The organism is Carnobacterium sp. CS13 (assembly GCF_016653495.1).
GTDB classification, from domain to species: domain Bacteria; phylum Bacillota; class Bacilli; order Lactobacillales; family Carnobacteriaceae; genus Carnobacterium_A; species Carnobacterium_A antarcticum.
The window spans coordinates 2,344,018-2,401,688 of sequence record NZ_CP067364.1 but is presented as its reverse complement, the minus strand read 5'-3'; the positions used below and the strand labels follow the sequence as shown (position 1 = coordinate 2,401,688).

The window sequence follows — 57,671 nt, the reverse complement described above, 5'->3', positions numbered from 1 at the left end:
TATTGTAGAAATGACAAATGGTGGTGTAGATTATAGCTTTGAATGTATTGGTAACGTTGATGTAATGAGATCTGCACTTGAATCTTGCCATAAAGGATGGGGTGAAAGTATTATCCTTGGTGTAGCAGGTGCTGGAAAAGAAATTCAAACACGTCCATTCCAATTAGTTACCGGACGCGTATGGCGCGGATCAGCATTTGGTGGAGTAAAAGGAAGAACTGAATTACCAGGAATGGTTCTGGATTTCATGAATGGTGAAATTGATTTAGATTCATTTATTACTCACAACTTAGAATTTAAAGATATCAATGAAGCATTCGATCTATTACACAAAGGTGAATCAATCCGCACTATCCTGTCTTATTAAGAATTGTTTTTTTTCGCAAATAATTTTTTAGAAAAACAATCAGCGATGCAAATCCATTCTAAAAAAAGGAATTGGAGACGATTAAGCTAACTGCAGTCGTGAAATAAAAGAATCATCTTTTGATTGTTTGGATATCAAGTGGACATGTTTAGAACTATTAGATGATTTCATCATTTATAAAAGAACAGTTAGAGTTTCATATCGCTGAATCAAAAACAATAAATCCAAGGAGTGAAGTATATGACAAACATTAAATTACACCCAAGATTAGATAACGGAATCCAAGATTACCCTGAAGTAGAAGGATTCGGTGGGGGCACATTAACGTGTCTTTGTGAATCGAATAAAGTAGAGGTCAAAGTAAGCTCACAAACGCTACACAACCACGCATGTGGCTGTTCTCAGTGTTGGAAACCAGAAGACGCTAGGTTTTCTTTAGTAGCTGTAGTTTCTCGTGAAACAGTTGAAGTCATTAACAATGAAGATAAGTTAGAAGTAGTTGATGAAACAGCGGCAATCCAAAGACATTATTGTAGAGATTGTGGTGCACATATGTATGGTCGTATAGAAAATAAAAATCATGCATTTTACGGATTAGACTTTATTCATACAGAATTATCAGAAGAAAAAGGATGGTCTGCACCAAAATTCGCAGCCTTTGTTTCATCTGTAATCGAAACAGGTACACCAGCTTCTAAAATGGCGGATGTTCGTAAAGAATTAAATAATCTGGGACTACCGACTTACGATACCTTGTCTCCTGAGTTAATGGATTTAATTGCTACTAAAGCTGCGGAACTAAAGGGAACTTTAAAATAAAAAGAGGTAAGTTATTTTTATTTGAATCATTAATAATTTTTTTATTAAGAACCTCATAATAGTATTTATTATTTTTGTATTTGATATTATTGAGTCTTATAAAGAGTTAAAGTTAGAGAAAGATTCAAATAAAAATAATGCAAAAAACCAATAATGAAAAATTAAATTAATGAGGCTGGGACAAAAGGTCTCTCAAAAAAATACACTCCCAAAACTATGAACTATTTTGTTCAGTAGTAGGAGTGTATTTTTGGTTCTACGTCAACTGACGTTGGTAAAATAAAAGTCAATTCGTTCTAAAGTGGTTATCTTATTATTGTCTGTTTAGAGTGTACCTAGAACAGACAGCGATAAGGTTTTGTTTTTTCGCTTTTTTTAGTGTTTATTATGAGTGTCGATTAAGTAAGCTGATAAAAAGGAGTGAAAAATATAAAAGTAGGCTATGCACGTGTATCGTCTACTCGTTCAATTCTAGATGATAAATGAAAAAGGAAGCTAAGCCTGCAGCCTGACTTCTTTTTCTCAAATTCTTCTATCAAATTGATCATTCAAGAAGTTGAGACACGCCTTCATACAAGCGATTAGGGACTTTTGTTTTCAAAAATGTTTGTGCAGTTTATTATTCAACTGAAGTTTTGTCAGCGTTTTCTTTCAAAAATTCGCTAAAACTATCTCCCCAATCACAAATAGAAGTTACAATGGGTTCTAAGAGTAAACCAATTTCACTTAGTTGATACTCTACTTTAGGAGGTACAACCGGGTATACAACCCTAGTAATGATTTGATCTTCTTCTAATTCCCTTAATTGTCTAATTAACATACGTTGATTGACATCGGGAAGGTATCTTTGTATTTCACTTAACCTTAATGGAGACTGTTGGAGCAAACACCAGATAATCGCTATTTTCCAACGTCCACCTATAACGGATAAAGCCAAATCCTTGCTAGTGAAAAAAGTTTTTTCTTTATAATGAATAGTCATATAGTACCATCTCTTTCTATTGATATTTTGTTTATAGTGACAAAAGCGTCAGTATTGTCTAATGAATTATAATATGAGATGATGGAAAAGTAAATTAGCAAACAAAAGAAAGAAGGTATTCAATTGAAAAGTAAAGCTGCTGTTGCATTTAAACCAGGAGAACCGCTTCAAATTGTAGAAATCGATGTAGAAGAACCAAAGGCAAAAGAGGTCTTAGTAAAAATCTTGCATACTTCAGTTTGCCATACTGATGCGTTTACTTTATCGGGTGATGATCCAGAAGGTGTATTTCCGGCTGTACTAGGTCATGAAGGTGCTGGTGTTGTAGTTTCTGTAGGGGATGAAGTGACTTCCGTAAAACCAGGAGACCATGTGATTCCACTGTACACGGCTGAATGTGGGGAATGTAAATTCTGTCTTTCTGGTAAAACCAACTTATGTAGTGCCGTGCGAGAAACGCAAGGCAAAGGTTTAATGCCTGATGGAACTACGCGTTTCTCTTATAAGGGAGAGCCGATTTATCATTACATGGGAACCAGTACCTTTAGCGAATATACAGTCGTACCTGAAATTTCTTTAGCAAAAATCAACCCAGAAGCACCCCTTGATAAAGTCGCTTTATTTGGGTGCGGTGTAACTACAGGAATAGGTGCTGTACACAAAACGGCAAAAGTGGAAGAAGGTGCGGTAACAGCCGTATTTGGCCTTGGGGCTATCGGTTTAGCTGTTATTCAAGGATTGGTCCAAGCAAAGGCCAGCCGAATTATTGCTGTCGACTTAGATGAAGATAAGTTTGAATTAGCTAAAAAAATGGGCGCAACCGATTTTGTGAATCCAGCTAAATTTGATCATCCTATTCAAGAGGTCATCGTTGAAATGACGGATGGGGGAGTTGATTATAGCTTCGAGTGTATTGGAAATGTGGAAGTTATGAAGGCTGCTCTTGAATGTTGTCATAAAGGCTGGGGGGAAAGCACTATTATCGGTGTAGCCGGCGCAGGGAAAGAGATTCATACTCGCCCATTCCAATTAGTAACGGGACGCGTATGGCGTGGATCAGCCTTTGGCGGAGTCAAAGGTAGAACGGAACTACCAGGAATGGTGGAGGACTTTATGGAGGGTAAAATTGACTTGGACCCCTATATCACCCATCACTTAAACTTTACTGACATTAATGAGGCATTTGATTTGCTTCATAGGGGCGAATCGATTCGAACGATTTTAACATATGAGGAGTGAAGAAGTGAATCTTAAGCTTATTGAAAACCACCGCTCTTTTGGTGGAGAACAGCGTAAGTACAGCCATTATTCAGAAGTGTTACAGTGCGACATGACCTTTAGTCTCTACTTGCCGTCCAATAAGGGAATGGAAAAAATCCCGCTTATTTGGTGGTTATCGGGTTTAACGTGTACCGATGATAATTTTAGTCATAAAAGTGGCTTCCAAAGATTGGCTGAAAAATATCAAGTGGCTGTCATGATTCCCGATACGTCACCACGCGGAGAACATGTTGCTGATGATGAGTCTTGGGATCTTGGCCAAGGTGCAGGATTTTATTTGGATGCGACCCAAGAACCATGGGCCAAGCATTATAAGATGTATGCCTATATCACAGAGGAGTTAACCGCGATTGCGTCCTCTCTAGTGCCCAACTTCTCAGGGAAAGAGAGCATTATGGGGCATTCTATGGGAGGGCATGGCGCTTTGGTAATGGGCATGAAAAATACAGAGAGATTCAAAGCGATTTCGGCTTTATCTCCTATTTTGAGCCCTAGTCAAGTTCCTTGGGGGATCAAAGCCTTCACCACTTATTTAGGGGAGAATCAAACTTCCTGGAAAGAGTGGGATGCTTCCGAACTGGTTAAAGGAACCGGGATGCCGCCTATTCTCATTACGCAAGGAACTGAGGATGGGTTTTATCCAGAACAATTAACAGAAACGTATTTTTTGAAAAATGCTCAGGAAAATAATGTAGCCGTAGATTACAAAAAGGAAGAAGGCTACGACCATAGCTACTTCTTCATTGCTACTTTCTTGGAAGATCATTTCGCTTTTCATATGGAGTGCTTAAGATAATTCTTTGGTTTAAATTCTCACTCTATTTAAAGTGGTTTGATTGTTGAACTTTATAATGTTCCATAAGTCTTTTGTTAAAAGTAAGCGCCTAATGGAAAGGTACCTAGAAAATGAAAAAGGTGCTGGGAAATAACTAGCTCTAAAAATAAAAACCGCGATGAAATAATCATAAATGTGATTGTTTCGTCGCGGTTTTTATTTTTGATTGATTTGTGTTGAAAAGCTTCCGGTTTTCTTCTAACCTCAAGGGCTAATTTGGTTAGGTTCATGCTCATAAGCATCATTCCCATGTCAGTATGTACAGCTTGCTTGCCTCTGACATGGGTTCTTCGCATACTAAATCCACCTTTCAATCGATCAAAAATAGTTTCTACGTCAATTTTGCGTTGAGCGTAGATGGCTTTTCCATGATCACTTTCAAGGTTTTCTTTTACATGATGCTTAAAATATTCCCAATTGTAATTTACCGACGTCTGGCGTTGGACACCTTTGGGTGTTTTGGCTAATCAATCGAGCTTTTCATTCTGTTGCTCCACATCAGCCTTGTAAACTTTAAATTGTCTTTCAAAACTATTTTTATCATTCCGAGTGCTGTAGTGTGAAAAGCTAAAGCGGACACCATCTAAGTCAGTATAGTAATCTTCACTCCCATGATAATCCCAGTTATGACGATGTTTTGGATTAGAAGCATATTTTTTACTTTTCTCTTTATGGTACATGCCGTAGGGGATTAAAGGGACTTTATCAAACATATCCACAACTGTCTGGTAATTTTCTTCACTTCCAAACCCTGCAATTAACTGTAAGACGATTTGTTCCAGAATGGATTCATTTTCATGAATATAATACAGTCGGTCGTCTTGAATCTGGATATTTTACGTAGGATTCGGCTAAACTTAAATTTATCCATGAGTTCTTTTGCTAATATTAAGCCGGAATCTGAGGATAAATTTCCACCAGAGTGAGATACCGAGATATTTGAATTGAAAAGTAAACGATTTTCGTGTGAAGTTGCCATTGAGAGAACCCCTTTCTTTGGTTTGGTTTAGTCGCTTTAACCATAGCAGATTGGGGTTCTTTTTGTACACCCAAAGGGTGCGAATGAACGAAACAAAATAGACTATTATAACAAGGTTTTTGAAGCATTTTTGGAAAACCATGAATAATTCAGGATACTGAGAGAATGTTTTTTTTTGATGACAAAAATTGAGCGAAAATGGCATAAGATTTACATAGGGTTGATGGTGTTTATTCATCTGATCTATATTCCCGTATCGGTCATAGAATGGTTATTCATAGATAGCGGCTTTCCAATCGTAGCTTTAGTAGTAGGAATCCCTTGTCGTTTATGAGAAAAATCATATGGCACAGCTAAAAGTGGAACAAAAATAAAGAAGGTTCGTAAACGTAAGTGAAGTCTTAACTTTTTACTTATAGAAAAAAAGATGATAAACTGCTTTCAAAAGCTGAAACTATCACTTTTACAAAAAGGAGAGATTTTATGCGCGCAGTAACATGGCAAGGAAATGAAAAAATGGAAGTCAAAACAGTCCCGGATCCAACGATTGAAGAACCAACCGATATGATCGTTCGCATTACAGCAACAGCTATTTGCGGTTCTGACTTGCATTTATACCATAACGGGAAACCGGTCATGGAAGAAGACTATGTAGTAGGGCATGAGCCTATGGGAATTGTAGAAGAAGTTGGTTCTGCAGTGACGAAAGTGAAAAAAGGCGACCGAGTCGTTATCCCTTTCAACATTGGTTGTGGAGAGTGTCATTTCTGTGCTCATCATATGGAAAGTCAATGTGACAATTCCAATCCTAATCCAATGTTTGATCAAGGCGGATTGTTCGGTTTTGGTAAAATGGAAGGAAATCATCCTGGAGGACAAGCTGAATACTTACGTGTCCCATTTGCAGATTTTACTTCTTTTGTTGTTCCTGATAGTAATCTGCCTGATGAGAAGGTATTATTTCTATCAGATGTACTGCCAACAGCATATTGGAGTGTAGAACATAGTGGCATGAAACCAGGAGATACAGTAATCGTATTGGGTTCTGGACCTATCGGATTATTTGTACAAAAATTTGCCAAAATGAAAGGTGCTAAACGTGTAATTGCCGTAGATAACGTCGATCATCGTTTGCAACATGCGAAAAAAATGAACGGCGTAGAGATCGTGAATTTTTCAGATGTTTCTGAAGTTGGTAGTGAATTGTATGAAATGACTAAGGGCGGCGCTGAGGTAGTAATAGATTGTGTAGGAATGGATGGCGTAAGACCAATCAAAGAAAAAGCTAAAGAGATTCTTACCTTGCAAAGCGGTTCTTACTCACCGCTACAAACGGCAAGTGAAGCTGTGAAGAAATTTGGGACATTGATGGTAACTGGGGTTTATATGACTCCAGCAACGAATTTCCCGTTCCAAGATTTCTTCACTCGTAATGTGAGTATCAAAATGGGACAAGCTCCGGTTATCCACTTGATGCCGAAAATCTATGATATGATTGAAAAAGGGGAATTCGACCCATCGGATATCATTACACATACAATGCCTTTGGAACGTGCGGCTGAAGCATACGATATTTTTGACAAAAAAGCAGATAATAACATTAAAGTAGTATTGAAACCAGGTATGTCTTAAAAGAAATAGTGTGGCTGGGAAATAACTAGCTCTAAAAATAAAAACCGCGATGAAATAATCATAAATGTGATTGTTTCGTCGCGGTTTTTATTTTTGACTGATTTGTGTTGAAAAGCTTCCGCTTTTCTTCTAGCCTCAAGGGCTAATTTGGTTAGGTTCATGCTCATAAGCATCATTCCAATGTCAGTATGTACAGCTTGCTTGCCTCTGACATGGGTTCTTCGCATACCAAATCCACCTTTCAATCGATCAAAAATAGTTTCTACGTCAATTTTGCGTTGAGCGTAGATGGCTTTTCCATGATCACTTTCAAGGTTTTCTTTTACATGATGCTTAAAATATTCCCAATTGTAATTTACCGACGTCTGGCGTTGGACACCTTTGGGTGTTTTGGCTAATCAATCGAGCTTTTCATTCTGTTGCTCCACATCAGCCTTGTAAACTTTAAATTGTCTTTCAAAACTATTTTTATCATTCCAAGTGCTGTAGTGTGAAAAGCTAAAGCGGACACCATCTAAGTCAGTATAGTGATCTTCACTCCCATGATAATCCCAGTTATGACGATGTTTTGGATTAGAAGCATATTTTTTACTTTTCTCTTTATGGTACATGCCGTAGGGGATTAAAGGGACTTTATCAAACGTATCCACAACTGTCTGGTAATTTTCTTCACTTCCATACCCTGCATCTGCGCCTATATACTTAAATAAATCTAACGTTTGAATGGACTCTAAAAAAGGGATCAATGTTCGTGTGTCCGTTGGATTTGAAAAAATATCATAGGCAATGACGAACTGGTTGCTGGATGCCACTTGAAGATTATAACCTGGTTTCAACTCACGGTTCTTCTTTCATGGCAGAAGCACATTGAGGACAAGTACAATTTTCTTCACGGTATAGATGCTCAACGACTCGTAAGTGAACGAATTTTTCTTTTTGATGACCTTTCTTCTTATGACGACGGACAGGATTTTCTTCGATTGTTTCTTCTTCGCTTTGGCTGCCAGTCTGCTCTGGCCAACTAAAAGACGGGTCATCCTCAAAAAGATCCGTTTGGTTGGGATGAATTATTTCAGGAGACAAAGTCTCCTTTTTGCGTCCAAACAATTGTTGCAGCTAAACCATCAATTTGCCGGCGCATATCAGTTTTTCCACAAACGATAAATACATTCTTCACTTTAGTAAGGTCAATAATTTTCATGAGCACTCAACTCCGATAAAAGAATATGCACTATCTCCTCTTTGATCTCTTCATAGAGAAATAACTCTGCTCGGGAGAATTTGACACGAGCCACCAATGTAGAGGGGGAAGCCTTCGGCTTAAATGACGTGGTAGATGGAGCTTTTGAATCACCGGTTAACGTCACTGGGACAACATCTTGTTTTGCTTTCAAAAATAAAACCTCCTGTAAACTTGAATTGTTTCAAGTTTATCAAGAGATTTTGTATTTCGGAAGATACCTTTCTATTAGGCGCTTACTGTTAAAATGCGTATCGTTGTAAAATTTGATGATGCAATAAACACCTCACTAGAATTTCAGGGAGGTGTTTTTGAATAGAATTTCCACCAGAGGGTGCTTTAACAAATACTAAACCAATTTTAATCGGCTTAGTATTTGTTGTATAGGTGTCATAACTCAAGAGTATTGACTATGAATTCTTAATCCAGTAAAATCAATACATACAGCGGTGTCATAACTTATGTTCGAAAGTAAATCAGAAAAGTGGGTGAAAAGTGTGAAATATGGTTATGCAAGAGTGAGTACTCGCCACCAGGATTTAGAAGGACAGATGCGTCAATTAGAAGAGGAACATTGCAACAAAATTTATTTTGAAAAAATTACTGGAACAAAAAAAGATCGTCCAGAATTTCAAAAGCTGATCCAAATTATTCGAGCTGGAGATACATTGGTCGTAACAAAACTCGATCGATTTGCTCGAAGTACCCAAGATGCTTTAAGTACAATTAAATTACTTTTTGAAAAAGGAGTTAAAATTAATGTGTTAAATCTAGGTGTGATTGAGAATACGTCTACCGGAAGACTTATTTTCACTATCTTTAGTGCTTTCGCAGATTTTGAACGTGACTTAATCGTAGAACGAACTCAAGAAGGAAAAGAAATAGCTAAGCAGCGACCAGGATACCGAGAAGGTCGTCCTAAAAAATTCTCTCAACAGCAAATTACACTAGCCATGAGTCTACTAGAAACTCACTCTTACACACAGGTAGAAAAAATGACTGGGATCAGTAAAAGTACGTTAACAAGATATAAACGTAAGAGAGACCATCTACTTAATAAGAAATGAATATTTACTTAAGTGTAGTTGTGCAACTCATATCAATATAAGGGCAAGTAAGTAGAAGTATTAGAAAACGCCGCATTAGAAAAAACATAGGGAAATAATTTTGGATGAATAAAGCTGAAAGAAACTCTATAATTTCTGTAAGAACAAGATATACTTATAGAGTTGATAGAATAGTTTTTATTTAAAAATTATTTCAGTAATTATTACTTGAATGTATATAGTTTTTTTAATAGATTTTTAATTCGCTACTTGGTGATTGAATAAAAGAAAGAGGATAATTTTCCGGGGATATGAAAATACTTGTTTTTGTTAACGTTTCATGTAGTTGTCTGACGATATCTAAATTATCATCTATTAAGAAAAATTGCTATTGTAGTTTTTAATTTTCTAAACCAATTAATGGAGGATGATACTATTAAATTGGCATTAATACGTTTTGCGTCTGTGAGGTTAATGATAAAAGGAAATTATCAAGTAAATAATAAACCTATTATTTGGAAAACCTAACTAAGCATAATCATGTGTTATCTAAGTTAATAGTTTTTAATTTTCGAACAAAATTTATACGATAATTGGCCAGGCATAGCGGAGACAGTGAACTTTAAACACATCAAAGAACATTATTACCGCAGCCATAAAAATATCAACCCGACAGGCATTGTTCCAGTAGGACCTGAATTAGATTTTAGTTTTGATTAGTTAGAGATTTTTAAATCACTGTTTCTTCAAATTAGTATCTTATATTTAAAATTCAGGCACTTTACGTAAATCAAAAAAGACAAGAAGACCAAACATTTTACTATGTTTGGTCTTCTTGTCTTACTACTGTTTCTAAGGACTGTGGAAGAATTAAGAATTTCCTTTATTATAGAGATACTAACTTTCAATGTCCGAAATAGCGTATTAAAGAAACCGATGAAAATATTTTTAAAATAAAAAAATATAAGTAATGATATTATGGAAAATGTTCATATATCTTCAAGTAGCGGTTTATTTTTTGACCTAAAAGGAGTAGATATTTTTTTCATTTCAATTGAATGTTCGATATTGTTCTCATAATTTTTTGAAAATAGCCCGGCATAAAGCAAATCTAAAATTAAAAGGATAGATACTTTCGAAGAAAAAGTACTTATTTTCGAAAACATTTTCTCTCTTGAAACAATATTTAATGTAATATTACATAAATCAGAAATACTGTTATGTCCAACACTTGAAATACAAATCATTGGCGAATTTGTATTTTTAAGAATTTGACAATATTCAATAATCTCATCAGTCTCTCCAGTATAAGAAATGATCAATGAGACTCGTCTTTTATTTGAATTAGCTGCTTTTATGACCAATTCTTGGTGGTTTTCAGATATTGTCACTTCTTTATTGATTCTTTTCATGTCTAGCATAAAACTATAAGCTAAATGTTGATTAAGACCTACTCCATATATATCAATGAAATCTGCTTCATCTAATAGTTGAATGACTTGTTCATATTTTTTAGCATCAACTAATGAATTTGATTCTTGTATAGCATCAATAAACAATTGAGATAGATTAGATGAAATGGTTTCAATAGCATCATTTTCTTTAAAGGGAAAGTTGGCATCTATAGAAATTAAAGGAGATTTACGCACGTGAACGGCTGATAAGAAATCAATTCGAAAGTCATTATACCCTTGATACCCCAACTTTTGAGCTAACCTTACTACAGTTGAAGGACTGGTATAAGTTTGATTTGCGATTTCTTTTGTAGTGTAATTTCTAATGATTTCTGGGTTATGAAGAAGAAACTGAATGATAGCTGTCTCAGAATTTGAGAAAAAATGAGTTTGGTTCATCTTAGTAATTAAGTCCATTATTTAGCGCCCCCTAAGTCAAATTATACCATGTTAAAAAAATAGAATGAAATAATTTTTCAAAAAATAATGATTCAGAATAAATTATTGCAACGCTGCTTCAAAAACGGCGGAAAGGGTTTACATAACTGCTGAATCAATCAATAATGAGTTTATTATAACAAAAAGGAGGATGAAGTAATGAAAAACGAAGAACTAGCAAAAAAGATTTTAGATCTCGTTGGCGGGGAAAGTAATGTAAATTCAGTTGTTCATTGTGCAACGAGATTACGTTTTAAGCTTAAAGATGAAGACAAAGCAAAAACAGAAGAAATTAAAAATATTGACGGAGTTATTACAGTAATGCAAAGTGGTGGACAATACCAGGTAGTTGTCGGAAATAATGTACCTTACGTTTATAAAGCATTGCAAAAGATTAGTAATTTGGGAAAAGAAAATGGTAATTATGACGTAGTAGAAGACAATAACAAAAATCCCTTTAGTAAGCTTATTGATATTATTTCAGCTATTTTCACCCCGATTTTAGGGGCAATGATTGGAAGCGGAATCATTAAAGGGCTTCTAATGATTGGGACACTGTTTTTTGGAATGGATAGCACTTCAGGCACTTATCGAGTATTATCCGCTTCAGCAAATGCAATTTTTTACTTCTTACCAATCATTTTAGCGTATACGGCATCTAAGAAGTTTGGGGCAAATCCAATTATTGCAATGGTAATTGGCGGTTCACTTATTTTTCCTGATATGATTTCAGCATTTACAGAGGGAGAAGGGTTGTTTTTCTTAGGAATACCTATTGTATTAATCAATTATAGTTCTTCTGTTCTCCCAACAATCTTAGGAACTTGGGTGTTATCTAAGGTTGAGAAGTTTTTAGAAAGAGTCATACCAGATATTATCAAGAGTTTTGTTATTCCTTTAATTTCCCTAATGGTCGTAGTACCAGTTGTCTTTTTGATTTTTGGACCAATTGGCAATTATGTAGGTTTAGGAATTGCAAATGTATATACGGTTATTTACTCATTCAATCCAATAGTTGCTGGTTTTGTGTTAGGTGGTTTATACCAAACATTTGTTGTATTTGGAGTACATTGGGCTATCGCACCCGTTCAAATCAATAATGTTGCCGTTTATGGCTTCGACACTATTACTGCAATGTATCTACCTTCAAAATATGCTCAAGCAGGTTCTGTTCTTGGAATTGGATTGAAGACAAAGAATAAAAAGCTTAAATCAGAAGCATTTACTACTGCATTTACTACTGCAATTTTTGGTATTACTGAGCCAGCAGTATATGGTTTTACTTTAAAACACAAAAAAACTTTCATTATTGCTTCATTAGCCTCGGCTATCGGTGGAGCATTAGCAGGGTTTTTTAGATCAGCTGCAAGCGCATATGGTGTGTCCAATACTCTTACACTACCAGTGTTTCTAGAACATGGGATTGTAGGAATTATTATTGCTGTTGTCACTGCATTTACCATCTCATTGGTATTGACTTATCTTTTTGGATATAGTGATGCAATAGATGGAGATAGGGTACAAAGTAGTTTAAATGAAAAAGCTGATACAATAACAACTCCTAATAAGCAAAGCGTATTAAAATCGCCAATTGTAGGAAATTTTATTTCATTAAATCAGGTCAAAGATGAGCTGTTTTCAAATGAAGTAATGGGGAAAACAGTTGCAATTGAGCCATCAGTTGGTAAAGTATTTTCCCCTGGAAGCGGCAAGATATCTATGGTTTACCCATCAAAACACGCATTAGGATTGAGACTGGATAATGGCGTAGAAGTTCTAATTCATATAGGTATTGATACCGTAAAGCTAAATGGAAAATATTTTGACATGCATATCAGTGAAGAACAACATGTTAACACTGGAGATGTTTTAGCAGATTTTGATATTAATTTAATCAAAGAAGCAGGATATTCAGTTACAACCATGATGGTAATTACTAATCCAAATAAAGAATCTATACAAGTCACTAGCAACTTGGAAGAACTAGATCTCAATAGTACAGTTTTGTCGTTTAATTAGAAAAAGGAGGTAATATTTTTGAAGAAAGAATTTCCAAAAGATTTTATGTGGGGTGGAGCTACCGCCGCTAATCAATATGAGGGTGGATACTTGGAAGGCGGCAGAGGCCTTGCGGCATCGGACTTTATTACTAGTGGAACACATAATAAACCAAGAAAAATTTTTTATAAAGATTCATTTGGTAGCGAAGGCTCTATTACATTAGGCGAATCATTGCCTATGGGAGCTAAGGCAGTTTTAAAAGACGATGAGCATTATCCAAGTCATATAGCAACAGATTTCTATCACCATTATAAAGAAGACATACGCTTAATGGCTGAAATGGGTTTTAATTGCTATAGAATGTCGATCTCCTGGACACGAATTTTTCCAAATGGAGATGAAGCGGAGCCTAATGAAGAGGGCCTACAATTTTATGATGAAGTTTTTGACGAATGTTTAAAATATGGAATACAGCCAATTGTCACGATATTGCATTTCGATATGCCTATCAAATTAGCTGAAAATTACGGTGGGTGGACAAATAGAAAGATGATTGATTTCTATTTGAATTATTGCGAAGTTCTGTTTACAAGATATAAAAATAAAGTTGAATATTGGATTACTATAAATGAGATCAATGTCTTAGGAGGATTTTGGACATTAGGTACCTATAAAGAAAATAAAGAGCAACTAGAGATCAGTGGTCCAGTGATCCCTACAAACAATTACCTTCCTGATGAAGCTTCTGAGAAATACCAATCACTACACCATCTTATGGTTGCAAGCAGCTATGCTAATAAACTCGGGCATGAAATTAATCCATACAATAAAATTGGTTGTATGTTAGCGTTGTCTGGCATCTATCCTAAAACGAGTCATCCAGATGATGTTTTTGGGTCATACCTATTTAGAAGAAGAGCGCTGTTATTTTCTGATGTTATGATGCGCGGATATTATTCAGCATACGCTCAAAGTATTTTCGATGAATATGATTTCACTTTACAATTAGAAGCTGGTGATGAAGAAATTCTACGGAATTACCCTTCAGATTTCCTATCGTTTAGTTACTATAGAACCACTGTATTTGATAGAAATGCTGAAACTACAACTACTACTGGAGGGCAGCAAGGGCAAAGCAATCCTTATCTAGAAACAACTCCTTGGGGTTGGCCGATAGATGCCAAAGGTTTTAGGTTTGTCCTAAATGAGCTATATGATCGTTATCAAAAGCCTTTAATGTGCGTCGAGAATGGGATCGGAAATATCGACGAAGTAGTTGATGGAAAAATATATGACGATTATAGAATTCAGTATTTATCTGATCATATTTCTGCTATGAGAGATGCTATTACTATTGATGGAGTAGAATTGATTGGCTATACGCCTTGGGGATGCATTGACTTAATATCAGCTGGGACTGGGGAAGTTAAGAAAAGATATGGCTTCGTATATGTAGATGTAGATGATTTTGGAAATGGAACATTTAATAGATTAAAAAAGGATTCGTTTTATTGGTACAAAGAAGTCATTTCGAAGAACAGCAATACTGAGCTAAATAAAGCTCACATTCAGTCAAAATAGATTCTACAAAGCTAATTAAATAGAGGATAATAAAACTATGTACTTTAATTTTTAAGCGTAGTCATTTTATAAGAAACATATATCTAGTTCAATTTTTCTATAGAGATATGGTTTTTGAAGACATTCATCTATTTCGATGAATGTCTTTTTTAGTGCGCCCGGCATAGGTGATAACTTGGTGGTGAAAGTCCACTACAGGCTTTGCAGTAGGAACTGTTAGCGAATAGCAAGGATGTACCCCGCGAGGAGGAATCTCGATCATTGACTAGTTTTTGCAATGTGCTTAGAAATTTAATAAACTATAGTCAGATCTGAATAATTTATAATATTTCTAAATCGTATTAAAAAGTTTATTATGGCGCAGTTTTTTTGTTTTATTAACTTGCACCCTTTGAGTGTAGGAAAACTCATGAAATAATAGCTTCATTGTAAGGTTTTTGAAAATTTTCAGAAAAGCCATGAATGATTAAGGATGGTTACTTTGCTCAAAAACTTCATAAGAACCGCTTTCCATAAAATCTAAATAATAATAACTATCATCTTTTTTTGTTAATTTGATACTATCAATTCCAATCTCATTTAATATTTTCATAGTAACTGGAATACCTTCTTTGAGGTTTAATATATCTCTTAGTATCCATTATCTTAATGCTTTATTAGGATTAGACATTAATGCTTTTCCACCTATTTGAGCTACTTTACATGACATAACTTCTCTATTAGGAAGCTCTACTTTAAAACTCGGCGATTCTTTAGCTAACTAATTAAACATAGCAATATTAATATTTGATTAGTTTTTTTAAAATAAATAGGTATCGCTTGTTCGATATTATATGATGCTAAAATATTGTTACTAATATTCAATTGACTCATCTACTTTGACTAATATTTGTTTTGATTCTCTTTCATTTATCTTCCTGTATAAGGAGCCTTGAGAAATACCAGTAATTCTAATAATGTCTTTGACGGAATAGTGTCCTGAATCATATAGGCTTAAAGCGTCTTTTACTTTTTGTTTGTCCATTATAGGTCTACCAAGTTTTACCCCTCGTGCTTTAGCTGATGCTAAACCTTCATTTACACGTTGTACAGTCAAATCACGTTCCAGTTGAGCAATCACAGCCATCATTTGAAACATAGCTTGACCCGTAGGTGTGGAAGTATCCAAACTCTCCTTTAACGATATAACTTCTACTCCCTGTTCTTTTAATTCTTCAACGGTAGAAAGGATGTCTAATGTTTTTCTACCTAATCGACTAATCGATTCAATAATGACGATGTCCCCAGATCGTACGGTATTAAATAAGCTATCTAGTCCTGTTCTTTTTTTTTGAGTACCAGTAAATTTTTCTTGAATGAGTTTATCGTAACCTACTTTTTCTAATGCATCTAATTGACGATGAAGCTCTTGTTTATCTGTTGAAACTCTGGCATAAGCAATTCGCATCATTTCACCTCTTTAAATTATTTTTTCTTATACAACAGATATGTAAATTATTTATTTATTGTTTTAATACCTCTCGTTTTTATTATAGCATGAACCATCTTATATGTAATAGTATTTGGTAATAGTTATGGACATTGATTTTGGTAATAGTATGAAAATTGGTTTCATAAGCTTTTTTGATTATTTTCTCTTTCTATAAAAAGGTTACCAAAAACACTTGTTTTTGGAGAGGAGAATCAATAGATACATTCAATAAGTTATCTATAGTAACAGAAAAAAGTGCAATTTTGTAAACCGTCTTCAATATTTTTTTATGCAACATATTCTAAGCATAAGTTAATAACGTCCATTGATTTACGCTCAATGTCATTTAATTCGGAAGAACTTATATGACTGCTATTTAATATTGTAGAACTGCAATGTTTCACTGGATTTTAATTTTTTTGAGGCATGAGCTTATTATTATTTCTTCAATCAGCTCTTAGTTAACTAAGACTAATCCTGTTGGTTTCAATTCTTTTATAACAAAACGTTTATATATGATTTTATTTCAAATACAAAATAAACATGTATTGGAGAGGTTTATAAAAAATTACCCTTATAGAATAGAGAGAAAATTCCCGATACACGGTTTTATCCAATTTCATGTATCGTATATTATTTTTTATTTAGTATTAACAGTAAAGATAGTAATTTGAGCAGCCTTATCTTTTTACATCTTTTTAGATAACATTTCTCCTATAAAAATAAATACAGCAAATACAATTGCACCTATAACAGCAGCTGTTAATTCAGTTGAATTATTAACAAAGTATTGAGTTAATAAGCTAGCAATAAAATATACACCTACTAGTAATAGGCACTTTTTAAAGTTAATTTTTTCATAATTAGTTGTTCCTTTTTTATTTTTAGTACATCAAAGATGGACAATCTTTATTCGAATCTTTATTTTAATCTAAACTAAAAAAACAATCTTGGTCTAATAAGGTTCTAGATATATGATACTATCCAACTACTTTTCTTTATGAAAACGTATTTAATGGAAAATGAACTTTGATTATTAATCTAAACGTGGTAAAATTGAGTTTGAATTTTATTTTTGCGAAATTAATCTCTAGGAGGATTTTTTGAATGATAGATGGAAAAACTAAAGTTAGTACAGCTTCACTGAAAGTGTTAGCAGGATGGGGAATAGACACAATTTATGGAATTCCTTCGGGAACTTTAGCCCCTTTAATGGAAGCTTTAGGTGAACAAGAAGAGACAGATATTAAATTCCTTCAAGTAAAACATGAAGAAGTTGGAGCAATGGCAGCTGTAATGCAATGGAAATTCGGAGGGAAATTGGGTGTGTGTGTTGGATCAGGTGGCCCTGGGGCTACTCACTTAATCAATGGTCTTTACGATGCAGCTATGGATAACACACCAGTTTTAGCTATATTAGGATCTCGTCCACAAAGAGAACTAAACATGGATGCTTTCCAAGAATTAAACCAAAACCCAATGTTCGACCATATCGCAGTATACAACCGTCGTGTTGCTTACGCTGAACAATTACCAAAATTGATCGACGACGCAATCCGTACTGCTATCTCTAAACGTGGAGTAGCTGTATTAGAAGTACCTGGCGACTTCGGTTACCACGAAATTGCTAACGACGCATTCTACTCTTCAGGTCACAGCTACCGTGATTACGTTTCTTCTGCAATCAATGAAGCAGATATCGACGCAGCTGTTGAAGTGTTAAACAACGCTAAACGACCTGTTATCTATGCAGGTATCGGAACTATGGGACACGGTCCAGCAGTCCAAGAATTATCTCGTAAATTAAAAGCTCCAGTTATCACAACTGGTAAAAACTTTGAAACTTTCGACTATGACTTTGAAGGATTAACTGGTTCAACATACCGTGTTGGTTGGAAACCAGCTAACGAAGCTGTTAGAGAATCAGATACAGTTCTTTTCGTTGGTTCAAACTTCCCGTTTGCTGAAGTAGAAAATACTTTCGGAAGCGTTGAAAAATTCATCCAAATCGACAACAACCCAACAATGCTTGGTAAACGCCATAACGCAGATGTTGCTATTCTTGGTGATGCTGGTGAAGCAGTTCATTCATTACTAGAAAAAGTAGCACCTGTTGAAGAATCAGCTTGGTGGAATGCTAACTTGAAAAACGTTCAAAACTGGCGTGACTACATGACTAAGTTGGAAACTAAAGAATCTGGTGCTTTACAACTTTATCAAGTATACAACGCTATCAACAAATATGCTGACGAAGATGCAATCTACTCAATTGATGTTGGTAACTCAACTCAAACATCTATCCGTCACTTGCACATGACTCCTAAAAACATGTGGAGAACTTCTCCATTGTTTGCTTCAATGGGTATCGCACTTCCAGGTGGTATTGCAGCTAATAATGTTTACCCTGGACGTCAAGTATTTAACTTAATGGGTGACGGTGCGTTCTCTATGAACTACCAAGATGTTGTTACTAACGTACGTTACAACATGCCTGTTATCAACGTAGTATTCACTAACACTGAGTATGGTTTCATCAAGAACAAATACGAAGATACAAACACAAACACTTTCGGTACTGAATTTACTGATGTAGACTACGCTAAAATTGGTGAAGCACAAGGTGCTGTTGGTTTCACAGTAAGCCGTATCGAAGACATGGATCAAGTAATGGCTGAAGCTATTAAAGCTAACAAAGAAGGTAAAACAGTTGTAATCGATGCTAAGATCACTAAAGATCGTCCAATTCCAGTAGAAACATTGAAATTAGACCCTGCATTGTACAGTTCAGAAGAAATCAAAGCTTACAAAGAAAAATATGAAGCTGAAGAATTAGTACCATTTAGCGAGTACCTAAAAGCTGAAGGTCTAGAATCTATCGTAGCTAAATAATTTTTTGATGTACAACTTATAGTTTAATAAAAAAGGTGAGTCGCTATGTTATAGTGACTTGCCTTTTTTGTTAGGCAGATTTTATAAAGAACTTTGTCGTACAGTTTGCCGGCAAAGACTTTAGATGATATTGTACCGTTTGTTTGGTAACACCGATCATATCTGCTCCCTCTTTTACCGTTTTATCTGTCAAAACTACACCTCCATACATGATTCTATTTTCTACCCTTTATTTTAAATTATCTATTCGCGTACCGTATTAATTCATTGGCTGCTATTAAGGTCTGGAACAACGGCATAAGAAAAACAAAGTTTTTAAGAACTTATAAAGTAGTGTATATTTAATAGTAAAATGAAAAAATATTTTTTATACTTCCAAAATTCAATTTAACTAACTATTTAGTAAAAAGGGGACGAACACGATGTGTACAACAATTGGATTTTCTTATCAAGATGGAATAATTTTTGGCAGGACTTTAGAAGTTAGCGTAAAGTTAGATCATAAAATTCTTTATGTTCCAAAGAACAACAAAGAGTTTCTCCAAGTGAAAGGTAAAGAGTTTTCTACAAAATACGCAACTATAGGAACTGGTTTCTTTAACATTGCTTCTTTAGGAGATGGAGTCAATGAGATGGGGCTGATGGGTTCTAGCAACTTGTTTCCGGGATATGCTTCCTTTGCTAAAAAAGCTGTAGAAGGAAAAATAAATCTCGTTACATCAACAGCTTTTGATTATTTTCTGAGCAGATGCAAAGATGTTGATGAAGTAAGACAAGAAGCTGAAAAGCTTATTTTACTGGAAAAATACGATGAGGGGGAACGGCAAACAACGAGCAACCACTTCTTCTTTATGGATGCTAAAGGCGGAAAAATTGTTTTAGAGCCAAAAAACGGACGCCTAGTTCCTTATGACAATCCTTATGGTGTTTTGACGAATGCTCCCGAGTTCCATTGGCATGAAACAAACTTGAAGAATTACTTAAATATTAGACCAGAAAATATTGAAAATAGAGACTTCAATGGTACTGTAGTTTCAAAGTTTGGGGAAGGGAGTGGTGCAGTCGGTCTTCCTGGTGATTTTACGCCTCCATCGCGTTTTGTACGTTCTGCTTTTTTTGTAGCCAATACACCTAAAGATTTAGAACGTCAAGCTGCTATCTTACAAGGCTTCCGTATCTTGTCACAAGCTGATATCTCAACAGGAGCGGTAGTAGATCTCGAAAAAGGTCACAAAGATGAAACATTGTATACCTCGATAATGGACACCCAAAAAAAAGCTTACTTTATCAAGTGCCATGACAATAACACTATTCAACCATTCTATCTTGAAGACTATCAAGAAAAATCAGATATCACATTTATTGAAATTGAAAAAGAGATGACTTTGTAACAATAAAAGAAACTATTGTGTGTTTTAGAAACTATTTTAATGAAGCAAACACAAAACCTCTTCATTCTTGTCTTGTCTAACTCTTTTGTGCCTTTCTTGTTTAAAAATACTGCACCTCAAAAGTGAGTTTTTCGCTTTTAGAGTGCAGTATTTTTTGTAGGCAGTTGCAGTTTCGTCTGCTTCACCTAAATCATTACCGATGGCCGAAAACTTTCCATCTTCAACTAAAATTTCAGATGCGCTGTCGTGTTTATAGATTGTAGCATTGAAAAATTTTTTCTTCATTCCATACAACCTCCTATGTTTTCTAATTCTACTCTACTCTCTATAACCGCTATTTATGAACTTCTCGATAATTTCTCGAAATTTTGGAAATTATTATACCCATGAGCACCGTGAATAACACTTTCATTATACTTTGTATTGATCGACCCTCTGCTAAAGAATCGTTTGAACAAGCAGACGTAAAGGTATGGCTAATTCTAGGCAAATAGTTACGGCTTTTTACATAAAATAAGACACTTTATAAAAATTGTTTAACAAAGTGTTGCCTATCTAAATGGCTCTCCTGATAATGAATTTCTTAAACGACATCATAAAATTTTTTAGACAATCGGATAATAACTATTCAGGATAATATTTTATTTCATATAAAATTGTGATCGATATTTGGATGGCGACATACCTTTATAAAGCGAAAATTGTCTTGAGAAATGGGTGGAATAATTAAAACCAACCAGATAGGCAATTTCTTCTATAGAATAACTAGTTTTTTTAAGCAATTCAGCAGATTTATTTAATCGATATTGAATCAAATAGGTTTTTGGGCTAATATTTTTATATTTTTTAAATAATCGAAATAAATAAGTTCTTTCAATCTTTATAGCGGTAGATAAATGTTCAATGTTAAACTCAGCGTTACTATACTCTTCATGGATTAAACGGATCGATTGTTCAACATATTTTTCTGCTTCGCTTAAACTATGGTTTTTTTCTTCATTAAACTGTGAAGAGAGCAAATCGATGACTTGGTAAGCTTCCCCTAGTGCAGAATAAGGTTTGTTTTCTTCAGAAAAATCAAAAACATTTTTAAAGTGATGCTCCATCTGATACTCATCTGCAAACTGGTAAATATAATTTAAAATAGAATCTTCGGCTTGAGGAAGCAATAATCCGCATTCTTGGAATATGTTTTGACAACCTGAGCCTTTAAACCCAATCCAGCGGTAACTCCAAGGATCTTCAGTTGAAGGGTAATAATTATTTTTTGTATTTGGCGGAATAATAAATCCTTGATTCTCCTCTAAGACAATGTGCTCATCATTAATATAGAAGTGTCCTTTTCCTTTTAAAATAAAATGAATCAAGTAATAATCGATAGCTTCATATTGGTAAGGTTCTCTTACTTTAACGTCTTCATACCCGCATTCGTAAACAAAAAATTCATTATTTAGTGTTTTATTTGTTGAAAATGTTCCGACAGAATTGAACACAGCTTCCCTCCTAAAAACAACATAACGTTAAACATAAGCAACATTCATTAATTCCATAATAACAAATTACATATTACAATGAAAGCGTAGTCAAATATAAGCATGAATGTTTTTAACAAGTATTGATTGCTAAGTAGTGGGTAACATATCAAAGGAGGTTTTTTATATGCAGGAAAAACGAGGTAAAATGAAGCCGATTTCATTTCTGTTAATGACTTTTACAGCGGTGTTTTCTTTTGGAACTATTATTAATGCAAGTGCTAGTATCGGTTTACTTGCTGTTCCAACCTTTTTATTTGCAACAATTTTTTACTTTTTTCCTTTCACATTAATGATTGGAGAATTTGCTTCAGCTAACACAAATTCGGAATCAGGAGTGTATAGCTGGATACGGACATCTCTTGGAGAAAAGTGGGCATTCTTAGGTTCATGGTCGTATTTTTTTGTTAACTTGTTTTTCTTTACATCTTTACTTCCTCAGACACTCATCTATGCCTCCTATACATTTTTAGGATACAACATATTTGGAGGGATAAACGCAACGGTTCTTATTTCAGTTTTATCTATTGTACTTTTTTGGTTAGCAACATATGTATCAATTAAAGGAGTATCTTGGATTTCTAAAGTAACCGATTTGTCAGGCATTGCGAGAATACTTATGGGAATCGGTTTTATCATCTTAGCTCTAGGGGTTGTCTTTATCTTAGGAGAGGAACCTGCACAACGATTTACTAGCGAATCTGTCACAATGAACATGAACTGGAACTACTTGACGACATTAGCCTGGATTTTACAAGCGGTTGGTGGAGCTGAAGCAGTTGGAGTGTATGTTAAGGATATCAAAGGCGGAAATAAATCCTTTATGAAGACAATTGTTGTTGCAGCTTTATCGATAGGTGTCATCTACGCATTGGGGGCTGTTGCGGTAGGTATGATTTTGCCTAGTGAAACACTTCAAGGAAATTATTCCAATGCTTTATTCGATGCATTTGCTATATTAGGTAGCCACTTTGGAATAACAGCTGGGGTTACTCGAACTGTCGGGTTTATTATGCTTCTTAGTTCAGTTGGATCACTAGTGCTTTGGACTGCGGCACCAGCTAAAATTTTATTTTCTGAAATTCCAGAAGGTATATTTGGTAAGTGGGTATCAAAAACAAATAATGAAGGCAATCCAACAAACGCACTTTTAGTACAAGCGATTATTGTCACAGTGTTGATGATTGTACCAGCTTTAGGAGTTGGCTCGATCGATACATTCTTGAAAACACTTATTAACATGACAGCAGCAACATCATTGATTCCGGTACTCTTCTTATTGTGGGCATATATAACAATGCGGATTAAGAAGGATGACTTACCAAGGTCTTTTAAAATGGGAAATCAAAAAACAGGTATCACAGTCGGCATTATGCTCTTAATATTTTTTATATTCGCATTTGTCGTTTCAATATTTCCTTCTCCACTTGCATTGATGGCTTATTTCAAAACAGGATTTATAGCTGAAGGTGCTGCTAACCCATTGTTTACACTGATATATAATGCTTTAGGAGTCATTGTTTTTGTAGGATTTGCATATGTTTGTTATATGAATTACGAAAAAAAAATAGGCGGTGCTTTAATTGAGGAAACTAAAAAAGTGGGAAAATAATAAAATAGACAGTATAAACAGAATGGAACCAAGAGCAAGTTATAAGAGCTTTATAGACCGCAGCAAGGCTGAAAACAAACAAGATACGGGGAGGTACTTTGAGGGTTTAAATGGCGAATGGGATTTCTTGTTCTTAGAAGCTCCAGAATATAGTCCAGAGGATTTTTATAAAACCTCTTATAAGACTTCCGATTGGGACAAAATACAAGTTCCAGGGAATTGGCAAAGACAAGGATATGGAGAAATGCACTATTCGGATTTATGGTACAATTTTCCGATCATTCCACCTTTTGTTCCAACTGAAAATCCTACTGGTATTTATAGAAGAACAGTTAATATTGCTTCAATTCAAAAAGAGCAACAATATATTTTGAGATTCCAAGGAGTTGATTCTGCATTTGAAGTCTATTTGAATGATCAGTCTATCGGTTATAGTAAAGGAGCAAGAATTCAAAGTGAATTCGATTTAACAGACTACTTAACTGAGGGTGAAAATACTTTAACCGTGAGAGTATTCCAGTGGTCAGATGGAACATATTTGGAAGATCAAGATATGTGGTGGTTAAGCGGGATATTCCGCGATGTTGATATCACTACACGTCCAAAAAACGGTCTATATGACTTTGCAATTCGGACTTATTTTGACCAAGACTTCAAATCAGCTACACTAATCGTTAATCCCATCTTCACTCATCAGGAAAGTCAAACCATTACGTATGAACTATTTGATTGTGATGGGAATAAACTATTTAAAGAAGAGGAAAACGGTAAAAAAAGTTTTGTCAAAACGGTGGAAGAACCACAAAAATGGTCTTCTGAACATCCTTATTTATACGAACTGTTCATGACTATTGAAAAAGAAGGGCAAGTTATTGAAGTCATCAATCAAAAAGTCGGATTCAGACAGATTGAAGTACAGGGAAATTGTTTCCTAGTTAATGGTGTGGCTATTAAATTAAAAGGAATGAACCGTCATGATTACAGCCCGACAGAAGGACGAGTAACCACTAAAGAAAGTATTGAAGAAGATATTGTTTTGATGAAACAACACAATATTAACGCCATTCGTACAGCACATTACCCTAATTCCCCTTTCTTTTATGAATTGTGTGATGAACACGGTATGTACGTTATTGATGAGACCGATTTAGAATGTCATGGTTTTGAATTAACTGAGGATTACAAATGGATTTCTGACAACCCCGAATGGGAAGAAGCGCATGTGAATAGGATCAAACGCACCATTCAAAGAGATAAAAATCATCCTTGCATCATCATGTGGTCGCTTGGAAACGAATCAGCTTTTGGACATAACTTTAGAAAAATGGCAGAATACGCTAAAGAAACAGATCCAACGAGGTTGGTTCATTATGAAGGGGATTTTGAAGCGGAAGTAAGCGATGTTTATACTACTATGTATACATGGTTAGAAAGAAAAGACGATAAGCTGACGATGGATAAAATCATTACGAATACAAAAAAACCACATATTTTGTGTGAATACGGGCATGCGATGGGGAATGGACCAGGAAATTTAAAAGAATATCAAGACATCTTCTATAAATACGATCACATTCAAGGCGGTTTTATCTGGGAATGGTTTGATCATGGTATAGAAACAGTGTCAGAAGAGGGAAAAATTTACTACCGATATGGAGGAGATTTTGGGGATGATCCCAATAATGGCAACTTCTGTATTGATGGAATGTTGATGCCGGATAGAACACCATCTACGAGTTTAATAGAATATAAAAAAGTGATTGAACCAATTGAAACAACCTGCATAGATCATGTGTCTGGGCTATTTAAACTAACCAGTAGATTAGATTTTAATACGTTAGCTGATTATCAGTTGATTTGTCAATTTTATGAAGACGATCACCTAATTGAAGAAAGACAAGAAGACGTACCTGAAACCCCAGCAAGGGGAACAGCATTGATTAGACTTGCCTATCCAGAAATCGGTTTTAAACCTGGCGCTTTGTACACCGTTCGCTTTTTATACCAATTAAACAATGAAAAAACATGGGCTCAAAAAGGCTTTGAAGTAACAAGAAGTGTGTTCATTTGGCACGAAGAAAAGCGCCAAACAAGTACAGAAGAAAGTAAAGCTGGTAAATTAACTGTAAACGAAGAGAAAGCCTTTGTTACCGTAGAAGGAGAAAACTTTAGTGTTCGTTTTGATAAAGTCAAAGGGAAATTACTAAATGCTTATTATAATGAAAAAGAGGCTATTGAAAAAGGTCCTGAAATAAACTTTTGGAGAGCACCTATCGATAACGACATGTATATTTTAGAAGAGTATAAAAACAAGTACTTTATGCATTTGCCACACGAGTCTATTCGTACGGTTGATTGTGAAGTAAAAGAAGAAGAATTTGAAATGCGTGTAAATTCATTCTATGGTACGACTAATAGCGCTTGGTATTATGAACTGGATTATAAATATGTAGTAGATAAGTCTGGAAAAATCAGTTATTTTATTAATGGAATTGCTTCAGGCCGCAAGCTGCTTGCTCCTCCAATGTTGCCTAGATTAGGAGTCTCGCTTCGTTTATCGAAAGACTTTGAAAGAGTTTCTTGGAGAGGACTAGGACCTTTAGAAAATTATTCTGATTCTCGCCAAGCTGCTTATCCAGGAGTGTTTACAAGTTCTGTCGATGAATTATTTGTGAATTATGTGAAGCCTCAAGAAAATGGAAATCACATGGAGTGTGACTGGGTAGGATTATCAAATGATGAAAAAACGCTATTGGTTAAAACAGATAAGAAATTTGATTATAGCGTATCTAGATACGAAGCAGTGGATCTCGAAAAAGCAAAACACACGATTGATTTAAAAGAGCGTGATTACTTAGTAGTGAATATTGACTATTGTCAAAACGGCTTAGGAAGCAACTCATGCGGTCAAGATCAATTGGATAAATACCGTTGTAAATTCGAAGATTTCTCGCTGCAGTTCAGTATTTTATTAGACGAAACTGCGGGAAATAAAGTTTCGGAGATTGCACGGAAAAAGTAAAGGCGGGTAGGAGATTCATATACTGTTAAATTGAAACTATTTCTAAAATGGCTGTGGATACACCGCTTATCAATATACTAGAAAAATAAACGGATCTGCAGGTCAAGTTAGTGTGCGAACACTAAACTGGCATGCAGCTTGCTTGTAGTAAAACGCGAAAACATTTATTTGAAAAGGAGACTATTTATGAAGAAACAGGTAAGAAAGAGAAAAGCAATTGCAAGTTTAGGTATTGTACTGGTATCTGTTTTTGTTTTAGGGTGCGAAAATGCTTCTAGTGGAGAAGAGACAAGCAAACAAGAGAATTCGAGTTCTGAAATAAGCAAAGATAAAGAATCAATGTTAACTCGAACAAAAGTTGAGCATTTTGCTAACTTGCTAGATTTATCAGCAAATCCGACAGAAGAAGCAAATGGAGCATATGAAACCAATAAGTTTAATCATTTTTCTGACCTCGGAGCTTGGCATGGCTATTACTTGCCAGCTAAAGATAACAAAGCTTTATTAGGCGGTTTTGCTGGACCGTTGATTGTTGGTGAAGAGTATCCAATCAACCTATCAGACTCCATTAATTCTATTCAGTTGACGAATAAGAAGACGAATGAAAAATATGATTTAAGTAAAAGTGAATATATCGATATGTCTTATTATCCAGGAAAATTGGTCCAAAAATATGAATTAGACGATATTACACTAAATATATCCTTGATTTTTGTTAGTAATCGTTCGGCCTTAATTCAAACAACTATTGAAAATACAGGTGAAGAATTGGTTGAACTGGATGTCAGCTGGAAAGGTTCGGTCTTCGATAAAACTGTAGATGGTGATAACACGATTGATATCGGAACAAGCTTAAAATCTGAAGATAATGCTGTTCAAGTTGATTTTAGCGAAGTTCGGGAACAATGGGACTATTTTGCAACAGATGAAGTCAATTATTATATCTCTCGAGACAAAAATGTTGAGACGAATATCGATGGTTTAAGCTATACTTCTAAACTCTCCGAATCGGTTAAATTAGAGCCTAATAAAACATTTGAAACGTATGCTACTGAGTCCTATACTTTTACAGAAGATGAGTTTGCAAAAGAGAAAGATCAATTAACCGGGTTTATGGAGAACCATGAAACGCATTTCAAAGACAACAACGATAGATGGCAAGGATATTTAGATAAAACTTTTGATGAAGAAAATGCAGGAAATTTCCCAGAATACCAGAATGCAGCTATAAAAGCTATCGAAACTTTGACAACGAATTGGCAGAGTCCAGCTGGTGCAATCAAGCATGATGGAATTGTTCCTTCGATGTCTTACAAATGGTTCATGGGTATGTGGGCCTGGGATTCTTGGAAAGCAGATGTAGCTTTAGCCGACTTTAATCCTGAATTGGCAAAAAATAATATGCGCGCATTATTTGACTACCAAATACAATCAGATGATGATGTCCGTCCTCAAGATAAAGGGGCCATCATTGACGCTATCTTCTACAATCAAGACAGCGACCGAGGAGGAGAAGGAGGAAATTGGAATGAACGAAACTCCAAACCACCTTTGTCAGCTTGGTCAGTATGGCACATCTATCAAGAAACTAAGGATAAAGATTTCCTAGAAGAAATGTATCCTAAAGTAATGGATTATCACAACTGGTGGTATACAAATCGTGATCATGATCAAAATGGCGTAGCAGAATATGGCAGTATGGTGAGTGATGCACACTGGAAAACAACTGATGACGGCGACATAATCAAAGATGAAAACGGAGAGCCAGAGCTTGACGATGAAGCAGTCATCGAAGCTGCAGCATGGGAAAGCGGAATGGATAATGCCACTCGCTTTGATAAAGAAGGCAGCGGAGAGGACGATGTTGGCGTTAAAGTATTTGAAAACAAACAAGATGATGAAGTAGTTGGTTATTCTATAAATCAAGAATCCGCTGACTTAAACTCGTACTTGTATGCTGAAAAAGGTTTCTTGAATCTTATCGCAATGGAACTAGATAAAGATGATGATGCGAAAAAACTAGAAGAAGATGCAGGAAAGCTGAAAAAATATATTCAAGAGAATATGTACGATAAAAAAACTGGTTTCTTCTATGACTTGCAAATCAATGAAGACGGTTCTGAAACGAAGCTGCTAGTGAATAGAGGAAAAGGAACGGAAGGTTGGCTTCCGCTTTGGGCAAACGCAGCTACTAAAGATCAAGCAGAAGCTGTGAAAGATAATATGATGGATGAAGAAAAATTCAATGCCTATGTACCTTTCCCAACAGCTTCAAAAGATAACCCGAAATTCAGTGCAGATAAATATTGGCGCGGTCCAGTTTGGTTAGACCAAGCGCTGTATGGCGTGGAAGCATTGCAAAATTATGGTTTTGATTCTGAGGCAACTGAAGTAACGGAAAAATTATTTAATAATGCAGAAGGTTTGATGGGTGACGGTCCAATCCATGAAAACTATAATCCGCTGAATGGCAAAGGAATCAGTACTAAAAACTTTAGCTGGTCTGCAGCAGCTTACTACTTGTTGTACAAAAATTCTATCTTAAACGATGATCCAACAACTCAAGATGCATTTAAATAAAAAGAACTCAATAGCGACAGCTTTATAGGAGCGCTAATCTAAAAGTTTAGTCGTTAATTAAATTAAAAAATATATTTAAAAAAAGGTGTAAGCGAATGTTTGCTTACACCTTTTTTTGCTATTAACAACGACCATTGATGAATCAATCAACTACACAAGCGCAGATTCTTATTTAAATATTACATAACTTGGAAAAGAGATTGATTCAGTTGACAAATTATAAACAAACGATATAATGAAATTGTAGACATATGAATATTCGTTCATATGTAGTTCGTAACTGTTCCGATTTGCGAAAAAAACCAACTGCCATGCAGTTCAAAATGCTGGATGGTTGTAAGCCGAATAGTTTGAAATAAGCGTATAAAAATACACAAGGTTTTAGAAAGGTGATAGAAATGGAAAATGCCGAAAAGAAACAAATGCACACAAGTCATGATCATTCTCATAGCCACGACCACAGTCACGAAGATGAGCATAGTCACGGAAAAATGCCGGTTGTATTATACTTTATTGGGTTAATGTCATTTCTTATCGCGTTCTTTTTAAAAAATGACAGTTTAGTGTTAAAAAATGTCTTGTTTTTGACGGCTGCTATTACCGCCGGCTATGATGTTATTATCCTTGAAGGCATCAAAGAAACAATTGCAAACTCTAAAAGCCAAAAGAAATTTATGCCCAACTCGCATATGTTGATGGGGTTGGCAGCATTAGGCGCTTCCCTCATAGGCCAATTTAGTGAAGGGGCGTTATTGATTCTCATCTTTTCGGGTGCGCATTTTCTTGAAGAGTACGCTGAGGGAAGAAGTAAAAGAGAAATCACTAAATTACTTGAAATGAATCCAACGACAGCCAGACTGATCATGACTGATGGCACTACAAAAATCGTTGATGTCAGCGAGTTAAAGGTTGGAGACCAACTCCAAGTACTAAATGGTGACCAAGTACCCATTGACGGAATGATTTTATCGGGCACCACCTCAATTGATGAATCTTCTATCAACGGTGAAAGCATGCCTAAAGAGAAGTCAAAAGGAGATGCGGTTTTCGGAAGTACGATTAATGGAACCGGCACTTTTACGATGGAAGTCACTAAAGAAAACAAAGATACGGTCTTCTCGAAAATCTTACAACTCGTCAATCAAAATCAAAATAACCAAACAAAAACTGCAAGTATCATACAAAAATTTGAACCTAGATACGTTAAGATAGTTTTAATTTTAACGTCAGCAGTCATTCTATTCACACCCTTTATGTTTGGCTGGTCATGGGCGCACAGTATTTACAGAGGGCTGGTTCTTTTGATTGCAGCTTCTCCTTGTGCTTTAGCAGCAAGCACCGTTTCAGCAACGTTGTCTGCAACCTCCAACCTTGCAAAACGAGGAGTGCTGTCAAAAGGGAGTGCTTATTTATCACAATTAGCAGAGATCGATGCCATTGCTTTTGATAAAACAGGTACCCTTACTTATGGGAAGCCTGAAGTAACAAATGTTCATTTTTCTGATGCTGTAAATAAAGAAAACATGATCGATATCGTAATCGCTCTTGAAAAAGAATCGAATCACCCACTTGCAGACGCTATATTAAGAAAGTTCGATGCCAAAAACAAACTACCCATCGAAGTGACCAACCAAATCGGAAAAGGTTTAGTTGGAGAACATGATGGATCCCAATATCGTGTAGGCAAGCCGACTTCTTTTGAAGATGTTTCTGCTGAATACACTCGTTTAAATGCTAAATGGGCATCAGAAGGAAAGACCGTTGTATATATAGCCGAAAACGAAACAGTTATTGGGCTGATAGCTCTGATGGATGTTCCGAATAAAAATGCAAAAGCAACGATTGATTACTTTAAGAAACTCGGTATCCATACGACTTTGATCACTGGAGACTCAGAGATGACTGGAAAAGCTGTTGCTGAACAATTAGGAATAGACGAAGTTGTCGCTAATGTTATGCCTGAAGACAAATCTAACATTATAGAACAACAAAAAGAAAAATACGGAGTAACGGCCATGGTCGGTGATGGTGTGAATGATGCACCAGCCCTTGTTACAGCAGATATCGGCATTGCTATGGGAGACGGTACCGATGTAGCAGTAGAAGTATCGGATTTGGTTTTAATGCAGAGTGATTTGTCTAAATTAGTAGAAGCTCACAAAGTTTCTTCAAAAATGAATCGTGTTACTTGGCAAAACATTATTTTTTCAATGGCAGTAGTGCTCTTTTTAATTGTGGTGAGTTTCTTGGGATTAACCAATATTGCCATTAGTGTAATCGTCCATGAAGGAAGTACTTTAGTGGTGATACTAAATGGGCTTAGGTTGCTACGATTTCGTTAATGGTACGAAATACGCCAGTTGTCTGGTTTATCAGTAATGAAAATCATATAAAGTGGACAAGCAAGCAGCTGGTTGTTCAAATCTAAGCATAAAAAATACGTTTACTAAAACAAACAGACCCGGCAAGCAGAAATGCTTATCGGGTCTGTTTGTTTTTTAGTTGAATCGTTTTACATTGTTATCCCTTAACAGAAGCACTCGAAACGCTGTCTACGGCTACAGCTACGGGAACTTCTTCGCTTTCGGTAACACTAGCACTTGAAACACTGTCTACTTCTTCTTGTTCTTTAGTAGAAGCACTTGATACCGCATCGACATCTCCAACCAATGTTTGTTTGGTTTGTTTTAAATACCAGTCGATGATTGGTTTGAAGTCTAAAATGAATTCATTGATTCCGACATAGTTGCCTTCTTCGTCGTGCATGGCTTGGTAATTATGGACGACGTATTTATCTGGGCCATGTGTTGGCACGTGAACACGGACAGCATCTTGTTCTCCTGAACGCAGTTGTTGAATAACCCATTCAACATTTTTCAATGCTTTTTCTGGGTGGCAATTTGCCAGCGGATTTCCTGCTTGTCCAGGTACACGAGACGCTAACATCTCACTGCCAGGTTTTGTATGGTTGTAGTATAAGAACTGGTTGTTTTGGTCAGCATATGTTAATTCCATCGGCATAGACGCTAAGAAGTAATTCAATTGATCAACGGTAAGGATTCCGCGGTTTAATTTAACATAGGCGTTGCCTTCCACAGCATTAACGGCTTCAGCAGCTTGCTCGACCCAATCCTCAGCAGACATATCGACGCCTTCAATGGTTGTGTCGCAAGTTCCTGTTGCATGCAAATCTTCTGGTTCAGCAGGTTTTGGTTTAGGACCTTCTAATAAAGACACAACATTGATAAATTGGATGAATTTTTGCAAAGTACTTTCTAAAAATTTGATTGTATTTTGATCTTTTAAGTTTTCATTTTCGTCAAAAGCTTCTTTTACCTTGCCTAATAAAAACTCATTACCGGGTAGGACCATCGCATTAACACCAGGAGCATCTAGAATTTGACGCAAGTGCAGTTGTGCGCGAGAAGAACCTTGATCGTAATAAGATGCGCCAACGATCATGACGGGTTTGTTTTCTAATGGATGGATTTTAAACGATAACCATTCCAATAAGCTCTTTAAACCAGCGGGAATGGTGCGGTTGTGTTCAGGTGTAGCGATGATGACGCCATCAGCACTTAAGATTTTGTTGCTGATCTTTTGAATAGCAGGGCTGCTTGTTTGGTCATCGCTTTGGTTGAACAACGGAATGTCTTTGATTTCTAGTACCTCTAATTCGAACAAATGACCAAATTGTTTAGCAATGTATTTTAACAATAAACGATTATATGATACTTCTGCGTTAGATCCTACAATACCGACTAATTTCATTTTTTTTCGTCTCCTATTCTTTAAAGGTTTTCCCATGAGAAGCTTTCAGCTTCTTTTTTGTTGATAGCGTGTGCGCTTTTTAATTGGTTGGTGATGTCCATAAAAATTTGGAAATCTTCAAACAGTCCTTCTAGCTTTTCAATTTGTTCGAAATCGATCAAGCTGGCATCTTCATCAAAAGCTTGTAAAGAATGGCTTAACAAAAATTCAGAACTTGGCATGACGCGAGCTTTTAATTCTGGAGCGTCAAGGATTTGGCGCAAATGCATTTGTGCTCTTGAAGAACCAAGTGTTCCGTAAGAAGCTCCAGTAGTCATAACGGGTTTATCCACAAAAGGGAATATGCCGTATGAAAGCCAGTTAAGAGCATTGATCAGTGATGCAGGAACGGAGTGGTCGTATTCTGGCGTACTAATGATCACACCGTCAGCATCCTCAATCTTTTTAGCCAGTTCTTGCACGAGAACTGGCAATTGTTTGTTCTCTGGTTTGTTAAATAGGGGAAGATCTTTGATTTCAACCACTTCAATCTGTGCTTGATTTGAAAAATGTTTTTGAATAAACTGCAATAACATCCGATTAGTAGAGTGATCTGAATTTGTTCCAACTAAACCAATAATTTTTTTCATGTTGGTACTTCCTTTCAGTAATGTTTTTAGTGTAAACAATAAACTAATTCATTTTGATGATTTTGTCTTCTAATGCAGCGGAATAGAGCATTTTTTCTTCTTTCGTAATGAGCAATCCATCTATTCCTTCTAATTGATTTAAGATATGCATAATTTCTTCAGACGACTTTCCGAATAAACGAGTCGTCCATATTTCGCCATCGATCGATTTGTCGGAAACAATTGTTAAGCTGGCAACGTCGGTTTCTATTGGATAGCCCGTATGTGGGTCCAAAATATGATGATATGTTTGTTCGTTATCGCTCAGGCTTCTTTCGTAAATACCTGAGGTGACAATGGATTGATTTAAAGCTTTTAAAGCAACCATTGATTGATCGCGAGAGGGCCCAGGACGCCGAATCCCAATTTTCCAATGATGGTCTTTATTAGTAGGCGAAGGGCCTAAAACCACAATGTTTCCGCCTAAATTGATCAAAGCAGACAAGGTACCGACGCTTTTTAAATAATCGATCAGCAAATCGGCGATGAAGCCTTTTGCCAAAGAGCCTAAATCAATCAGCATGCCGGATTCTCTTAAAAAAACCGTTTGGGCTTCGTCATTTAAGACAATATTTTGCGGGTCTGTTTTTTTGAGCAGGAGTTGAATGTCTTCTGCTGCAGGAACTTTAGCGTCATCGAAACCAATACGCCACGTTTGAACTAAGGGGCCGATAGCAATGTTTAGGTTGCTGGCTGGAGAACAGCTGTGGTGTTTCCCGATTTTGATCAATTGGTACAAGTCAGGATGGACAGGAACAGGTTGGATCCCAGCATTTTTATTGATGGCCATTAACTCAGAGCTTGAATCATTTGCGCTAAAACGGTGTTCATATTCCTTTAATCGAATGACTAACTCGTCTAATACTAAACCAGGAGTTTCGTGTTGAACCAATAAATCAATGACGGTTCCCATCAAATGAATGATTCTTCTTTTTTGATCCAACTGTTATCGCCTCTTTCCTCTAAAGAATGTTGCTAACAAATCATTACAGTTTATTTTCGTCGTTGCGAGACAATACTGTTTTTTCTAGTACAGCGAGCTCTCTAAGCAAAACATGATTTTTGTTGATTTTGGCATAAGCCCTAGCATCATAGACTAATTCTAAAATATATTCTTTTGATTCATTCTGACTAACAGCATTCTTGACCAACTGGAAAGCGGCTCGTGCAAGATAGAACGTTACGTGATTGTCTGAGCAAATCGATATAGCATACTTTAACAACGTATTGCTTGCTTCTAGTTCATGAATTTCAGCATAAAACACACTGCATTGAAAGACGATATTAAGAACTCGCCAAGTATCTTCTAATTCTGTTGCTTCATAAGTATAAATTTGTTTAAGAACTTTATTAAAATAAAATTCTGCTTTTTCTTGATCCGCTTCGCGAAAGTAAACCATCCCAGTGCCGGTATACGCTAGGAGTCGGAAAATTTCCGAGTCATCGGTATCTTCTGCTAATAAGATTTTGTCAAAGTTGAACAAAATATCTGTGATAGCACAATTTTGAAAAATCATGATAAAGCCTTTTAAATAAAAGTAACGCAAGGATAAAATAGAATCTGCAATCGTGTTTACAGCAATAGTATCAAGCAAAGCTGCTGCTTGTTCATATTCGCTGGTAACAAGGAAAAACTCCGCTTTGTTCATTGTTTCAATCGTCTCTGTATACCTGATTCCCACTCTTGGAAATAAATCAGCTAATGGAAGTCCTAAACGATTACAAAGTTTGATCATTATTTTCAAATTGGGAACTTGTCCATTATTTTCAAATCGGCTTAAGGTTGCTTGAGTACAAATGCCTTCAGCTAATTCTACTTGAGAAAATCCCATCGCTTTACGCGCTTCAATAAATCTCTCAATGTTCATACTGCTCCTCCAATGGTTGCTAACTTGTTCATTGTTGAGTTTGGTTATTTTAATAACCGGTTACATCGATAAAAAAATAATTCAGGATAGATACTATTGACTCTTTTCTCAGAATGGCAAAGTTACGTCTACCAAAGGATTTATGAAGGTTTTCGTTTAATTTTCCCATTTCGATAACACACCCTTTTTGTTGTGATTTTATTCACATAACTTCTACACACTTATAATACTCTGTTAAAACATTTATGTCAATACAGATATATAAAATAATATATAAAAAACGATATAAAGGTTTTAAACTAATGGTTCATGAATATTGAACTTCTATTTTAAAAAGTTCTTTTCGGCTGCGGCCGCAAAGGTCCGATCGGATTGGATAAACGCGGTTGCGTGCCTTAACGTGTGATAGACATAGAAAATAAGGCACGCAAAAGAATTTTGCGTGCCTTATGAGTGGGTTCGAATGGAACTTAAGGTACGCAAATCCTTTTTGACTTATCGGTTTTAAATGCTTAACTTATAACTTAAATCACTTATAATGAACGTACTAATAAGAATGCAAATTGTTATAATGCGTTCAGAAAAGGTGCTATCTATTAAGAAAGGTAGGGATAAAGGTTGAAATATAGAGGGAAGTTTAAGAATGTTAAACTGTCATTTTACAGATCTCGGTTTGAAGTTGAAACATTCTCCAAAATAAGTACAACTGAAATATATATAAAGTTGAAAAGGAAAAAAGAAACTAAGTTCGAAAAATCTCTGAAAGAAGGTATGAAAAGATATGATCATGCTCTTAGAGAATTAGCGAAAAGATAATCAGAAAGAAGAGGATACTAATGGTATTGCAGAGAAAAACCTTTTTAGAAGGAGGTTCACTAATGATTAACCTTCCAGACGAATTACACGTAAAAGAGAATGCCACATATTATTTCCATAAAAAAGAAAATGGCACAATAGTTCTTACACCTGAAGTAGATGATTATTTCAAAGAAGTGAGAGATGGAGAATTTAGTGAAGCACTTGCATGGGAAGATATCTACATTCCTCAAGGGAGAGAATGGGAAGAATAATAAATTTAGAAAATATAATAATAGATTCACGTAAGTAGAGAAAGAGCTGCTCAATTTTTTGGGGTTTAAGCAGCAACTTCTCTATTTTTTTCTGCTGATGGATGGTGTACTTAAGATTTTTCCGTAAACTGGTTGGTATCAGCCTGGATCTTAATCTGTAAACGTTGGAAAGCCAAAATTTAAAGGCTAGATGTCAATCTTGATTTTCAAAAAATATTTGTAGATTTAACTTTTAATCTTTAATAAGCGGCATTCGCCCTTTGTATCCACAAAAAGGACAAGTTACGATTCGTTCATCGGGTATACCTGTTTTTAAAGCAAGTGCAAAACTTATTTTTGATAATTTAAAACTGGAGCCACAATTCGGACAGATAAAGTGAGTTGTACTCGTATATGTGTCCGTATATTTTTTTATCATTAAATACATAAATACAAGTGCTATTGCCGTGGTAAGTAGTCCAATGATAATATCCATTTCAATCCTCCTCATAAGATATGTTTTAAGAACACCGAATTTTCCTTTGATCATAAATAGCTCATTTTTAACAAATTCTAAATGTTCTATCGGAAGAGAATTTAATAAATCCTATACCTGACCAAGATCAGTAACTAACTAATGAACTAGATAATTAAAAATAATCAGCTATAGACAAAAAGAATAGGTGAGTATTCTATATAAGTATTAGTCAGATTAAGATTGTTTTAGTATGATGAAATTAATTAACAAGAAATAACTGAATAGGTTGGTGAAGGACTATGAAAGACTTATTAAATCGAATCATTGGTAAGGAAATAGTAAAAGGTTCCCCAATTTTTGAAGAAATACACGAGCAAAAGGCCAAAAATGAAAGGCTAGTGATGGAATTGAATACCGGATACCATGCTCCATCAGATGTGATTGCAGCACTTGAAAAAATTACAGGTGAATCGATCGATTCTTCAGTTACTGTTTCGTTGCCTTTTTACACAGATTTTGGAAAACATATTGCATTTGGCAAAGATATTTTTCTCAATCAAAATGTTACTTTTGTTGATTTAGGCGGTATTTATCTTGAAGATAATGTATTGATCGGACCTGGGGCGCGATTGCTCACAGTGAACCATTTAGTGGATCCAGCAAAAAGAAGAGGAATAATAGTAGATTCGATTCGAATTAAGGAAAACGCATGGATCGGTGCAAATGTAACCGTGTTGGCTGGCGTAACAATTGGTAAAAATGCTATTGTTGCAGCAGATGCTACGGTCACCAAAGACGTGCCAGACAATGTAATTGTTGCAGGTACACCTGCGAGAATCATTAAAGAAATTGATTAAACAATCAGTTTGTATAAATAGGAGGAAAATTAAGCTATGAATAAACCGTATGTCATTATCCATACACACACCTCTATCGATGGCAACCTAGATATCATGGATTTGCCAGAATTTAAAGAAGCGAGCCGCCAATACCAGGAACTTTCCATAAATCCAGAAAAACAACAATTCGGAATCCATGGTTATTTGAACGGAAAAACGACAACTGAAGATAATATGACCCATTACAAAACACCGAAGCTGGATGAAAATGCAGCCCTGTCCCTGAAGGGGATTATGTAGCAGATCCAGATGCTCCTATGTATTATTTGTCCATTGATGCACGTGGAGAACTGGCTTTTGAAGAAAATTTCTCTGATTATGGCGGTGTTTCTTCTCACATTGTAGAAGTCTTGACAGAACAAGCGTCAAACGCGTATAAAGATTTTCTTAGAAAGAAAAAGATATCGTATATCATTGCTGGTAAAGAGCAAATCAACTATGAAGCGATGTTGGACAAGTTCTACAATTTATTTGGTATCAAGCGAATGATGGTTGGAGGCGGCGGAACGCTCAACTGGTCATTTGTTCAAAACGGACTGGTTGATGAAGTCAGTGTCATCTTGTCTCCTATCGCAAATGGGGATCCGGGCGGACACCGTTTCTTCGTTGCCAAAGAACCATATACCCAAATTAAAGAAACAGCCTTCCAATTGGAGACTGTTGAAACATTGGAACACGGCACCCTATGGATTCGCTATTCTGTCAAAAAATAAGTAGAGATAGAAAGAAGGCAATAAAATGGTGTTAAATGAAACGTATACATTATCAAATGGGGTTAAAGTTCCTAAATTAGGTTTAGGTACATGGATGATCGATAATGAAGCAGTGGTTCAAGTTGTAAAAGATGCTCTTGATTCAGGCTACCGTCATATCGATACGGCTGAAGCTTATCTTAATGAAGAAGGCGTAGGGCGCGGTATAAAAGAGTCTGGCATCCACCGCGAAGATGTTTTTGTTACTACAAAGCTCGAAGGCGACATCAAAAACTACGATGAAGCTGTCAAAGCAATCAATGAATCGCTGGAACGCTTGGATATGGCTTATATCGACTTAATGATTATTCATAGTCCACAACCATGGGCTAACTTCCGTGACGGCAATCATTACTTTGAAGGAAATTTAGAAGCCTGGCGTGCCTTAGAAGAAACTTATGAAGCAGGCAAACTACGGGCAATAGGCGTTTCTAACTTTGAACAAATAGATTTGGAAAATCTAATTAATAATGGGAAAGTTAAACCAATGGTGAACCAAATTCTCGCACACATTACAAATGTTCCTAGCGACGTAATTGAGTACAGTCAAAGTCTCGATATTGTTGTCGAAGCATACTCACCAATCGCTCATGGTGCCATTCTTGACCACCCTGTTGTCAAAGAAATTGCTGAAAAGTACGAGGTTTCGCCTGCTCAATTAAGCATTCGCTATGTCATACAATTAGACATGGTCGCTTTGCCTAAATCTACTAACAAAGAGCATATGAAATCTAATGCCGCGGTAGATTTTACGATCTCTGAGGAAGATATGAAAACTTTAAATGAGTTGCCTCTTATCGAGACTTATGGTGACGATGAGGTCATGCCAGTCTTTAGTTCACAATACAAGAATAAGTAAGAAATATATGCTATGCTGAATTCAATTCGCGTAATATATTGAAAGGAGTTTTCAAATGAAAGTATTAGTTGTAGGTGCCAATGGGAAAGTAGCTCGTCATTTTGCTGATTTTGCAAAAGAAGATTCTGCTATTGAAGAAATAGCAATGATCCGCAATAGTGAACAAGCTGGTTTCTTCGAAGAACGAGGGATTGAAACAGTTCTCTTAGATCTTGTCAAAAATTCAGTAGATGAATTGGCTGAAGCAATGAAAAATGTCGATGCGGTTATCTTTAGTGCAGGTGCTGGCGGAAGTGGTTTTGATAAAACTGTTCTAATCGACTTAGATGGAGCTATTAAAGCAATGACCGCTGCAGAACAAGCTGGCGTTAAACGTTTTGTTATGGTTAGCACCTTCCGTACAGGCCGTGAGGAAATGGCTAAAGAACATGATTTACAAGTTTATACAATCGCCAAAAATTATGCGGATGAATGGTTGAAAAATCGTACAGAACTAGATTGGACGATTGTCCATCCTGGTATATTAGTTGATACACCTGGTACCAATCAAATAAAAGTTGGTATGGGACAAGACATCAATGAGATTCCACGTCAAGATGTGGCTCAAACCTTGATTTCTGTACTTCATAATGACAACACAATTAAACAAGAATTTGAAGTTCTAGCTGGCAATACAGCCGTCGAAGAAGCTATTAGTAATTTAAAATAAATAGATGTTTAAAAAAATTAAACCAAAGACCCCAAAAGCTTTTTATGTTAGCTTTTGGGGTCTTTTTATGCAGTGAGATACAATAAACTATACATTGTTTAATGATTAAGGTTTCTTAGTAAACCGTTTGACTTCAGTCCTAAATTTACCTTGCAAACGTTGAAAAGCCAAAAATTGTTGACGAGACCGTTCAATTCTTTTGTATCTCTTGCGGTTTTTCTTATAAAATTGTTGGTGATAGTTTTCTGCCGGCCAAAATACGCTTGCAGGTTCAATTAATGTAACGATTGGATGCTTGTATTTGCCGGATTCTACTAAACACTGTTTTGATTTTTCAGCAATCTGTCGTTGCCTCTCATTTCGAACAAAAATAATCGGACGATACTGATTGCCCCGATCTTGAAATTGACCAAACTCATCTGTGGGATCGGTCAACTGCCAATAAAGCTCTACTAGATCTTCATACTGTATGATTCTTGTATCAAAAATAATTTCAACGGCTTCTACATGCCCGGTATATTGACCGCTCACTTGATCATAAGTGGGGCAGTCAATATGTCCACCAGTGTACCCAGATAAGACGGAAACGATCCCATCAAGAGTTTCAAAAGGCTCTACCATACACCAGAAACAGCCGCCTGCAAATATAGCGGAATCTTGATAAGCCAGTTCATCAGTGGAGTGTTTCGTAAAATCAAATTGAGTATTGGCAGCAGCATTACCGGTAATCTTATTATAAAAATCTGTCACATCAGCAGTTAAGTTATTTCTTAAAGCAAGCGGACGTAAATCAGCTTCAAGTTTTGAAAGCTGATTTTCAAAATTAGCACCGTCTTCTATAGCTTTTTTGGTTGCCAATAATAATGACCGTTCCCATTCCCGAGTTGCTGGATTGAGTATGAGATTATATAGATTTTCGAGTGTCTCTTCATGATTATTGTTCATCTTGAAGACCATCCTTACGTATGATTTTTTAGTGAAAAGCTTCTGAATTAAACTAGTTAAAAATGAATCTTCTTACTTCATTATACATTAGCAAGTATGGCACAAGTACTTTTAAAACTCGCAAGGAATAAAATAGAAAATCGTACCCTGGATGAGTTTTTCAATACTCACTTAGGGTACGATTTACTTATTAAAACAAGTTTTTTATTTTTTCAATGTTTTTGATCATAACTGAAGTGGTTCCATCTGGGTTATTAATAAACTCGACAACTTCTGGATCTTTATAGAGATCTATAGGGATACTGATTTCGATACCGTTATCTAAACGGAATTTTTGCTTCGAATATTTCGGGCCAGCTACGGCTACTTCAGCAGGAGCGCGATCTACGTATCCCATTTCAGTTATTTCTTCAAAGAACTTTTCTTTTTTCGCATGATTATCCCCGTAAAGGGTCTCGGCAATCACTTGGTTATCAATGACGTTTTCTTCAGTCATACTATGAACAAGCGCTTCTTTCGTATCGGCCAACACTTGGAACTCTTCATCATTAAAAGCTTTACTTGTTTTTTGAACAGCTTTTTTTATGATCGAGATGTTTTCTTTCAGACTTGGCTGAGGTTTATCTTCTAAAAATAATTCTGTAAAATAATAAACTTTCTCTGCTAATTCAGCAATCATATGTTTTTTCTCGATAATGTGGTATTCCATGGTGTTTAAATTCAGCACCATTCCTTCTTGAATCGCTTGGCGAGCACTCGGTAAAATGGAGCGATTAACAATCAACTGATTTGTTAGTATTTCCTCTTCATAAGAGACATAATGGGTGATGCTGTCAGAATAATTTAACTTGAAAAGTCCTAAATGCGGCACTTCGTCCAAGGTAAAGAAGACAAATAATAAATCAGCTGGCGGTATTTCTGGATTGATTTTTGTAATGGAAAAGAATTTATCGCTCAACGTTTTTGTCGTCTCAATAAAATCTTCTTGAATAGTAGAAAAAGTTTGGCTTAAAGGGTTATCTTCTGTTAATATCCCGGTTTTCATATTGTCTGAATCTTCTACTTTTTCAATCATAGCTTGAAGATAATCCATTGTAAATTTCTCCGTCAGATCTAATCCAGCAAAAGAAAAAATCGGTTCGTTGCTGTTCAAGTCAAAAATGTGTAAAATGGCTTCTTTTATATAAATCATTTTGTTCCCTCCGTTTTCAGTCACGCTTAGTAGTATCTCACAAATGTGACATTCGCAAAAGAGATTTTTCGAGAAACGGGATAGTAAAAACACAGATGGCTAAAAAAACTTTCTTCTCCAAAGTCCAGAACGTTCTTTTTCCTTGATGAGACCTAGAAGAGTCTTAATTGTGTTAAAATGAAATCGAATTCAATAAGAGGAGGAAGCAAAAATGACATTTCAATTGAGCGTGACAGAATTAGCAAATATGGTGGACCATACATTGTTGAAAGCAGATGCACAGAAAGCCGGATTTGAAAAATTGTGTCAAGAAGCTGATGAATATGGGTTTAAAATGATGGCGATCAATTCCGCACCGGTTGCTCTTTGTAGCGCGTTATTAAAAGAAAGTTCCGTTCATGTAGGAGCGGCCATTGGTTTTCCGCTGGGACAGACTACAATTTCTACTAAGATTTTTGAAGTCGCGGATGCGATCAAAAATGGTGCTGATGAAATTGATTATGTAATCAATATCGGCGAGTTAAAAGAAGGAAACTTAGCGTATATAGAACAGGAAATGAAAAAAATCGTAGCTGCCTGTCAAGCGAATAACGTGTTAAGCAAAGTGATTTTAGAAAATTGTTATTTGACAGATGAAGAAAAAATTGCTGTTTGTGAAATTGCTAAAAGAGTTAAACCTGATTTTGTAAAAACGTCAACAGGGTTTGGCACTGGCGGAGCAACGATTGCAGATGTAAAACTAATGAAAGAGACAGTAGGAGCAGAGGTCAAGATAAAAGCAGCAGGAGGCATACGTGATTTTGCAACGGCTAAAGCAATGGTAGAAGCTGGTGCTGAGCGATTAGGAACTAGCTCAGGGATTAAAATTATTAACGAGTATAAATCGTTCGTCAAGGAAGCCTAATTTATGATAATGCAAAAAGTGATGACCAAATCAAACCTAATGTTTTCATCTGATGGGTTCCTTAGTTCGTATATAAAGATATATTATTTTATATTCGCGGTTAGATAGTAAATGATAATTAATTGATATAGGTTCATTTTAGAAAGGAGTTGTTAAAGTTGGTACAAACATTGACTAAGTTGAAGGATCAAACGAACTTTACAAATACGGAGATGAGGATTGCCGATTATATCATCCAAAACATCACTAAGATTCCTACGATATACATTGAGGATCTAGCAAAATTAACGTATACTTCTCACTCGACGATTATCCGTCTCTGTAAAAAAATGGGATACGATGGATTTAGAAGTTTTAAGGACGCTATTTCAGGTGTAGTTTATAGTCAATTGCATTTACCTAGTGAAGTAGATGCTAATTTTCCTTTTAAACAAGAAGATTTAACCATGGATATAGCTAAGAATATGGCAAATTTAACGATTGATACAATAAAAAAGACTTTAAATCAATTAGATGAAGATTTACTACAATCAGTGGCAGAAATTCTTTTCAAATCTAAGCATATTTTTCTGTTTTCTCGTGGTGATTCACAAGTACGAGCGAGAAGTTTTCAAAATAAATTAGTAAAGATTAATAGATTTGCTATTATTTCTGAAGAATATGCAGATGAGGCATGGAATGCTTCTAACCTTACTCCAAAAGATTGTGCTTTATTTCTGTCTTATAGTGGAACTAGTCCGCAATACAAGCGTATGTTACAACATTTTTCTAACAAAAAGATCCCAACTATTTTGATAACAGGGAATACAGAATCTGATTTGATTAAATTAACTACCAAAACGATAGTGGTAGTCCAGGAAGAATATGATTTTGTAAAGGTTGGGACTTTTGCATCACAAGTTGCCTTTCAATATGTATTAGACACGTTGTATTCTATTTTATATGCAAAAGAATACAGCAGTAATTTGGAAAAATTAAAAGAAAAACAGTCACTCATTCAAAATGGAATTTTGTCAGAAGAACTATGACCCATCCATATATTGAAAAAGCATCTGTTTTTCACTTTAAAAATTTAGCCTAATGATATACCAGCAGAATCTAATCCTTTATCTACAATAGACATAACCATTTCACTGTGATCAAGGTGGTTTGTCATCGTTTCAACGTCAGATTCTCTTATGATTCTTTCAAATTCAGTAAATTCCTCATACATCCGATGCGTATGCACTTTAAAATCAACGATTTCGCTCTTATTTTGATTGTCTATTATAGTAAACCTATCGATAGTACTTGTCGGTCCGTCAATAATGATAGCTCCTTTATCGCCTTGGATAATGGTTCGTATCGGAGCTGTAGAATCTTTAGCACCTATGCAGACTACTTTTTTATCCCCATAATCCAAGCTTAGGATGCCAGAAGTATCAATTCCGTTTTCAACATTTGCCAAGTAACTGACTTTTTGGGGCTCTCCAAAAATACCCGTTACAAAATGGATATTATAAATATTAATATCCATTAAAGCACCACCACCCATTTTAGGATTGAAAGCTGGTAATATATCTCCTTGTTTGAAGGCATCATACCTTGATGAGTATTGTGAATAATTGCATTCAATAATTTTAATAGCTCCAATAGTCTTTATAGCTTCTTTTATTTTTTTGTAATTGGTTAAATATTGATTGGTTATAGCTTCTAACAACATGACATTGTTTGCTGAAGCTAATTCTCTTAGTTCTTTCATTTCGGATAAGTTTAAGGTAAAAGGTTTTTCACATATAACATTTTTTTTATTAAGGATGGCTTGTTTAGCAAAAGAAAAATGCAAATGATTGGGCAATGCAATATAAACAGTATCGATAGCCTTACTTTTTAAACAATCTTCATAATTAGTTAAGACTTGACGAATGCCATAGTTGTTTTTTAAAAGCCTCATTTTATCCATGCTTCTATCCGTTCCTACAATTGCCTCTAATTGAATCCCTGGAACATCACAGACCATAGTTAAAAAATCATTCACGATCATGCCAGAACCTATAATGGCTAGTTTCATTGTAAACCTTCTTTCTTAGTTGAATGATCCTTGTTTTTCTAACGAATAGATAAATTAATATTTAATACTTTGAATACCTTCTTCAAGTATCTCTAGTTGACGAATCGTTTCTTCATCTTTCACGGACTTATCTTTTCCATTGATAATAGACTCATACAATCCTTCATAAACACGACTGTAATCCCCAATTTCTGAAATGACTTTTTCTTCATGATAAAGGCCATCAGTATCTATATAAGTCACAGTACCGTAATGATTTGGGGTATCTATCCCGAAATCGGCATTAGTTGGCATATAGAACAATTTTAGGTGTTCTTCTTGTCTATCTTTCTCTTGCTTGATAAACATGCCCTTCTTACCATATAGAACAAAACTTGGTCGTGGTTTTATTCTGAAGTAACTTGATTTAACAGAAACCTTTATTTTTGAATAGTAAAAGTCCAAGTCAAAATAATCATTCATTCGATTAGGACCCAATAATTGTCTTACATCATAATGAATGGAGTCTGGATCTCCAAAATAGGAAAGAACTTGATCGATTGTATGGCACCCATGTCCATACAAATAGCTTGAAGATGCTGAAAATTCTGTGCTGTTTTCTGGAACTTCTGGTCTGAAATAATCATAATGCATTTCTACTTCTAGCAATTCACCTATAACGCCGCTTTCGATAATTTTTTGTGCGGTCAGAAAATCTGAATCGTAGCGTCTGTTTTGGTAACATTGAACGAGTAAATTTTTTGATTTTGCTAACTCAAATAGTTCTTTTGCTTCTTCAGCAGTTTCGGTAAAAGGTTTTTCAACTAGTGTGTTTTTCCCGTTCTCTAGTGATAATTTTGCAAATTCAAAATGTAATGAACTAGGAAGGCAAATTGCAACCAATTGAATTTCTGGATCATTCCAAATGTCTTCTAAATTCGTTGTGTAGTGGACTCCAGGAACCTTATCCCATGAACTATTTTCATGACGAGAATAGATAGTCTTCACTTTAATGTTCCCTGTTTTTAATGAAAAAGGTAAATGATAACGATTCGTACTTTTCCCATTACCGATATAAGCTATTGTTAACATAAAAAAACCTCCTATAGTATCTGATAATTAGATTATATATGAAAATGATTGAAATAAACCGTTACTCATCCATTCAGGTTCCCAAGTTCTTGTTTCTTCCAAATAAATAGGTATATCCTGAACATTATGTTCAAGATATACCTATTTAGTATTTTTTACAGGAATACTTTTATTTGAAATAGCAATATAAAATAAAGGTTTAGAAGTAATTTGAATGGAGTATATGAAATTTGGCAGTGCACTGTATCTAGCAGTATTCTTCTATACTAGATTTGGTAAATTCGATTTAAAAAAATGAAGTAAAAAGAGGGAGAAATGATACATAAGATTTTGATATACAGCAGGAAAAAGAGAATATAGTTTCTAATGGTATAGAAAACGACAAAGTGACTAAGGTATCTGCTAAAAACCAACTTGTTTGTTAATTTCAATTATTCTGACTATAATAAAAATAGAAGATAAATACAAATGATGTATAAAGTTCAGTATTTGAAAGGGGAATAATGATGGGATTATTAGTAGACGGCAAGTGGTATGATCAATGGTATGACACGGAAGGCAGTGGAGGACGATTCATTCGTCAAGAATCACAGTTCCGGAACTGGATCACATCGGATGGAAGTGCAGGGCCAAGTGGTGAAGGCGGGTTTAAAGCTGAGCCTGGACGTTATCATTTATACGTAGCGTTAGCCTGTCCTTGGGCAAACCGTGCGCTGATCATGCGGAAATTAAAAGGATTAGAAGAGATGATTTCAGTCTCTGTTGTGAATCCGTTAATGGCAGAAAACGGCTGGACATTTGAACCAGCAGAAGGTGTGGTTCCAGAACCAGTGATGGATGCAAACTATCTTTATGAAGTTTATACGCATGTTGAACCAGAATATAGCGGGCGTGTGACGGTTCCGGTTTTATATGATTTGAAACAAAATAAAATCGTAAACAATGAATCTGCCGAAATTATGCGCATCTTAAATTCGGCTTTTGATGAAGTCGGTGCAAAAGAAGGCGATTATTATCCTGAAGAGTTGCGTTCAGAAATTGATGCAATCAACGATAAAGTGTATCATTCTGTCAATAACGGGGTATACAAAGCAGGCTTTGCAACGAAGCAAGAGGTCTATGAAGAAGAGGTCATCAAACTATTTGACGCCCTTGATGAATTGGAAGAACGCTTAGGGGAGAACCGCTATCTAGTAGGCGATCAAGTCACCGAAGCTGACTGGAGATTATTTACGACGTTAATTCGTTTCGACAGTGTCTATTATGGTCATTTCAAGTGCAATATCAAACAAATAACGGACTACAAAAATCTTTGGCGTTACACGAGAGAATTATACAATTGGCCGGGTATAGCAGAAACAGTGAACTTTAAGCACATCAAAGAACACTATTACCGCAGCCATAAAAATATTAATCCGACGGGTATCGTTCCAGTAGGACCAGAATTGGATTTTAGTTTGGATTAACTACTGCAAGAATTGTGAAAAAATCAGTTGAATTGGCGGATTACGTATTTTCGAATAATACCCGTTTAACAAGACTCAAAAACAGCTGCCTTAAAATAGGGCAGCTGTTTTTAAGTTAAAGAGAATATTAATGAAAAAGGAACCTCAATAAGGCTCCTTTTTCTATTTTTAAATTGAGTAAATTAGCATTCACAAGTTCTTGTTTTTGTAAGAACTCTTTTAAAGCTTCAACAGGTGGAGTTAATCGTTTACCTAACACTCTTTTAAATTCCCCTGATACTACCTCTAAAGCACTATTGCGAGCATCATTTTGAATTATTAAAATGCAACTAATTGCAGATTCGTGCACACCGTAAATTGAAAAAGTTATACATGCAGAAAAAATGCTGGTGAATTCTTACAGTTAATGCATGAATTGCGGAAGGGCTAGATCGCTATTTTGATGAGAATAATTCTGCTAACTTAAAATTAAATGGGACTCCAAAATAAGATTCTGAATAAAGTGACCCAGAAGCAATCAAATTAGCTGTCTAAAGAGCTCAATTAGGATAATTAGCTTTTGAGAAGTTTTGTGAGTTAGCTGGAGCGGCTGGTATTCCAGCTTGGACGTGCGATTTAGTATCAAAACAGATCACTTATTACGATCATCCTCATCAAGCATTATTAATAAAGTTCATTCCTGAGCTTTAAGGTAAAAGAATGAAAAGTTGTAAGTTAGGTAAATAGAAGCAAAATTATCTTACATTATTCGCTTGTAAAAAGTAAGTGAATGATGTAAGATGTATTTGTAAGGTAAAAAAAAACAAATCATTCGGAGGTAATTATTCATGTCAAGAAACATTGGGATTTTAGTAGGAAGTTTACGGAAAGATTCGTTAAATAAAATTGTAGCAAAAAAATTAGCTGAGCTATTCCCAGCTGATTACACAGTATCTTTTATTGAAATTGGTGATTTACCAGTTTACAATGAAGACTTAGAAGGAAATGTTCCAGAAAGCTACAATCGTTTCCGTAAAGAAATGAAAGAACAAGACGCATACGTATTCATAACTCCAGAATACAACCGCGGTATGCCAGCTTCATTAAAAAATGCTATTGATGTTGGTTCTCGTCCGTGGGGCGAAAGTGTATGGCCAGGCAAACCAGTTCTTGTTGGTTCAGTATCTCCAGCAGGTATTTCTGGTGCATTAGCTAACCACCAAATCCGTCAATCACTAGTATTCGGTGACAGCCCAGTTATGGCTCAACCAGAACTTTATATTGATGCATCTAAAGCAATTAGCGAAGATGGACAAGTAGTACCAGGATCCGTTGAATTCCTTCAAACTATTGCAGATGCATTCGTAGCATTCATCGACAAAAATTCTAAATAATAGTTAAAAATACACAAAAAGTCTGGGACATAACCTAGCTAAAAAGCAGCCAGAAAAGTAAAATATTTTCTGGCTGCTTTTTACTTCTATGAAATTTTAAATTGAAAAACCATACACGAACACCCTTTTATTTAAATAATTTAGTTAGCTCAATTTACACTTATAAAAGGTAGAACTAACTTTTAGGGTGCTGTTTTATTTATATAAATGAGACTCTATCGATTCTCTTTTGCGTTCTAAAAAGCGTGGTAAAGACAAAGGAATATCATCAAACTCAGTCGATCCGTAATCTTCTTTCGTGAATGAGATCTCTTCAGTTGCTACTTCGAATAAGAGTTGATTTGGTTCTCTAAAGTAAATAGAAGTAAAAAATTCCCGATATTTTACACCTGAATTCTTGAAGTTTCGCTCAATAACTTGTTGCTCAATCTCGCTTAACTCTGAAGTGTCTTTCACGGATAACGCAATATGGTGCGCCGATCCAATGCCTAATACTTCTCGGCTGCTCATCTTATCTTCAATAATATGGATTTCTTGATTAAATAAGGTATTGTCTTTTGATAGCACTGTTGTAAGTAAACTTCCTTGATGAATGTTTTTTGTGACCTCTAAACCAAACATACGCTGCATATTTTTAGAAGTTGCAAGAGGATAGCGTACGCGCAAATGGACAGAGTCGATTCCTAAAATAACATTATCTAAAGAAATTTCTGCAGTTTCTCTAGGGAAAAAGTCATTAATGGTGTCTCTAATGGGGACCATTCCTAGTTGAACACCATCGAAATCCTCAAAGCGTAGAATTTTAGAATCGTTATAATCTTCTATTTCACAATTGAACACATCATTTTCGTTTAATCGTTTCTCCCAAAAGTAAAGAGCCTCAACAGTTGGAACTGCAAACACAGTACGCTCAATAGCGTTTGTACCAAATGTTCTGTCCACACCGTCTTTCATTTGGAAAACAGTGAATTCTGTACCTGGACGTCCTTTCGTATCACCGAAGAATAAATGATACATCTCCACGTCATCTTGGTTTACAGTTTTTAATAGCAGATCTAGTCCAAGTAGCTTATGATAAAATCGAAACGTTTGTTCAATGTCTCGATTAATCACGGAGACATGATGTATAACAGAACTATTCAACATAATTGCGACACATCCTTTGAAGTGTTTGGAGGTACTTTCTTATGAATTATATTAACATACCTGGTTCTACAAATGAATTTTTTGTTTTATTTCATGGCACAGGCGGAAATGAATACAGTTTGTTATCTGTCATCGGTGACATTAATCCGAATGCATCTGTGATTAGTTTTTTGGGAGATGTAGGATCAGGAGCGGGCAGAAGATTTTTTGATCCTTTGCAAAACGGCCATTTTCTACGTGATAATTTTAATGAAAAGGTGAATCAATTCCTTACTCTATGGGACGCTATTAAACCTATAGATGCTAAATTGACATTTGTAGGCTACTCAAATGGTGCTAATTTTCTGTTAGGGCTGATGGGAAAACGTCCAAATATTGCGGACAACGTTGTATTGATGCATCCTTCAAACTTAGGTTATACTTTTGAATCAGGTTCGAACAGTAATATTTTCCTTACTAGTGGAGCAACAGATATAATGGCTATTCCAAGCGAGTCGTTGCAGTTATCTAAACAACTGGCAAAATACTTTCCGTCAACAAAACTAGAATTGCTGGATAGCGGTCATGAAGTAGCTAACGAAGAAGTTTCCAAGATTGGAGAGTTTTTAAGAAAAACACAACTGGATGGTTAATAAATAAAGCTTACCGTAACTTGTTTAAAAACATTTTACGGTAAGCTTTTTTAGTTAATAGACTCTATTCGGACAAGTAATAATAAAATAATTTAACAGTGCAATGGATTATATGCGGTTCTCTTTTTATGTTTTGAAAAATAACGGTTTTAACTTTCGGGGAATTGCATTTTAATACTGATAGAGACTAGGGAAATCCGGTAAATTTTTAATGTAATTCTGCCCCATTTTTCATTGTTATTCCTTCATTGAAAGGGATTTTAGAATGGACTGTGCCCAGCAGTTAAAAATGAGTGATGCATACAATTGGAAGTTTCGTTGTAAAAGCGTTACCATAAAAATAGATACAAATAAAGAAGGAGGAAATATTGATGTCGATAAAAGTAGCGATTAATGGATTTGGGCGTATTGGACGTTTGGCATTGCGTCGGATGTTGGAAAAGGACACAGACTTAGAGGTTGTCGCAATCAATGACTTGACGAATAATGACGACTTGGTTTATTTGCTAAAATACGATACGGCACAAGGCCGGTTCCCGTATGATGTAGAAGTTGGGAGCGATGCGATTGTGGTAGATGGAAAAGAAATCAAATCGTTTGAAGAAAAAGATGCTAGTCAGTTACCATGGGGCGATTTAGGCATCGACATTGTCTTGGAATGTACTGGTTTTTATACTTCAGCGAAAAAATCACAAGCCCATTTGGATGCAGGCGCAAAACGTGTTTTAATCTCTGCACCGGTAAAAGCTGCGGGAGCGGAAGTAGACAATACTAAAACAATCGTTTATGGTGTGAATCATGATTCGCTTGATGAAAATGACAAAATCGTCTCTGCAGCATCGTGCACCACGAACTGTTTAGCACCAATGGCAAATGTATTGAACAACAAGTATGGAATCGACAGTGCTTTAATGTCAACGATTCATGCGTATACTGCATCGCAAGCATTGCAAGATTCCCCAGGTGGACGTAAAAACCGTGCAGGGGCACAAAATGCTATACCGGCTTCAACAGGTGCTGCCAAAGCGGTAGGGAAAGTTATTCCTGAATTAGATGGAAAAATTGACGGAACGGCTGTCAGAATTCCGACTATTACGGGATCAATGACAGAATTGTATTCTGTTTTGAATAAAGAAGTAACAGTGGAAGAAGTAAACGCGGCAATGAAAGAAGCTTCAAACGATGCGTTTCTTTATACTGAAGACGAAATCGTATCTTCAGACGTTATCGGAGTACCTGCTGGCTCAATTTTTGATGCCACTCAAACAAAAGTAATCGAAGGCACTAAGGGACAATTAGTCAAAACGGTTGCTTGGTACGATAACGAGTATGGCTTTGTGTCTAACATGGTAGGTACTTTAGAACATTTTGCTGCTATTTAAACAACAGGCTAATTAACGGGGAGCAGAAAGCTTCCCGTTTTTTTGTGTTTCAAAACGTTGATATTATACATACCAATGCTTAAAGGCACTTTTAAATTTTAAAGAGTGCCATTTTTTATTGATTCTATTTTCCACGAAACTTTCATATTGAAATCAAAAAGCATGTACAAATCCTCAGTTTTGGAAGCACCAAACTCAACTTAGAATAGCAATTGCCCAGTGAGAATTCATTCTATTCTTCATAATTGATTGTCAAAAAAAAGACTGTTTATTTGGTAGCTCTTTCTTTGTGTAAATCCATGTTTACTGAATCTTTACGTGTTATTGATCAACACTAAACATTCGTCCTCTACAGTAAGAGTATAGGCTCATTTGATTGAGGGCTTATAAATATATCTTGATTTGGGAGGAAAAGAATTGCATATAAAAAGAAAAGTTAACAGGTTTTCTGTTCCAAGTATAGCTGCCATGGTTTTGTTGGTACCATTTGTGTTAGCCGGCTGTCAAACAAATGCAGCACCAAGCACTTCAGAATCAGCTTCTTCAGTGGTTAGTTCTTCAGGAAATGAGATAGAATTATTAGAGAGTAAGCCAAAAGTGGCTGAAGTTGAAGCAAACAATGTACCTAACCGTATCATTACGACACTCAATGGAGATACTCAAACTCAAATGGGCTTTAACTGGTATACGACGGATAAATTTGATGACGCTAAAGTGTGGGTAAGCACGTCAGAAGATTTAAGCGATCCATTAGTTTTTGAACCAGAAGCTGTCGAAGTGACGAATCAATACGCAGAAAGAACAGAAGACGGTTTTTATATTTATGCAGATTTGGAAATGGATGAAGAAGGAAATCCTGTGGAAGGAGAAAACAGCGAACCCGTTGTGAATGGCTACTACACAGATGAAGGCAAAAGCGGACCGGAATGGACAAGCGGAGATGCAGTCGGTTCGTTAGATTTGGTTGACGTGACTGAATACTCTTATAAGACCTTAGCAACGGATTTAGAGCCGAGCACCACTTACTACTACCAAGTTGGAAGCGAAACGGGCGAAAAGAGCGAGGTGGGAACATTCAATACCTCAGGTGAATCAGGCGATGAATTTACTTTCGTACAATACACCGATACTCAAAATGCTTATTGGAATGAAAATGTCCTCAATGAAGCTGCTTACGGTGCAGATACCATTAAACAAGCTTTGGAAATTGCTGATGCCGATTTTGTGCTGCACACAGGGGATGTCGTGGAAACAGCCGAAGTAGAAGATGAATGGATCGATATTTTTTCTCAATCTGAAGAATCTTGGTTGCAGCAGCCGTTAGTCGTTGCCCCAGGAAACCATGATGAATATGCGTTAAAGTATGGCGACTCTCAATTAACTGAGAAATTTAATGAACACGTCAATGTGCCGGTAACAAATGATAAAGTCGATGGCGGATCTTACTACTCGCTTGATTACAATGGCGTACATATCGTAGTCGCTAATACGAACGACAATAAAGTATCTGAAGACAATCCAGAAGGCAAGGCTTTAGGCGAAGAACAATTAGCATGGATCGAAGCAGATATCAAACAAGCTCGTGAAAATGGTGCTGAATGGGTGGTGTTAACTTACCATAAACCGTTGTACTCTAAATCTTATCATTCGCTTCAAGACGAAGATGTTCAAAAAGTCAGAGAAGAATTTATGCAAATGATTGATGAATTAGATGTTGACCTGGCTTTACAAGGACACGATCATGTCATCTCTAGAACGAAGTCTCTGAACTTTGTGCCGACAGATGAAAACTTCTCTAATGCTACAATCGACCAGTCAGAAGTTGTTATTGGAGAAGACAACGTTGAATACTACAAGAACCCTTCTGGGACAGTATTTGTATTACCGAACACAGGAGGGACAAAAGCCTATGATGATCTTTACAGCAAATCACTGGAACATGTTCATGAGGTAAGACCGGATTTAGAGTGGATGACTCAAGAAAATCTAGATTACTACAACAACCTTTTTGCTTTCGGCGGACAACCGCAGAAAGATGGTGTATTTGCAAATTCGCATTCCAACAATCGGGACTCGACTGTTCAAAACTTTGCCGTTTATAATGTAAATGGAGACGAACTGACAGTAGAAATTTACCAAGTATTTGGCGAGCTGCTGGAAGGCGAAGAACGTGCAGTTGAAAAAGTACATGAATTTGGAATTGTGAAAGAGTAAAAGTACGTAGATAGAACATAATTTATCAAAAGGGAGAGAACTGTTTATACGGTACCTCTCTTTTTGTTGCATTTGCAACAAAGGTTTTATACAATAAGAGTGTCAATGATGAAATGAGGGAACGAGATGATAGATATTCTTCGTGATATTGGTGTCATTGCGAGATCGTTAGATTCGATTGCCAATATAGAGTTTAAAGAGTTAAATCTTACAAGAGGACAGTACCTTTATTTGGTAAGAATTAAGGAGAACCCGGGAATTATACCGGATAATTTAAGCGAAATGATAAAAGTTGATCGAACCACTGCATCAAGAGCCATCCAAAAGCTTGAGAAAAGCGGGTTTATTGAGAAGAGATCCGATTCAGCAAATAAAAAGATAAAAAGATTATTTACTACCAAAAAAGGCGATGAGTTAGCTGATTTTATAATCAAAGAAAATGAATACTCGAATGAAGTTGCTTTAAAGGGTTTGACGGATGAGGAAATCGAGACTTTTTCTCAACTTTTAAGCAAAATCAAACTCAATACTGAACGGGATTGGGACTTTGTAAAAAAAGGTAATAAAAGGAATTACTAAAGGAGCTGTTAAATTTGGAATTAAAAAAAGGCACATTAGCTGATGTAATGCTGCTTCAGCAAATCAGTATTGAAACATTTACAGATACTTTTAAAGAACAAAATACCGAGGAAGATCTAAAACAGTATTTAGAGAAAGCTTATACTGTTGATCAGCTCAAAAAAGAATTAGCTAATGAGAAATCTTCTTTTTTCTTTTTACAAGATAATGAAGAAACAGTAGGTTATTTAAAAGTAAACGTAGAGGATGCCCAAACAGAGGATAGTGCTGAAAGTGCTATGGAAATCGAACGAATTTATATTCGCAGTCATTATAAAAGAAAAGGTTATGGGAAATTCTTGATAGAACAAGCTGAAAGGTTTGCTCAAAAAGCAAACAAAAAGGCTATTTGGTTAGGTGTTTGGGAGAAAAATACAGCAGCTCTAGCCTTTTACAAAGATAGAGGATTTGTTCAGACGAGCTCACACTCCTTTTTCATGGGAGATGACGAACAAACAGATCTTATCATGACAAAGCAATTGGTTTAATGGTGAAAGGAATCAAGAATTAACAGGTTGATGAAATAAAGGATAAAAGAAGTACCAACCTATTAACTGTCTAGAGCGATTAGAAAAATAGGGGGAAAAGCGATGCGCGATTACCATACAGCAAAGAATGGCGAATAAAAAAATGGGTGACTTAAAGGAGTTTTGTTTAGATGGTTTATGCGGATTATCATGTCCATAGCGATTACAGTGACGATTCCTGGTATTTAATGGAAGATGTCGTAAAAGATGCTATTCAGTTGGGTTTAGAGGAAATTTGTTTTACTGATCATGTAGATTATGGGGTCAAACCCGATTGGAAACCAGAGGAAGAATTTCAAGCAGGCAAGAATAAAGACGTTAAAAATGTTCATTACGAACTTTATTTTTCGGAGCTAGAGAAACTTTCTAAGAAATATGAAAAAAACATAACCATTAAAAAAGGCCTAGAGTTCGGTATGCAAATCCATACAATTCCGCAGTTTGAGAAACTCTATCAGTCTCAAGACTTTGACTTTATTTTGTTATCAGTCCATCAAATTGAAAATAAAGAATTTTGGACAGGAGAATTTCAAAAAGGGCACACACATCGGGAAAGTTACGATAGGTATTACGATGAGATGTATCAATTAGTCACTTCTTATAAAGAGTATAGCGTGTTGGCACATATGGATTTGGTGAGACGTTACCTAGATAAAGAAGTTGATATGTTTGAGTATAGTAAAGATAAAATAGTGAAAATATTAAAAAAAGTGATAGAAGACAATAAAGGAATAGAAATAAACACATCCTCAGTTCGGTATGGAATCAACGGTTTGACGCCTTCTATAGAAATCTTAAAATTGTATCATGAGCTTGGAGGTAAGATCATTACGATTGGCAGCGATAGTCATAAACCAGAACATTTAGGGTTTCACATCAAAGAATCCAAGAAAATTTTAAAAGATATTGGTTATACTCATTTTTGTACTTTTGATAAAATGAAACCTATCTTTCACAAACTATAGAATTTTTGGTATTGTGTTGATTCTCTATTTGTAAAATAGATAGTGAAAAAATGTAGAAGATAGATACTCAATTCCTTTTACGTACCTTAAGTTGGTTGAATTTCTATCGATAAGGCAGGCAAATCCATTTTGCATACCTTAAGTAGGATAAAATTTCTCCCTTAAGGCACGCAAATCAATTTTGCATGCCCTAAAGGAGAAAAAGACTATCATTTAAGTCACGCAAACTTTTTTTGAATAAAATAATGTCTTTAACCTCCTACTTATTTTGGCTAAATCGGTAGGATTCTTCCATATATAATAAAACATGACACCTTCCTCTTTTTTATACAGGAGAAAGGTGTCATGTTTATTTGTTTATTTTTTTAACGAGTAAGTTAAAAGCGAAATTTTAGTTTACGCTTCTTTTGTATAAGCTAGTGTTTTATTCAAGAAGAATGGAGTATAGAAAGCTACAGTATCGCTTAAAGGTAAAATATCATCAGAAAGATCAATGTTGATCACATTTTTGATGTAGTTTCTTCTATCTTCAATACGTTTCCAAACATCTGGATACTGCTGTTTTAACTCGTCTCTCAAAGCTTTATCGGCTATAGCGATTGGTTCTTCAGCGCTTGCACCTGAGTAGCCTGGCACACTTGGAATGATATCCACTTGGAACAGTTGTCCGCTTTTAACTACAGCTTTAGATCCTGGGTAGAATGGAGAAGACATCCACTCGTCATCTCCTGTGTAGTGTCCGGGGTTTAGGGTCCAGCCATAAACGTCAGAAGGGAATACTTTCTCGATCATAGAGTAAAATTCATCGCCAGAAATACCAATGCTGATATTTTCTAACCAAGTTGCATAGGCTGTGAAGTAAGGTTTGCCCAATTTATCCAAATAATCTTTTTGATTCTCTGGCAGTTCTTCTTGAGAAGAAACTACAAATCCAGCACGACTGCTCAAACCGCCTTTGTAGCCTACAGTTATGGAGTAGTT

53 protein-coding genes and 5 pseudogenes (2 of these 58 only partly in view) are annotated in these 57,671 nt (G+C 35.7%); 32 read left to right on the top strand and 26 right to left on the bottom strand.

The genetic code is table 11. From position 1 onward, the window contains the following. A protein-coding gene (locus JHE06_RS11330; protein WP_023179462.1) for an S-(hydroxymethyl)glutathione dehydrogenase/class III alcohol dehydrogenase crosses the window boundary here: on the top strand, positions 1 to 367 show its 3' portion. The gene continues 743 nt to the left of window position 1, outside the view; only the last 367 of its 1,110 coding nucleotides appear in the window; its start codon lies off the left edge, out of view; the stop codon is at positions 365 to 367. A 240-nt stretch (positions 368 to 607) separates the two neighbouring features. Beyond that, positions 608 to 1,186: an S-(hydroxymethyl)glutathione synthase gene (gfa, locus tag JHE06_RS11325; RefSeq protein WP_201088837.1), complete on the top strand. Its 579-nt coding sequence runs from the start codon at positions 608 to 610 to the stop codon at positions 1,184 to 1,186. A 619-nt stretch (positions 1,187 to 1,805) separates the two neighbouring features. Here the strand turns inward: gfa and JHE06_RS11320 are convergent. Then, a complete protein-coding gene (locus JHE06_RS11320) occupies positions 1,806 to 2,168 on the bottom strand; it encodes a winged helix-turn-helix transcriptional regulator (RefSeq protein ID WP_056998910.1) in 363 nt (120 codons plus the stop codon). A gap of 123 nt (positions 2,169 to 2,291) precedes the next feature. Here JHE06_RS11320 and JHE06_RS11315 point away from each other — a divergent pair, with 123 nt between their 5' ends. Then, positions 2,292 to 3,407: an S-(hydroxymethyl)glutathione dehydrogenase/class III alcohol dehydrogenase gene (locus tag JHE06_RS11315; RefSeq protein ID WP_056998911.1), complete on the top strand. Its 1,116-nt coding sequence runs from the start codon at positions 2,292 to 2,294 to the stop codon at positions 3,405 to 3,407. A gap of 4 nt (positions 3,408 to 3,411) precedes the next feature. Next, positions 3,412 to 4,245 (top strand): S-formylglutathione hydrolase, encoded by an 834-nt coding sequence (fghA, locus tag JHE06_RS11310; RefSeq protein WP_201088836.1) that lies wholly within the window; start codon positions 3,412 to 3,414, stop codon positions 4,243 to 4,245. Positions 4,246 to 4,319: 74 nt separating this feature from the next. Here fghA and JHE06_RS11305 read toward each other — a convergent pair. From JHE06_RS11305 to JHE06_RS12425, 3 genes and pseudogenes are all read right to left on the bottom strand, one after another. After that, a pseudogene (locus tag JHE06_RS11305) lies at positions 4,320 to 4,715 on the bottom strand (transposase); the annotation flags it as partial. A gap of 36 nt (positions 4,716 to 4,751) precedes the next feature. Beyond that, complete coding sequence (locus JHE06_RS11300) at positions 4,752 to 4,997, bottom strand: hypothetical protein (RefSeq protein ID WP_201088835.1); 246 nt, start codon at positions 4,995 to 4,997, stop codon at positions 4,752 to 4,754. Between the two features lie 18 nt (positions 4,998 to 5,015). Then, positions 5,016 to 5,263 (bottom strand): annotated as a pseudogene (locus JHE06_RS12425) (transposase); the annotation flags it as partial. 483 nt (positions 5,264 to 5,746) lie between these two features. Between JHE06_RS12425 and JHE06_RS11295 the strand changes: the two are divergent. Further along, the gene (locus JHE06_RS11295) at positions 5,747 to 6,895 is read left to right on the top strand and encodes a zinc-dependent alcohol dehydrogenase (RefSeq protein ID WP_201088834.1); all 1,149 of its coding nucleotides are present in this window, start codon (positions 5,747 to 5,749) and stop codon (positions 6,893 to 6,895) included. Here the strand turns inward: JHE06_RS11295 and JHE06_RS11290 are convergent. From JHE06_RS11290 to JHE06_RS11275, 5 genes and pseudogenes are all read right to left on the bottom strand, one after another. Further along, a pseudogene (locus tag JHE06_RS11290) lies at positions 6,892 to 7,260 on the bottom strand (transposase); the annotation flags it as partial. The gene JHE06_RS11295 and the pseudogene JHE06_RS11290 sit on opposite strands and share 4 nt — an antisense overlap. 33 nt (positions 7,261 to 7,293) lie before the next feature. Further along, entirely contained in the window at positions 7,294 to 7,731 is a 438-nt protein-coding gene (locus JHE06_RS11285) for a transposase (protein WP_201088833.1), read from the bottom strand. 1 nt (position 7,732) lies between these two features. Beyond that, the gene (locus JHE06_RS11280; protein WP_201088832.1) at positions 7,733 to 7,978 is read right to left on the bottom strand and encodes a hypothetical protein; all 246 of its coding nucleotides are present in this window, start codon (positions 7,976 to 7,978) and stop codon (positions 7,733 to 7,735) included. Next, complete coding sequence (locus JHE06_RS12350) at positions 7,968 to 8,096, bottom strand: hypothetical protein (RefSeq protein ID WP_268905406.1); 129 nt, start codon at positions 8,094 to 8,096, stop codon at positions 7,968 to 7,970. Before JHE06_RS12350 ends, JHE06_RS11280 begins: the two co-directional genes overlap by 11 nt. Then, complete coding sequence (locus JHE06_RS11275; RefSeq protein ID WP_201088831.1) at positions 8,083 to 8,289, bottom strand: hypothetical protein; 207 nt, start codon at positions 8,287 to 8,289, stop codon at positions 8,083 to 8,085. The genes JHE06_RS12350 and JHE06_RS11275 overlap by 14 nt, the downstream gene beginning before the upstream one ends. Positions 8,290 to 8,632: 343 nt before the next feature. Between JHE06_RS11275 and JHE06_RS11270 the strand changes: the two genes are divergently transcribed. Next, positions 8,633 to 9,202: a recombinase family protein gene (locus tag JHE06_RS11270; protein ID WP_201090068.1), complete on the top strand. Its 570-nt coding sequence runs from the start codon at positions 8,633 to 8,635 to the stop codon at positions 9,200 to 9,202. 570 nt (positions 9,203 to 9,772) lie between these two features. After that, positions 9,773 to 9,901, top strand: a pseudogene (locus tag JHE06_RS11265) (glutathione S-transferase family protein); the annotation flags it as partial. Positions 9,902 to 10,170: 269 nt separating this feature from the next. On the opposite strand, the gene JHE06_RS11260 reads toward JHE06_RS11265, so the two are convergent. Continuing rightward, positions 10,171 to 11,052 carry a MurR/RpiR family transcriptional regulator gene (locus JHE06_RS11260; RefSeq protein WP_201088830.1) on the bottom strand — a complete coding sequence of 294 codons (882 nt, stop codon included), beginning with the start codon at positions 11,050 to 11,052 and terminating at the stop codon, positions 10,171 to 10,173. Between the two features lie 180 nt (positions 11,053 to 11,232). Here JHE06_RS11260 and JHE06_RS11255 point away from each other — a divergent pair, with 180 nt between their 5' ends. Further along, the gene (locus JHE06_RS11255; protein ID WP_201088829.1) at positions 11,233 to 13,092 is read left to right on the top strand and encodes a beta-glucoside-specific PTS transporter subunit IIABC; all 1,860 of its coding nucleotides are present in this window, start codon (positions 11,233 to 11,235) and stop codon (positions 13,090 to 13,092) included. An 18-nt stretch (positions 13,093 to 13,110) separates the two neighbouring features. After that, the gene (locus JHE06_RS11250; RefSeq protein ID WP_268905403.1) at positions 13,111 to 14,655 is read left to right on the top strand and encodes a glycoside hydrolase family 1 protein; all 1,545 of its coding nucleotides are present in this window, start codon (positions 13,111 to 13,113) and stop codon (positions 14,653 to 14,655) included. A 466-nt stretch (positions 14,656 to 15,121) separates the two neighbouring features. Here JHE06_RS11250 and JHE06_RS12345 read toward each other — a convergent pair whose 3' ends face one another. Beyond that, entirely contained in the window at positions 15,122 to 15,247 is a 126-nt protein-coding gene (locus tag JHE06_RS12345; RefSeq protein WP_268905401.1) for a hypothetical protein, read from the bottom strand. Between the two features lie 261 nt (positions 15,248 to 15,508). Further along, positions 15,509 to 16,105 (bottom strand): recombinase family protein, encoded by a 597-nt coding sequence (locus tag JHE06_RS11245; RefSeq protein WP_442861667.1) that lies wholly within the window; start codon positions 16,103 to 16,105, stop codon positions 15,509 to 15,511. Positions 16,106 to 17,233: 1,128 nt separating this feature from the next. Here JHE06_RS11245 and spxB point away from each other — a divergent pair. Continuing rightward, the gene (gene spxB / locus JHE06_RS11240; protein WP_201088828.1) at positions 17,234 to 19,015 is read left to right on the top strand and encodes a pyruvate oxidase; all 1,782 of its coding nucleotides are present in this window, start codon (positions 17,234 to 17,236) and stop codon (positions 19,013 to 19,015) included. A 70-nt stretch (positions 19,016 to 19,085) separates the two neighbouring features. Here spxB and JHE06_RS12340 read toward each other — a convergent pair whose 3' ends face one another. Beyond that, positions 19,086 to 19,208 carry a hypothetical protein gene (locus JHE06_RS12340; RefSeq protein WP_268905399.1) on the bottom strand — a complete coding sequence of 41 codons (123 nt, stop codon included), beginning with the start codon at positions 19,206 to 19,208 and terminating at the stop codon, positions 19,086 to 19,088. A gap of 229 nt (positions 19,209 to 19,437) precedes the next feature. Here JHE06_RS12340 and JHE06_RS11235 point away from each other — a divergent pair, with 229 nt between their 5' ends. Next, positions 19,438 to 20,406, top strand: coding sequence for a linear amide C-N hydrolase (locus tag JHE06_RS11235; RefSeq protein ID WP_201088827.1), 969 nt, complete (start codon positions 19,438 to 19,440; stop codon positions 20,404 to 20,406). A gap of 36 nt (positions 20,407 to 20,442) precedes the next feature. Here JHE06_RS11235 and JHE06_RS11230 read toward each other — a convergent pair whose 3' ends face one another. Beyond that, positions 20,443 to 20,691 (bottom strand): hypothetical protein, encoded by a 249-nt coding sequence (locus JHE06_RS11230; protein ID WP_201090083.1) that lies wholly within the window; start codon positions 20,689 to 20,691, stop codon positions 20,443 to 20,445. A gap of 356 nt (positions 20,692 to 21,047) precedes the next feature. After that, positions 21,048 to 21,899, bottom strand: a complete 852-nt coding sequence (locus JHE06_RS11225; protein ID WP_201088826.1) for an AraC family transcriptional regulator — start codon at positions 21,897 to 21,899, stop codon at positions 21,048 to 21,050. A 166-nt stretch (positions 21,900 to 22,065) separates the two neighbouring features. Between JHE06_RS11225 and JHE06_RS11220 the strand changes: the two genes are divergently transcribed. The 4 genes from JHE06_RS11220 (at position 22,066) to JHE06_RS11205 (ending at position 31,494) form a co-directional block, all read left to right on the top strand. Further along, entirely contained in the window at positions 22,066 to 23,550 is a 1,485-nt protein-coding gene (locus tag JHE06_RS11220; protein ID WP_201088825.1) for an amino acid permease, read from the top strand. A gap of 22 nt (positions 23,551 to 23,572) precedes the next feature. Continuing rightward, a complete protein-coding gene (gene ebgA / locus JHE06_RS11215; RefSeq protein WP_442861678.1) occupies positions 23,573 to 26,572 on the top strand; it encodes a beta-galactosidase subunit alpha in 3,000 nt (999 codons plus the stop codon). A 186-nt stretch (positions 26,573 to 26,758) separates the two neighbouring features. Continuing rightward, positions 26,759 to 29,152, top strand: a complete 2,394-nt coding sequence (gene ygjK / locus JHE06_RS11210; protein ID WP_201088823.1) for an alpha-glucosidase — start codon at positions 26,759 to 26,761, stop codon at positions 29,150 to 29,152. Positions 29,153 to 29,574: 422 nt separating this feature from the next. Next, positions 29,575 to 31,494, top strand: coding sequence for a heavy metal translocating P-type ATPase (locus JHE06_RS11205; RefSeq protein ID WP_442861677.1), 1,920 nt, complete (start codon positions 29,575 to 29,577; stop codon positions 31,492 to 31,494). Between the two features lie 178 nt (positions 31,495 to 31,672). Here JHE06_RS11205 and JHE06_RS11200 read toward each other — a convergent pair whose 3' ends face one another. The 4 genes from JHE06_RS11200 to JHE06_RS11185 are packed head-to-tail and all read right to left on the bottom strand — an operon-like array spanning position 31,673 to position 35,459. After that, the gene (locus JHE06_RS11200) at positions 31,673 to 32,923 is read right to left on the bottom strand and encodes an NAD(P)H-dependent oxidoreductase (RefSeq protein ID WP_201088821.1); all 1,251 of its coding nucleotides are present in this window, start codon (positions 32,921 to 32,923) and stop codon (positions 31,673 to 31,675) included. 20 nt (positions 32,924 to 32,943) lie between these two features. Continuing rightward, entirely contained in the window at positions 32,944 to 33,552 is a 609-nt protein-coding gene (locus JHE06_RS11195; protein ID WP_201088820.1) for an NADPH-dependent FMN reductase, read from the bottom strand. A 43-nt stretch (positions 33,553 to 33,595) separates the two neighbouring features. Continuing rightward, positions 33,596 to 34,534, bottom strand: coding sequence for an FAD:protein FMN transferase (locus JHE06_RS11190; RefSeq protein WP_442861666.1), 939 nt, complete (start codon positions 34,532 to 34,534; stop codon positions 33,596 to 33,598). 43 nt (positions 34,535 to 34,577) lie between these two features. Further along, complete coding sequence (locus JHE06_RS11185; protein WP_201088819.1) at positions 34,578 to 35,459, bottom strand: helix-turn-helix domain-containing protein; 882 nt, start codon at positions 35,457 to 35,459, stop codon at positions 34,578 to 34,580. Positions 35,460 to 36,295: 836 nt separating this feature from the next. Between JHE06_RS11185 and mazE the strand changes: the two genes are divergently transcribed. Continuing rightward, the gene (gene mazE, locus JHE06_RS11180) at positions 36,296 to 36,529 is read left to right on the top strand and encodes a type II toxin-antitoxin system PemI/MazE family antitoxin (RefSeq protein WP_442861665.1); all 234 of its coding nucleotides are present in this window, start codon (positions 36,296 to 36,298) and stop codon (positions 36,527 to 36,529) included. 232 nt (positions 36,530 to 36,761) lie between these two features. On the opposite strand, the gene JHE06_RS11175 is transcribed toward mazE, so the two are convergent. After that, positions 36,762 to 37,004 (bottom strand): hypothetical protein, encoded by a 243-nt coding sequence (locus JHE06_RS11175; RefSeq protein WP_201088817.1) that lies wholly within the window; start codon positions 37,002 to 37,004, stop codon positions 36,762 to 36,764. A 281-nt stretch (positions 37,005 to 37,285) separates the two neighbouring features. Here JHE06_RS11175 and JHE06_RS11170 point away from each other — a divergent pair, with 281 nt between their 5' ends. From JHE06_RS11170 to JHE06_RS11150, 5 genes are read left to right on the top strand one after another with little or no spacing between them, the layout of a single operon-like run. Further along, complete coding sequence (locus JHE06_RS11170; RefSeq protein WP_201088816.1) at positions 37,286 to 37,843, top strand: DapH/DapD/GlmU-related protein; 558 nt, start codon at positions 37,286 to 37,288, stop codon at positions 37,841 to 37,843. A 36-nt stretch (positions 37,844 to 37,879) separates the two neighbouring features. Then, complete coding sequence (locus JHE06_RS11165) at positions 37,880 to 38,125, top strand: hypothetical protein (RefSeq protein WP_201088815.1); 246 nt, start codon at positions 37,880 to 37,882, stop codon at positions 38,123 to 38,125. A 17-nt stretch (positions 38,126 to 38,142) separates the two neighbouring features. Beyond that, the gene (locus tag JHE06_RS11160) at positions 38,143 to 38,598 is read left to right on the top strand and encodes a dihydrofolate reductase family protein (RefSeq protein ID WP_201088814.1); all 456 of its coding nucleotides are present in this window, start codon (positions 38,143 to 38,145) and stop codon (positions 38,596 to 38,598) included. A 28-nt stretch (positions 38,599 to 38,626) separates the two neighbouring features. After that, entirely contained in the window at positions 38,627 to 39,496 is an 870-nt protein-coding gene (locus tag JHE06_RS11155) for an aldo/keto reductase (RefSeq protein WP_201090059.1), read from the top strand. A gap of 55 nt (positions 39,497 to 39,551) precedes the next feature. Further along, complete coding sequence (locus JHE06_RS11150) at positions 39,552 to 40,205, top strand: SDR family oxidoreductase (RefSeq protein WP_058919444.1); 654 nt, start codon at positions 39,552 to 39,554, stop codon at positions 40,203 to 40,205. Between the two features lie 105 nt (positions 40,206 to 40,310). Here the strand turns inward: JHE06_RS11150 and msrA are convergent, their stop codons facing one another. Beyond that, a complete protein-coding gene (gene msrA / locus JHE06_RS11145; RefSeq protein ID WP_201088813.1) occupies positions 40,311 to 41,150 on the bottom strand; it encodes a peptide-methionine (S)-S-oxide reductase MsrA in 840 nt (279 codons plus the stop codon). Positions 41,151 to 41,340: 190 nt separating this feature from the next. Next, positions 41,341 to 42,342, bottom strand: a complete 1,002-nt coding sequence (locus JHE06_RS11140) for a nucleoid-associated protein (protein WP_201088812.1) — start codon at positions 42,340 to 42,342, stop codon at positions 41,341 to 41,343. A gap of 211 nt (positions 42,343 to 42,553) precedes the next feature. Here JHE06_RS11140 and deoC point away from each other — a divergent pair, with 211 nt between their 5' ends. Together deoC and JHE06_RS11130 are read left to right on the top strand one after the other, a co-directional pair. Further along, positions 42,554 to 43,246 (top strand): deoxyribose-phosphate aldolase, encoded by a 693-nt coding sequence (gene deoC / locus JHE06_RS11135; protein WP_201088811.1) that lies wholly within the window; start codon positions 42,554 to 42,556, stop codon positions 43,244 to 43,246. Positions 43,247 to 43,404: 158 nt separating this feature from the next. Continuing rightward, positions 43,405 to 44,274, top strand: a complete 870-nt coding sequence (locus JHE06_RS11130; protein WP_082664218.1) for a MurR/RpiR family transcriptional regulator — start codon at positions 43,405 to 43,407, stop codon at positions 44,272 to 44,274. Between the two features lie 44 nt (positions 44,275 to 44,318). Here JHE06_RS11130 and JHE06_RS11125 read toward each other — a convergent pair whose 3' ends face one another. Continuing rightward, positions 44,319 to 45,296, bottom strand: coding sequence for a Gfo/Idh/MocA family protein (locus JHE06_RS11125; protein ID WP_201088810.1), 978 nt, complete (start codon positions 45,294 to 45,296; stop codon positions 44,319 to 44,321). Positions 45,297 to 45,350: 54 nt separating this feature from the next. Next, a complete protein-coding gene (locus JHE06_RS11120) occupies positions 45,351 to 46,367 on the bottom strand; it encodes a Gfo/Idh/MocA family oxidoreductase (RefSeq protein WP_058919439.1) in 1,017 nt (338 codons plus the stop codon). Between the two features lie 506 nt (positions 46,368 to 46,873). Here JHE06_RS11120 and JHE06_RS11115 point away from each other — a divergent pair. The 3 genes and pseudogenes from JHE06_RS11115 (at position 46,874) to JHE06_RS11105 (ending at position 49,206) form a co-directional block, all read left to right on the top strand. Continuing rightward, the gene (locus JHE06_RS11115; protein ID WP_201090057.1) at positions 46,874 to 47,833 is read left to right on the top strand and encodes a glutathione S-transferase family protein; all 960 of its coding nucleotides are present in this window, start codon (positions 46,874 to 46,876) and stop codon (positions 47,831 to 47,833) included. Positions 47,834 to 48,400: 567 nt separating this feature from the next. Beyond that, positions 48,401 to 48,523, top strand: a pseudogene (locus JHE06_RS12420) (DUF1398 family protein); the annotation flags it as partial. 137 nt (positions 48,524 to 48,660) lie between these two features. Next, positions 48,661 to 49,206 (top strand): NADPH-dependent FMN reductase, encoded by a 546-nt coding sequence (locus JHE06_RS11105; protein WP_201088809.1) that lies wholly within the window; start codon positions 48,661 to 48,663, stop codon positions 49,204 to 49,206. Between the two features lie 195 nt (positions 49,207 to 49,401). On the opposite strand, the gene JHE06_RS11100 is transcribed toward JHE06_RS11105, so the two are convergent. Then, positions 49,402 to 50,352 (bottom strand): VOC family protein, encoded by a 951-nt coding sequence (locus JHE06_RS11100; protein ID WP_201088808.1) that lies wholly within the window; start codon positions 50,350 to 50,352, stop codon positions 49,402 to 49,404. 41 nt (positions 50,353 to 50,393) lie between these two features. Here JHE06_RS11100 and JHE06_RS11095 point away from each other — a divergent pair, with 41 nt between their 5' ends. The 6 genes from JHE06_RS11095 (at position 50,394) to JHE06_RS11070 (ending at position 56,690) form a co-directional block, all read left to right on the top strand. After that, positions 50,394 to 50,984: an alpha/beta hydrolase gene (locus tag JHE06_RS11095; RefSeq protein ID WP_201088807.1), complete on the top strand. Its 591-nt coding sequence runs from the start codon at positions 50,394 to 50,396 to the stop codon at positions 50,982 to 50,984. Between the two features lie 371 nt (positions 50,985 to 51,355). Further along, entirely contained in the window at positions 51,356 to 52,366 is a 1,011-nt protein-coding gene (gene gap / locus JHE06_RS11090; RefSeq protein WP_201088806.1) for a type I glyceraldehyde-3-phosphate dehydrogenase, read from the top strand. A gap of 417 nt (positions 52,367 to 52,783) precedes the next feature. Continuing rightward, a complete protein-coding gene (locus JHE06_RS11085) occupies positions 52,784 to 54,580 on the top strand; it encodes a purple acid phosphatase family protein (RefSeq protein ID WP_236253513.1) in 1,797 nt (598 codons plus the stop codon). Between the two features lie 126 nt (positions 54,581 to 54,706). Next, positions 54,707 to 55,159: a MarR family winged helix-turn-helix transcriptional regulator gene (locus JHE06_RS11080; RefSeq protein WP_201088805.1), complete on the top strand. Its 453-nt coding sequence runs from the start codon at positions 54,707 to 54,709 to the stop codon at positions 55,157 to 55,159. 14 nt (positions 55,160 to 55,173) lie between these two features. Then, entirely contained in the window at positions 55,174 to 55,686 is a 513-nt protein-coding gene (locus tag JHE06_RS11075; RefSeq protein WP_328706704.1) for a GNAT family N-acetyltransferase, read from the top strand. Positions 55,687 to 55,856: 170 nt separating this feature from the next. Further along, positions 55,857 to 56,690 (top strand): histidinol-phosphatase HisJ family protein, encoded by an 834-nt coding sequence (locus tag JHE06_RS11070; RefSeq protein ID WP_201088804.1) that lies wholly within the window; start codon positions 55,857 to 55,859, stop codon positions 56,688 to 56,690. Positions 56,691 to 57,086: 396 nt separating this feature from the next. Here JHE06_RS11070 and JHE06_RS11065 read toward each other — a convergent pair whose 3' ends face one another. Further along, positions 57,087 to 57,671: the 3' end of a M24 family metallopeptidase gene (locus JHE06_RS11065; protein ID WP_082664217.1), read on the bottom strand. The gene runs 801 nt beyond the window's last position; 585 of the gene's 1,386 nt are visible here — the last part of the coding sequence; its start codon lies off the right edge, out of view; it ends in the stop codon at positions 57,087 to 57,089.

Bases quoted from the DNA above. Each gene is read 5' to 3' on its own strand.
- JHE06_RS11255 (WP_201088829.1), top strand. From the start codon at position 11,233: ATGAAAAACGAAGAACTAGCAAAAAAGATTTTAGATCTCGTTGGCGGG.
- JHE06_RS11205 (WP_442861677.1), top strand. From the start codon at position 29,575: ATGCACACAAGTCATGATCATTCTCATAGCCACGACCACAGTCACGAA.
- JHE06_RS11125 (WP_201088810.1), bottom strand. From the start codon at position 45,296: ATGAAACTAGCCATTATAGGTTCTGGCATGATCGTGAATGATTTTTTA.
- JHE06_RS11260 (WP_201088830.1), bottom strand. From the start codon at position 11,052: ATGGACTTAATTACTAAGATGAACCAAACTCATTTTTTCTCAAATTCT.
- JHE06_RS11200 (WP_201088821.1), bottom strand. From the start codon at position 32,923: ATGAAATTAGTCGGTATTGTAGGATCTAACGCAGAAGTATCATATAAT.
- JHE06_RS11080 (WP_201088805.1), top strand. From the start codon at position 54,707: ATGATAGATATTCTTCGTGATATTGGTGTCATTGCGAGATCGTTAGAT.
- JHE06_RS11195 (WP_201088820.1), bottom strand. From the start codon at position 33,552: ATGAAAAAAATTATTGGTTTAGTTGGAACAAATTCAGATCACTCTACT.
- JHE06_RS11100 (WP_201088808.1), bottom strand. From the start codon at position 50,352: ATGTTGAATAGTTCTGTTATACATCATGTCTCCGTGATTAATCGAGAC.
- JHE06_RS11175 (WP_201088817.1), bottom strand. From the start codon at position 37,004: ATGGATATTATCATTGGACTACTTACCACGGCAATAGCACTTGTATTT.
- JHE06_RS11300 (WP_201088835.1), bottom strand. From the start codon at position 4,997: ATGTTTGATAAAGTCCCTTTAATCCCCTACGGCATGTACCATAAAGAG.
- JHE06_RS11095 (WP_201088807.1), top strand. From the start codon at position 50,394: ATGAATTATATTAACATACCTGGTTCTACAAATGAATTTTTTGTTTTA.
- gfa (WP_201088837.1), top strand. From the start codon at position 608: ATGACAAACATTAAATTACACCCAAGATTAGATAACGGAATCCAAGAT.
- deoC (WP_201088811.1), top strand. From the start codon at position 42,554: ATGACATTTCAATTGAGCGTGACAGAATTAGCAAATATGGTGGACCAT.
- ebgA (WP_442861678.1), top strand. From the start codon at position 23,573: ATGGAACCAAGAGCAAGTTATAAGAGCTTTATAGACCGCAGCAAGGCT.
- JHE06_RS12345 (WP_268905401.1), bottom strand. From the start codon at position 15,247: ATGAAAATATTAAATGAGATTGGAATTGATAGTATCAAATTAACAAAA.
- gap (WP_201088806.1), top strand. From the start codon at position 51,356: ATGTCGATAAAAGTAGCGATTAATGGATTTGGGCGTATTGGACGTTTG.
- JHE06_RS12350 (WP_268905406.1), bottom strand. From the start codon at position 8,096: ATGAAAATTATTGACCTTACTAAAGTGAAGAATGTATTTATCGTTTGT.
- JHE06_RS11245 (WP_442861667.1), bottom strand. From the start codon at position 16,105: ATGATGCGAATTGCTTATGCCAGAGTTTCAACAGATAAACAAGAGCTT.
- JHE06_RS11150 (WP_058919444.1), top strand. From the start codon at position 39,552: ATGAAAGTATTAGTTGTAGGTGCCAATGGGAAAGTAGCTCGTCATTTT.
- JHE06_RS11165 (WP_201088815.1), top strand. From the start codon at position 37,880: ATGAATAAACCGTATGTCATTATCCATACACACACCTCTATCGATGGC.
- mazE (WP_442861665.1), top strand. From the start codon at position 36,296: ATGGTATTGCAGAGAAAAACCTTTTTAGAAGGAGGTTCACTAATGATT.
- JHE06_RS11230 (WP_201090083.1), bottom strand. From the start codon at position 20,691: ATGAAGAAAAAATTTTTCAATGCTACAATCTATAAACACGACAGCGCA.
- JHE06_RS11140 (WP_201088812.1), bottom strand. From the start codon at position 42,342: ATGATTTATATAAAAGAAGCCATTTTACACATTTTTGACTTGAACAGC.
- JHE06_RS11220 (WP_201088825.1), top strand. From the start codon at position 22,066: ATGCAGGAAAAACGAGGTAAAATGAAGCCGATTTCATTTCTGTTAATG.
- JHE06_RS11170 (WP_201088816.1), top strand. From the start codon at position 37,286: ATGAAAGACTTATTAAATCGAATCATTGGTAAGGAAATAGTAAAAGGT.
- JHE06_RS11120 (WP_058919439.1), bottom strand. From the start codon at position 46,367: ATGTTAACAATAGCTTATATCGGTAATGGGAAAAGTACGAATCGTTAT.
- JHE06_RS11295 (WP_201088834.1), top strand. From the start codon at position 5,747: ATGCGCGCAGTAACATGGCAAGGAAATGAAAAAATGGAAGTCAAAACA.
- JHE06_RS11105 (WP_201088809.1), top strand. From the start codon at position 48,661: ATGTCAAGAAACATTGGGATTTTAGTAGGAAGTTTACGGAAAGATTCG.
- JHE06_RS11235 (WP_201088827.1), top strand. From the start codon at position 19,438: ATGTGTACAACAATTGGATTTTCTTATCAAGATGGAATAATTTTTGGC.
- JHE06_RS11160 (WP_201088814.1), top strand. From the start codon at position 38,143: ATGTATTATTTGTCCATTGATGCACGTGGAGAACTGGCTTTTGAAGAA.
- msrA (WP_201088813.1), bottom strand. From the start codon at position 41,150: ATGAACAATAATCATGAAGAGACACTCGAAAATCTATATAATCTCATA.
- JHE06_RS11185 (WP_201088819.1), bottom strand. From the start codon at position 35,459: ATGAACATTGAGAGATTTATTGAAGCGCGTAAAGCGATGGGATTTTCT.
- JHE06_RS11320 (WP_056998910.1), bottom strand. From the start codon at position 2,168: ATGACTATTCATTATAAAGAAAAAACTTTTTTCACTAGCAAGGATTTG.
- ygjK (WP_201088823.1), top strand. From the start codon at position 26,759: ATGAAGAAACAGGTAAGAAAGAGAAAAGCAATTGCAAGTTTAGGTATT.
- JHE06_RS11115 (WP_201090057.1), top strand. From the start codon at position 46,874: ATGGGATTATTAGTAGACGGCAAGTGGTATGATCAATGGTATGACACG.
- spxB (WP_201088828.1), top strand. From the start codon at position 17,234: ATGATAGATGGAAAAACTAAAGTTAGTACAGCTTCACTGAAAGTGTTA.
- JHE06_RS11070 (WP_201088804.1), top strand. From the start codon at position 55,857: ATGGTTTATGCGGATTATCATGTCCATAGCGATTACAGTGACGATTCC.